This window comes from Streptomyces monticola (genome assembly GCF_042665355.1).
Taxonomy (GTDB): Bacteria; Actinomycetota; Actinomycetes; order Streptomycetales; family Streptomycetaceae; genus Streptomyces; species Streptomyces monticola.
In genome coordinates this window covers 114,975-171,597 of sequence record NZ_JBHTCF010000014.1, presented here as the reverse complement: position 1 = coordinate 171,597, position 56,623 = coordinate 114,975, and the positions used below count along the sequence as shown (strand labels likewise).

The following is a 56,623-nucleotide window of genomic DNA, read 5'->3' as shown; positions in this document are numbered from 1 at the left end:
CGACGGCAGCACGCTCTACGGCGTCTACCGGCGCGTCATGCTGCCGATGGGCCGGCCCGCGCTGCTCTCGGTCGGCATCCTCGACACCCTCTTCTGCTGGAACGACGTCCTCATCGCCCTGTTGATGATGCCGTCCCCCGAGCACCGCACCCTGATGACCGGCGTCACCTCGCTGCGCGGCCAGTACACGGACAACATCCCCGCCTTCGCCGCGGGGGTGCTCATCGCCGCGCTGCCCGTCCTGCTCATCTACCTCTTCTTCCAGCGCCAGATCGCCGCCGGCATCACCGCGGGTTCCACGAAGGGATGACATGCGGATCACCGGGTTGCGCACCCTGACGACGATCCAGGAGTGGGACCGGCCCGTCGGCGACGCCAACGGTGTCATCGCCGACGGCGTCGTCCCCGTGCCGCTCGTCCTCGTCGACACCGACGCGGGGATCACCGGCGTCGGCCTCGGACCGCACATCGAGCTGGAGACCGTCTTCGCCGCGATCGACGGCGAGGACCCTCGCTGCGTGACCGCGCTCTACGACCGCATGCTGCGGCACGTATTCAAGGCCGGCCACGCCGGAGCCCTGTTCGGGACCATCGGCGCCCTCGACACCGCCCTGTGGGACATCAAGGCGCAGGCAGCGGGGGAGCCGCTGTGGCGCCTTCTCGGCGGCCGCACCCGTACGGTGCCCGCGTACGCGTCGGGACTCGACATCGCTCTCAACGACGACGAACTCGTCGCGGTCCACCAGGTCTACGCCGAACACGGGCTGCGGGCGGCCAAACTCAAGGGCGGACTCGACGTCGAACGGGACAGACAACGCCTGGACCTGGTCCGCCAGTTGCTCACCGACGCCGCAGGCGGCACCCGGCCGGCCCTGATGCTCGACGCGAACGAGACCTGGGCCCGCAAGCAAGCCGTCCGGCACGTGTGCGAGCTGGAGCGCGCCCTGGATCTCACCTGGGTCGAGGAGCCCGTCCGCCGGTGGGACGCGGAGGGCCTGGCCGTCGTCCAGCGGGGTATCCGTGCCGCGGTCGCCAGCGGCGAGAACCTCACCGGCCTCGAGCAGTACCGCCCGCTCCTGGCGGCCGGCGCCGTCGACATCGTGCAGACGGCCGCGGTGTGGGGGGTGACCCACTTCCTGCGGGTGGCCGCCCTGGCCCACGCCCACGACCTGCCCGTCAGCCCGGTCGGCGACACCCCTGTCGGACTGCTGCACGCCGCCACGTCCGTGCCCAACCACCTCGTCAGCGAGCTGCAGAACCTGACGCCGCCGCTCGGACTCTGCCTGGACCTGCACGTCGAGGACGGCGCCTTCGTCCTCGGTGACTCCCCGGGCCTGGGCCTGCGGGTGGACGAGGAGACGATCGCGGCGCGCCGCCACCGCACCGCCCCCGCACCCGACGGCCCGAACGTCCGCCCGGAGAGCGCGGGACGACGACTGTCCGCCCAGGCCGCCCACGCCGACGACGCTCACACCCCGCTGCACCTGCAGCGCAGCGCGCCCCGGCCCGGACCACGTGCCGAGCCACCTCACCGTCAAGAACCCAAGGGAGGACCGAAATGCCGCGTGTGACGCGAAGACAAGCGATCAAGCTCGGCACCGCGGGCACGGGGGCCGCGCTGCTGCCGGTGCCAGGGACAGCCGTCGCCCGCGCCGACGCGGCCGCGCCCGCGGAGATACGCGCGATCGACGACCTGGCCCTGTGGTACGACCAGCCGGCGGGATCAAACTGGCTGCGTGCGCTCCCGGTCGGCAACGGCCGCCTCGGCGCCATGGTGTTCGGCAACGCCGACACCGAGCGGCTGCAGCTCAACGAAGACACACTCTGGGCCGGCGGCCCCCACGACTACAGCAATCCGCGCGGGGCCGGTGCCCTCGCGGAGATCCAGCGGCTGGTGTTCCAAAACCGATGGGCCCAGGCACAGACCCTCATCGACCAGGCGATGCTCGGCCAACCCGCCGGGCAACTCGCCTACCAGCCCGTCGGTGACCTCCGGCTCACCCTGCCCGGCGCGAGCGCAGTGTCCGGCTTCCGGCGCTGGCTCGATCTCACCACCGCCACGACCGCGGTGACCTACACCGTGGCCGGTGTGCGCTACCGGCGTGAGGTGATCGCCAGCGCCCCGGACCAGGTGATCGCCGTGCGCCTGACCGCCGACGCGCCCGGTTCGATCTCGTTCTCGGCCGCTTTCGGCAGCCCGCAGCGCACGACGGCCGCCAGCCCCGACAGCGCGACGATCGGTCTTGACGGCGTCTCCGGCGACCACCGGGGAATCGCCGGCTCGGTCCGGTTCCTCGCGCTGGCCAGGGCTGTCGCCGAGGGCGGCAGCACCGCAAGCTCCGCAGGCACACTCCGGGTGTCGAACGCCGACAGCGTGACACTGCTGGTCTCGATCGGCACCAGCTACCGCAACTACCAGCACACGGGCGGCGACTACCGGGGCATCGCCTGGAGACACCTCAACACCGCGGCCCACACGCCGTACGACGATCTCCGCCGCCGCCACGTGGCCGACTACCAAGAGCTCTTCGGGCGCACCACCCTCGACCTCGGCCGCACGGACGCGGCCGACCAGCCGACCGACGTCCGGATCGCGCGGCACGGCCAGGCCGACGACCCGCAGTTCGCCGCCCTGCTGTTCCAGTACGGCCGCTACCTGCTGATCTCGTCCTCGCGGCCCGGCACCCAGCCGGCCAACCTGCAGGGCATCTGGAACGACCAGATGAACCCGCCGTGGGAATCGAAGTACACCCTCAACGCCAACCTGCCGATGAACTACTGGCCGGCCGACTCGACGAACCTGTCCGAATGCTACGAGCCGGTGTTCGACATGATCGACGACCTCACGGTCACCGGCGCCCGCACCGCGAGGGTGCAGTACGGCGCCGGAGGCTGGGTCACGCACCACAACACCGACGGGTGGCGGGGGTCCTCGGTCGTCGACGGCTCGGTGTGGGGCATGTGGCAGAGCGGCGGCGCCTGGCTCTCCACCATGATCTGGGACCACTACCTGTTCACTGGCGACACCGGCTTCCTGAAAGCCAACTACCCCGCGATGAAAGGCTCCGCCCAGTTCTTCCTCGACACCTTGGTGGCAGAGCCGAACCTGGGATGGCTGGTCACCAACCCGTCGAACTCCCCGGAGCTGACCCACCACGCGAACGTGAGCGTATGCGCGGGGCCCACCATGGACATGCAGATCCTGCGCGACCTGTTCGACGGCTGCGCCTGCGCCGGCGAGATCCTCGGCGTGGACGCCGACTTCCGCAAGAGGCTCCTGACAGCCCGGGAGCGGCTGGCGCCGTTGCGGATCGGCTCCCGCGGCAACATCCAGGAGTGGCTCTACGACTGGACGGAAACCGAGCCGTCCCACCGCCACATCTCCCATCTCTACGGCCTGCATCCCAGCAACCAGATCACGAGGCGCCGCACACCAAAGCTGTTCGACGCCGCCCGCCGGACCCTGGAGCTGCGCGGCGATGCCGGAACCGGCTGGTCACTGGCCTGGAAAATCAACTACTGGGCGCGCATGGAGGAAGGCGGCAGAGCCCACGACCTGATGCGTGACCTCGTGACGCCGGACCGGCTCGCGCCCAACATGTTCGATCTGCATCCGCCGTTCCAGATCGACGGCAACTTCGGCGCGACGTCCGGTATCGCCGAGATGCTCCTGCACAGTCACGACGGCGAGCTGCACCTGCTGCCCGCGCTGCCACCGGCCTGGCCGAACGGAAGCGTCACAGGCCTGCGCGCGCGAGGCGGCTTCACCATCGGCGCCACCTGGCGCGACGGCCAGGGCATGGAGCTCTCGGCCACCCCTGACCGCGACACCTCCGTCAAGCTCCGCAGCCGGATGCTCACCGGGGACTACGAACTGCTCGACCTGACCGCCGGCGCTCCCGTCCAGGCGACGCGGACCGAGCCCGACCGGATCGAGTTCGCCGGCCAGGGCGGCCACAACTACCGCGCGATATCCCTCGGTTCACTGCCAGCCGGCCATGGCGGGTGAGCCCTTGTGGTGCGGATCAGGCCGGCCAAGGCGGTCCGGGGCGGGATCGTATGCCCCGGGCCCTGGCCGGCCGTGGTTCAGGTGCAGGTGTTCCCGTTGAGTGTGAAGGCCGCGGGGGAGGGGTTGGTCCCGGTGTGCGTTCCCTGGAATCCGAAGCTCGCTGTCGCACCGGGCGCGACGGTCCGGTTCCAGCCGGCGTCGCGGGCGACGACGTCGGTGCCGTTCTGGGTGACGGTCGCGTTCCAGGCGTTCGTGACACGTTGGCCGGCCGGGTAGGTCCACTTCAGCTGCCAGCCGTCCACGGGGGTCGGGCCGGTGTTCTTGACGGTGACCGTCGCGGTGAAGCCGGTGTTCCAGACGTTGTCGGTCTTGTACGTCACCGCGCAGGCAGCGGGGGGTGGTTCGCTGTTGGAGGTGCGTTCGGCGGCGTAGGCGGTGAGCCAGGCCAGTGGGGCGTTCCAGTTGATCGCGACTTCGTTGGTGGAGTACGACTCGATGTCGTCGATGTAGCAGGCGGCGGGCGCACAGCCCCGCAGCTTCTCTTCCGCCACCGGGTCCTGCAGTCCGCTGTTGGGACCGCCTGCGAGGGATCCCGCCGGCGGGCGGGGCAGTGAGGCGTCCAACTGGTGTGCCCAGAAGCGGTGGTGCTGGTTCTGCGCGTACGTCTTGCCGTAGCCGGTGATGTAGGACCGGCCGAGGGCGTTGCGGCCGAGCAGGTAGTCCATTGTCTCCAGCGCACCGGTGCGGTAGCGCTCGTTGCCGGTCAGCTCCGCGGCGACGGCCAGGACGATCGCGTCATTGGCGACCGCGCCGTTGGAGCCCCAGAAGTAACCGTCCGCCGGGACGGGCACCGCGTAGCCCTGGGCGGCCATCCGGGACAGGTAGCCGTCGGCGGCGGTGGCCACCGACGTCCGTACCCGGTCGCGGTCGGCTGCGGGCAGCCCGTTGGGGACGGTGGCCAGGGTGAGCCGGCCGAGGGCGGCCGTGTCCGACCAGCCGAACCCGTAGGCGGAGAAGGCGGATTCGGAGGTGTGCCAGGACGAGCCGGTGGCCGCGTCCCGGTAGCCGCTCTCACCGGTCGTGGCGTACAGCTCGGCCGCCGCCCAGTAGAACTCGTCGCCGACCTGGGTGTCGCCGTACGCGCCACCGCCCGTGCTGTCCGAATCCGGCGCGTACAGGGCCGGGTTGGCCTGCGCGGCCGTCCAGGCCCGGCGGGCGACCGACAGGCAGCGGTCGGCGAACGCGGCGTTGTACGGCTTGAAGACCCGGGCGCATTGTGCGGCGGCCGCGGCGAGGTTGAGGGTCGCCGCCGTGGACGGACGGTGCAGCTCGCGGGGCTGGGAGTCCTGCTCGGGGCGCGTCGGCAGAGCCGTCCAGGCCGCGTCATGGATCTTGTGGAACGCCATGCCCGCGTACTGCTTGCCCTCGGGCACCTGCATCCGCATCAGGAAGTCGAGCTCCCAGCGCGCCTCGTCGAGGACGTCGGGTATGCCGTTGCCGCGCTCGGGGATCTTGAGGGTCGAGTCGCCGAGGGCCGCGTCTTCGCCCGCGCGCTTGGCCCGCTCGAAGGAGTTGACCATCAGCCAGGTGGAAATGCCGCCGTTCACCACGTACTTGCCGTGGTCGCCCGCGTCGTACCAGCCACCCCTCACGTCCTGGGTGTAGTCGCACACGGTGGCCTGGCAGGGGACGGAGGTGTCGCCCTTGTTGGGTGCGACGCCGAGGTGTCCGGCCGGGCGGGAGTAGGCGGAGCCCACCAGGGAGGCGTCGATGGGGGTGCCGCTGCGCTGGTGGTAGAAAAACGCCATCGCGTCGGAGCGCAGGCCGTCGTACAGGTTCGCGCGGATGTCGAAGGGTGCACTGGTGTTGCCGTCCACGGCCAGGACGTATCCCGAGCCGGTCCCGCGGTACGAGGAGAAGTCGGCCACCTGGACGGACTGTCCGGAGGGGGCGTCGGCGCCGCGCGGGACGGTCGCACCCGAGGCGACCACTGCCCCGGAGGTGTCGCGCAGTTGCCAGGTGAGTGACTGGGGCGCCGTGGTGACCACGGTGGCGCCTTTGGGCCCGTCGGGCAGGTAGCCGACCTGGTTGACGCGTACGCCCGTGGTCGCCGCGGAGGTGGCGGCTGCCGCCGTGGGCGCGGTCAGGGGGCCGCCGACGAGGAGGGATCCCGCGAGCAGGGCTGCGGCGTGGCGTCTGGTGCGGCGTAACGAAGGGACGGTGGGCATGAGCGGCTCCAGGGTGTCGAAGGGGGTCAGCAGGGGGAGTTGGCCCGGGGGAGCGGGCCCATCCGCCGGGGAGGGCGGAGGTGGTCGTTGCCGCTGAGGTTTGTGCCTTGGTGGACGTATCGGAGTCGGTACGGATCGACGGTCGGGGTCTGGTGGTTGCCGGCGCGGATCGTCTCGCCGTGGGCTGGGTCCTGCGTCCAAGTACCGGTGGCGCCGACGGTGCCGTCAGCTATGGGAGCGCTCCCATTGAACGAAATGCCGAACGAAGATCGGTGGATCGAAGGATCGAGGCGGACAGTAATGGCGCACGGGGCGGTCGTCAACAGGAGCGCAGTCGAGGGGAGTTGGAAGACGCGACCCGATGCATGCCCGTGCTCCTGTCCGTGGCGTGCCCTCCTGTCTCCGGCCAGTCCCGTGCGGCTGCAGTCCGCCACGACGACGCTCCGCCCGTGCGCCGCGCCGGGCAGCACCGGCCCAGAACCTCCTGCTCCGCGCGCAGTTGCGCCCACCGCTCCTGTGGCCGCTGTGGCTGTGGTCTGCAGGTGCCGGATGTTCGCGGAGGCGCACCTTCAGGCCGCGCTCCCGCGGAAGCGAGTGCCAGAATGACGGCTCGCAGGCGGTGGCGATCGCGTGGGTGGCATGCATGACCAGGCGTGCGGGGCGTCCGTGCGGAACGGGAAGGGCAGTTGTGGCGGACAGTCGTGGGGGAGCGTCGGTGGGCAGCGGGAAAACCGCCCAGGGCGTCGGGCCGATGTCGGTGAAGATCGCACAGATAGCCGAGTTGGCGGGCGTATCGGTGCCGACGGTGTCGCGGGTGCTCAACGGCCGGCCAGGGGTGTCCGACGCGACCCGGGCACGCGTTCAGGGGCTGATCAACGAGTACGGGTACCGCAAGTCCTCGGACGGCAAGCAGAAGTTCATCGAGCTGATCTTCCGAGAGCTGGAGAGCATGTGGGTGGGGGAGATCATCCGTGGTGTCGAGGAGGTGGCCCGCAGCAACCGCGCCGGCGTCGTGGTCTCCAAGTTCGGCCTGCACGACACCGACGCCTCGGTGGACGACACCGTGGGGCGACGCCCGCTGTGTGTCCTTTCGGTGTTCCAGCTCCCTGAAGCGGAACGGGAGCGGCTCAAGGAGAAGGGCATCCCTTACGTCGTCTTCGATCCGGTGGACGACGTGCCCGACGGTGTCCCTTATGTCGGCGCGACCAACTTCAAGGGGGGCCAGTCCGCGACGCGCCACGTGATCTCCCTCGGGCACCGGCGCATCGCCATGATCGGCGGGCCTGATCACGCGTTCTGCCTGGCCCGGGCGGCGGGGTACCGGTCCGCTCTCGAAGCGGCCGGGCTCCCCGTCGACCCGGATCTGACGGTCCGTGCCCAACTCACGCGCGAGGAGGGCTGGGGCGCGGCACGCACCCTGCTCGGCAGGACCGACCGGCCCACCGCGATCGTCACCGCGAACGATATGCAGGCGCTCGGTGTCTACCTGGCGGCCCGCGAGGCGGGGCTGCGGGTCCCGCACGATCTGAGCGTGGTCGGCTTCGATGACATGCCGGTTGCGGTGTGGGCCGATCCTCCGCTGACGACGGTGCATCAGCCGTTGAGCGAAATGGCGGCCGCGGCCACCGAGTTGGCCCTCGCGCTCGGCCGCCGGGAGCGAGTGCCGCAGCTCGGCCTGGAGATCGCCACGGAACTCGTGGTCCGCCAGAGCACGGCTCCGCCGGCGCCGTGATTCCAGAACCGTCGAAGAGCTGAACGCCGCTGGGCAGGCGAGCCGAGCGCGGCGTCCGGCTCGGTCCCGGTGTGCTCCAAGTCGCCTGCGTGTCACGGGCGTTGAAGCCTATGCGGAAGAAAGTTTCGCGCAATTCTTTCGATCGGAAGGCCGAAAATATTGCGTTCGCAGCATTGACCGGACTCCGTCAAGCGCACCATCATTCCTACGTCCGAAAGCCCGACCGGTGTTCGGTATTTCGACCTAGCCGCGATTCTGTCGGGCCTGAGCCGAACACTCGGCCCCCCACTCACCGCATGCGCACCATTCGAGCCGCTATGGAGCTGCCCATGCCCCCCACACTTCGTCTGCGCCCCCGCCACCACCGCCGCCATGCGTATGTGGCCCTGCTCATCGCCCTGCTGGCGGCGTTCTTAGCCGTGCCCGCCGAGGGGGCGACACCGGAAGATGTCTCCCGGCAGGACCTGCCGGGGAGTTTCCGGTGGTCGTCCACAGGGCCGGTGATCTCACCGCAGCAGGACGGCAGCAACTCCGTTGCCGTCAAGGACCCCTCGGTGGTCCAGGACAAGAACGGCCGATGGCACGTCTTCATGACCACCGCCGCGCGTACCTCCGGCGACTGGAGCCTGGCCCACACCAGCTTCGATGACTGGTCCCAGGCCGCCACGGCCAAGCAGACCCACCTGGAGACCGCCTCCGCCATCGGCCCCGGCTACCGTGCCGCCCCGCACGCCTTCTACTTCGCCCCCAAGGACGAGTGGTACCTCGTCTACCAGACCGGCCTGCCGTCGTACTCCACCACCAAGGACATCAACGACCCGACCAGCTGGTCCGCGCCGAAGAACCTCATGGACAGCGTGCCCGACGTCGTACAGGACAACATCGGCGACGGCAACTGGCTCGACTTCTACGTGATCTGCGACGACGCCAAGTGCTACCTGTTCTCCGCGGACGACAACGGCCACGTGTACCGCTCCGAGACCACCGTCGCGACCTTCCCCAACGGCTTCGGCAACACCCAGATCGTGCTCGAGGACTCCCGCGCCGCACTGTTCGAAGGAGGTGCGGTCTACCGCGTCCAGGACACCGACACCTACCTGCTGATCTGGGAAGCCATCGGCGGCAACGGAATCCGCTACTACCGCTCCTTCACCTCCAAGGGCCTGACCGGCACCTGGCAGCCGCTCGCCGCCACCGAGGCCGCCCCCTTCGCCGGTTCCGCCAACGTCACCTTCCCCGGCGGTGCCTGGACGAAGGACATCAGCCACGGCGAGCTGATCCGCGCCTCCAACGACCAGACCATGACCATCGACCCCTGCCGGCTCCGGCTCCTCTACCAGGGCCGGGACCCCAACTCCGGCGGCGAGTACTCGCAGTTGCCCTACCGCCTCGGCCTGGCCACCCAGACCGACTCCACCTGCTGAGACCTCCCTGCTCCACCCCCCCCACGCAAGGAGTCACACATGTCGTTGACTCGACGTACCTTCCTCGGCCTGACCGCAGCCGCGACAGCGGGTCTGAGCACCTCCGTGCTCGGCTCCGCAGCGCATCCCGCCTCCGGCGCCGAACGGGCGGCGCCCGCCGGCGAGTTCGCCGTCGGAGTACAGCAGTTCAACTGGAACCGCGGCACCCGCTCACTGTTCACCAAGGTCTTCTACCCCACCCCCGGCAGCCCCGGCGGCGCCCCCATTCCCGGCGCCCCGCTCGCCGACGGCGTGTTCCCCGTCGCGGAGTGGAACCACGGTGCCTACGGCAACTCCGACTCGTACGCCTCGCAGACCCACGCGATAGCCTCCGCCGGTTTCATCTGCCCCGCCCCCTCGATCTCCGACAACACCAACATCGGCTCCGTATACGGAGGGGAGTGGTCCAGGGACGTCTCCGAGGTCATCACCCGGACCCTGGCCCTGAACACCAGCGGCCCCTTCGCCGGGCACATCGACACCGAGGCCGGCGTCGGCGTCTCCGGACACTCGATGGGCGGCATGACCATCCACGGCCTGGTCACCGCCTGGCCCGACGACCGGATCGTCGCCGCGGTCCCGGTCGCCTGTGTGGACATGGGGACCCCCGCCGCCTCGGTCCATGCGGGCGTGCTGTTCATCCACGGCGAGAAGGATCCGACGTGTGACTACGCCCTGGCCCGGCGGGCCTACGAGGAACTGCCCGCGTCCAAGGCCTTCCTCACCCACGTCGGCGCGGACCACGCCGCGTACCTGAACCCAGGGTTCCCCACCTTCGACCAGACCCAGAACACCCTCGTCGACTGGTTCCGCTGGCGGCTGTACGACGACACCGCCGCCCGTGACCGCCTGCCCGCCGACGCCACCAGTAGCGGCACCCGCTGGGAAGCGGCGCTGGCCTGACGGCCGACGCCCGCAGCAGCCCCGGCACTTCCCCCCCCCATCCCCCCACCAGAGAGAGACCCGCAATGACCCACGGATCCTCCAGAAGGCGCGCCCCGCGACGTACCCGGACGGCGATCACCGTCGCGGCCGCAGGTGCCCTGGCGGCAGCGGCCGCCCTGGCGTTCTCACCCACTGCTCAGGCCGCCGACACCCTCGGTGGCGCGGCCGCTCAGAGCGGCCGGTACTTCGGGGCCGCGGTCGCTCCCCATCTCGGCGAGGCCGACTACGAGTCCACTCTCAACCGGGAGTTCTCCAGCGTCGTCGCCGAGAACGCGATGAAGTGGGACGCCACCGAGCCAAGCCCGAACCAGTTCAGCTTCAGCGGCGGTGACGAACTCGTCGCGTACGCCAAGGAGCACGGCAAGTCGGTACGCGGCCACACCCTGGTCTGGCACGCCCAGCAGCCCGGCTGGGTCCAGGGACTGACAGGCGATGCCCTGCGCCAGGCGATGCGCAACCACATCACCAAGGTCGCAGGACACTACACGGGCCAGATCGACTCCTGGGACGTGGTCAACGAGGCATTCGAATGGGACGGCAGCCGACGCCAGTCCAACCTCCAGAAGCAACTCGGCGACGGCTGGATCGAGGACGCCTTCCGCACCGCGAAGGCAGCCGACCCCAAGGCCAAGCTCTGCTACAACGACTACGGCACCGACGGCATCAACGCCAAGAGCGATGCCATCTACCGGATGGTCAAGGACTTCCGCGCCCGGGGCGTACCGATCGACTGCGTCGGCTTCCAAAGCCACCTGGCCTCGAACTCCGACCTCGGCACCTACCGGCAGAACCTCCAGCGTTTCGCCGACCTCGGCGTGCACGTGCAGATCACCGAGCTGGATGTCGGCGGCTCCGGGACGGCCCAGGCCAATGTGTACCGGCAGGTCACCCAGGCGTGCGTGGCCGTCGCCCGGTGCAACGGCATCACCGTGTGGGGCGTGACCGACAAGTACTCCTGGCGCGCCCAGGAGACCCCGCTGCTCTTCAACGACAGCTACCAGAAGAAGGAGGCATACGGCGCGGTCCTCGCGGCGCTGAACAGCGCGGCGAGCTGACACAGGCCGGGGCCCGGCGACCGTCTCGCCGGGCCCCGCACCCGTACGCGGCGTGCGGCTCGCCCCCTCACCAAGGTGCGCCGCGCCCCCGCGGGTATCTCCCGCACGCGGACGCCATTGCTCCCCTTGACCGCGTACGGCACCGACCTGGCACGGTCACCGCTGTCCTGCCTGGACGCGTTGGTGAGGGTGAGGCGGCCCATGCCACGGCGACGTGCGGCAGTTTCGAGCTCCGCTGCCCGCTGCTGAAGCGCCGGTCATGACGAACCGAGGCGGGGCGCCATGTCAACGCCCGGTGCGGCAGGCCTACTTCGCGTACAGCAAGGTGCCGAAGCCGAGCTGATCGTAGCCACCGCTGTTCGGGCCGTAGTCTCCGCCGCCACCCTCGGGACGGCCCTTCTCGGCCATCGCGGTGATGTACGGAACGGACAGTCCGCGGCGCCTCGTGTAGTGGTAGTGCAGCATGTCCCACACCGGGCGCCCTTGGCCGCGGCCGCCGGAGCCTATGACGGTCTGGTTCACGTTGTCGCAGTTGTTGTAGGTGGTGTACGGGACGTTCTGTCCGAGGTTGTACTTGGCCACGTACTGAGCGGCCTTCATGAACCGGTTGCCGTCCGCGGCGTATAGGTCGACGCCCTGGTTCCAGGCCATCTCGCAGATCGCCCCCATCAGGCCGATGCCCATGATGCTGTGTCCCTGGTCGCGGCCGGATTCCTGCCACTGGGCCAGGCCCGCGTCGTCGTAGACGAACGGGACCGCGTTCTTGAGCGCGCCGGTGCCCACGCCGTTGTGGAAGTAGTCAACCGCCTCGTCGAACTTCGCCTTGTCGTCGCAGAGGATCCCGATGGCCAGGATCGAAGCCATGTTGCACAGGTCCCAGTTGGCCCAGTAGTGAGTGTCGCAGGTGCCGTTGTGCCGGACGAGGAAGTCGGTGTTCAGCGGATAGAAGACCTCTTTCATCAAGGTCTGGAAACGTGGCAGGTCGAAACCCTCGTAGTCGCGGATGAGTTCGGCCGCGTTGGCGAACTGGTATCCGTAGATGCCCGAGGCGAGCCGTGACTCGGAGTAGGTGGGGTCGAGGGACTTCAGCGTCCTGGACCAGGCGTTGCAGATGTTCCGTGTGGTGTCGGCGTGGGCGGTGTCGCCGGTGATCTTCCAGCGCAGCGCGTTCTGATACGCCGCGTGGATGTCGTTGTAGAGGATCCCGTAGTTCTCGCCCTGGCCGCCGCCGCGGATGATTGTCTCCTGCGGGTTGGGGTCCCAGCCCGCCGCGGAGTGTGCATTGGCGGTCAGCCGTTTCCAGCCGGCGAGCCACGGGTCGTCGCCCGCGGCCACCCTGGCGCGAGCACGGCCCAGATCACCCTCGTTGTGCAGCATCCCGGGATGCGTGAAAGTGTCCGGCGCGGCGTACGCGGCGACCCCGCCGCCCATGACCCCGGCCGCTGTCAGCCCGCCGGTCATCTGCAGGATCGTGCGGCGGCTCATGCGGTGCTTGTTGTGGTGGGCCATGTACGCCTCCTGTGTGTGGGGGGAGAGGAGTCTGTGTCCCGGGCTCATGGGGGGCGGGGGACATCTGTTCCGGGTGATCCGCGCCGTACGGGCGAGGGGTCTCGCCCGGCCGGGCTCTTCCCGAAGTCGGCCGTGTGCGCAGACATGACACCAGATGGTTCGAAATACCGGATGTCGTGTGGCTGGTCGAATCCCTGATTGTGGCATCGGGGGATACGGGGGTCAATGCGCGTCACCTCTGTGAACTCCCATACTCGCTGGTGTAGTTGAGGCCGATCTCGGCCGCTGGGTTCCGGTCACGGGGCGTCGCGGCTAGGAACGGTGTCGGCGACGTGTTCCGCCGACACCGTCCGCCGCGTCGTCCGGAAGTGCTGTCGAGGCCGTTGACTTCCGAGTCGGCCCGACCTACGTTCAGCGCCGACCACGTTCGAATATTCGACCCGAGTTCGGTATTTCGAACGCTTGTGAGGCGAGGACGGCCTCGCTTCCGAAAGGAACTCCCATGCTCTGAATTTCACGCTTTCCCGACGCAACAGGCCTGCGCAGAAACGGGTGAGGCCGGGCGAGTGTCGCCGGCCTCCGCGAGCCGGCACAGCAACGACTGAGCAAGCCCTCTCTCGTCAGCGAAAGGTGCAAGATGTCTTCCTTCGTCAACAGGCGGCGACTCCTGCAGATAGCCGGGGCCACTGCTGCCGCCTCTGCGGCCAGATCCTTCATCGGCGAATCTCCCGTCCATGCCGCCACCCCCTCCGCGCGGGCCGCCATCGGAGTCCTGGCGCAGCCCTTCGCGCTCGGCCAGGTCCGGCTCACCGCGAGCCGGTGGCTGGACAACCAGAACCGCACGCGGAACTACCTGCGGTTCGTCGATGTCGACCGGCTGCTGTACAACTTCCGCGCCAACCACCGGCTGGCCACCAACGGCGCGGCTGCCAACGGCGGCTGGGACGCGCCGACGTTCCCCTTCCGCACCCACATCCAAGGGCACTTCCTCACGGCGTGGGCGCAGTTGTACGCCGTGACCGGGGACACGACCTGCAGGGACAAGGCGACATACATGGTCGCGGAGTTGGCCAGGTGTCAGGCCAACAACAGTGCCGTCGGCTTCAACACCGGGTACCTCTCCGGCTACCCCGAATCCGACTTCACCGCCCTCGAGCAGCGGACCCTGACCAACGGCAATGTGCCGTATTACACCATCCACAAGACCCTCGCCGGCCTGCTCGACGTATGGCGTCACCTCGGCAGTACGCAGGCCCGGGATGTGCTGCTCGCCCTGGCAGGATGGGTCGACCGGCGCACCGGCCGGCTGAGCGGTGAGCAGATGCAGGCCATGCTGGGGACCGAGTTCGGCGGCATGAACGCCGTGCTGACGGATCTCCACCTGCACACTGGTGACGCGCGGTGGCTCACCGTCGCCCGGCGGTTCGACCACGCAGCGGTGTTCGACCCTCTCGCGTCCAACCAGGACAAGCTCAACGGACTGCACGCCAACACCCAGGTCCCCAAGTGGGTCGGGGCCGCCCGGGAGTACAAGGCCACCGGCACGACCCGCTACCGGGACATCGCCACCAACGCCTGGAACATCTGCGTCGGCGCGCACACCTATGCCATCGGTGGCAACAGCCAGGCGGAGCACTTCCGTGCTCCGAACGCCATCGCCGGCTACCTGAACAAGGACACGTGCGAGAGCTGCAACACCTTCAACATGCTCACCCTCACCCGGGAGCTGTTCGAGCTGGACCCGGACCGGGTCGCGCTGTTCGACTACTACGAGCGAGCGTGGCTGAACCAGATGATCGGCCAGCAGAACCCGGCCGACGGCCACGGTCACATCACCTACTTCACCCCGCTCAACCCGGGAGGCCGGCGCGGAGTGGGCCCGGCCTGGGGCGGGGGCACCTGGAGTACCGACTACGGGACCTTCTGGTGCTGCCAGGGCACAGGCCTGGAGATGCACACCAGGCTGATGGACTCGATCTACTTCCACCGTGACAACACACTGATCGTGAACCTGTTCGTGCCCTCGGTGCTCAACTGGTCATCGCGCGGTATCACAGTCACCCAGACCACGTCCTACCCGAACAGCGACACCACGACCCTGCGAGTCACCGGCAACGTCAGCGGATCCTGGGCGATGAACATCCGCATCCCGAGCTGGACCACCGGGGTCACCATCAGCGTCAACGGCGTCGCGCAAACAGTCGCCGCCACCCCCGGCAGCTACGCCACCCTGAGCCGCTCGTGGGTCTCCGGCGACACGGTCACCGTCCGCCTGCCCATGCGGATCACCATGCGAGCGGCCAACGACAACCCGAATGTCGCGGCGATCACCTACGGCCCGGTCGTCCTGTCCGGCGACTACGGAGACTCCGCGCTCACCGCCCTTCCCTCCTTGATCACGTCATCGATCACGCGGACCAGCAGCAGCTCACTCTCCTTCACCGCCACCGCCAACGGCTCCACCGTCGACCTGGGCCCCTTCTACGACGCGCACGGCCACAACTACACCGTCTACTGGAACACCAGCCGTACCGCCCGGCTCGCCAACGCAGCCAGTGGTCTTGTACTGGGCATCCAGAACATGTCCACGGCCGATGGTGGGCGCGCCCTGCAGTGGCACGACTCGGGCACAGCCGACCACAACTGGGAAATGGTCACGGACGGAAACGCAGTCCGCTTCCGCAACGCCCACAGCGGCAAGGTGCTCGGCGTCGCGAACATGTCCACGGCAGACAACGCCACTATCTTGCAGTGGTCGGACAACGGCACCGCCGACCACAGGTGGACGCTGCTCGATCAGGGAGACGGGACCCACAAGATCCGCAACGAACACAGCGGCAAGTTGCTCGCCATCACGGACAACTCCACCGCCGTGGGCGCGTTCGCGATACAGGCCTCCGATGACGGCACGGCCGACAACCGGTGGCGCATCGTGCGGAATTAGGGCCACAGCACTCCGAACTCGCATGCCAGACCCACCGTTCCCCGGGGGGGGGTAGGGGATCCTGTTTCCAGGACTGTTGCTCAGCCGAACGCCCCGAAGGGTGTGGGGTGTTCTGGTCGACCGCGTTCCTGCCGCGCCCGGCGCCATCGGATCGTGCCCGTGGTCCGGGTAGACGGGGGCGGTTTCGGGAAACACGTCAGCCGTTCCGCAGTGAACGGCTGTGAACGGTGAATCGCGCCAGGGGTATTGACGCGGCCGCCACACCCTCTACTATCCAGAGCGCTCGACTGGTCGAGCGCTGTTCGAAATGCCGAACTTATCGCCCTATGCATCGCCCCGGTCGCTCGACGCGCAACGTACAGGGCCACCGCGCCCGGCTGGGCCGCACAAGGAACCTCCCCGGTACCGACCAGGACTTCACGGTGCGCTGACACCACCCCGATCGTCCATTCGCGAGTGGCGAGCGGCGAGCGGCCCCAGCCCGAGCGGGCCCGCCGCACGAGGAGGAACACATGAGACTCCGCCCCCTATCGGGATCCGTCGTGGCTGCGGCACTGCTTGTGCTGAGCGCGGGCAGCGGAGCGCTGGCCGGCAGCCCCGACCGAACCGCACCGTCCGGCGCTCTGACGCCGACCGCCGGATGCGGCAAAGCCCCGACGCTCACGAGCGGGAACCGCACGATCCAGAGCAGCGGCAAGACCCGCAACTACATCCTGCGTGTGCCCGACAGCTACGACCAGAAATGGACCCGGAGCTGATGAGACGAGCACTGAGAGCCTTCATGGCAGCGGTCGTTGCCCTGCTGGCCGCCGCGAGCGTCCTTCTCGGGAGCGGGACCGCCGAGGCCGCTTCACTCACCAGGGTGACCGGCTTCGGCGCCAACCCCACGAACCTGAACATGTACATGTATGTGCCGGACAACGTCGCCGCGCGACCGGCGCTCCTCGTCCTGGTCCACTACTGCGGCGGGTCGGCCGGAGGGATCTTCAACGGCAACGGTCACGACTACGTGGCCGCGGCCGACCGGTACGGCTACATCATCGTGCTGCCCGAGGCCACCAGGGAAGGGCACTGCTTCGACGTGTCCTCGCCCGCCGCCCTGAGGCGCGACGGCGGGAGCGACTCCACCGGGATCATGTCGATGGTTTCCTACGCCCGTCAGCGCCACCCCGTCGACCCCGCGCGGATCGTGGTGAGCGGATTCTCTTCCGGCGCCATGATGACCAACGTGCTCGCTGCGGAATACCCCGACGTGTTCGCCGCGGGCTCGGCCTTCTCCGGCGTACCGGCCGGATGCTTCGCCACGACCGACGGATCGCAGTGGAACGGGCAGTGCTCCAGCGGCAAATTGATCAAGACCCCGCAGCAGTGGGGCGACCAGGCCAGAGCCATGTATCCCGGATACGCGGGCAGTTATCCGCGGATGCAGCTGTGGCACGGCACCACCGACACCGTGCTCGCCTACCCGAACTACGGCGAAGCGATCAAGCAGTGGACCAACCTGCACGGCCTCTCCCAGACCCCCGGCTTCACCGACCATCCCCAGACCAACTGGACCCGCACCCGCTACGGGGCCACCACCACCGACGCCACCATTGAAGGGATCAGCGTCAGCGGCGTCGGCCATGAACTCCCGATGAGCGGGATGATCGCCCACGCGATCTCCTTCCTCGGACTCGATACGGGCACGACCCAGCCCCCTGCGGGCAGCGTCATCCGGGGCGTGGGATCGGGCAGGTGCGTGGACGTCGGCGGCGCTTCACAGGCCAACGGCGGGCAGGTGCAGATCTGGGACTGCCACAGCGGCGCCAACCAGCTGTGGACCCGCACCGCCGCCGGAGAGCTCCGGGTCTACGGCGGCAAATGCCTGGACGTCAGCGGCCGGGGCACCGCCGACGGTACGCCCGTGATCATCTGGGACTGCAGCGGCCAGAACAACCAGCAGTGGCGCTTCAACACCGACGGCACCATCACCGCCGCGGGCGCGAACAAATGCCTCGACGTGCCCAGCAGTTCCACTGCCAACGGCACAAAACTCCAGATCTGGACCTGCCACGGCGGACCCAACCAGCGCTGGACCCGGTAGACGTCCTGGAGTCGGCATCCTCCAGACAGGCAGACAGGGAATCCCAGGAAAGGATTCCGCCCCCATGTCCCCACGGCTCCGTTCGTGGGTCCGGCTTGTCTCCGCCGCCACGCTGGTGCTCGCATCCTGCGTGGCGGTCGGCGGCTCCGCGACCGCATCAGTCATCCCCGCTTCCGACTACCAGCAAGTCACCTTGGCGAAAGGAGCGGCCAAACTCGGCGAACCCATGTCGCTCGCGGTGCTGCCGGACCGCTCCGTCGTCCACACCGCACGCGACGGCACAGTCCGGATCACCACTTCATCCGCCACCACGTCCGTCGCGGGCAGACTCAACGTCTACTCCCACGACGAGGAAGGCCTGCAAGGGGTCGCGGCAGACCCGGACTTCGCCACCAACAGATACCTCTGGCTCTACTACTCTCCCCGCCTGAACACCCCCTCGGGGGACGCGCCCGCCAACGGGACGTCGACCGACTGGGCCGCCTGGAAGGGCCATCTCAACCTGTCCAGGTTCACCCTGAAGACTGACAACACCCTGGACATGGCCAGCGAGAAGGTCGTCATGACCGTGGACAACGACCGTGGCCAGTGCTGCCACGTCGGCGGTGACATCGACTTCGACTCCCAGGGAAACCTGTATCTGACCACCGGTGACGACACCAACCCGTTTGAATCCAGCGGCTATTCGCCACTGGACGAGCGCACCGGACGCAATCCGCAATTCGACGCGCAGCGATCGGCCGCCAGCACCAACGACCTGCGCGGCAAGCTGTTGCGCATCCATCCCGAACCGAACGGCACGTACACGATCCCGCCCGGGAACATGTTCGCGCCCGGGACGGCCAGAACCCGGCCCGAGATCTACGCGATGGGTTTCCGCAATCCGTTCCGGATGTCGGTGGACAAGGCCACGGGCATCGTCTATCTCGGCGACTACGGCCCGGACGCGGGAAGCACCAACCCGAACCGCGGGCCGAACGGCCAGGTCGAGTTCGACCGGATCACCGGTCCGGGAAACCACGGCTGGCCGTACTGCACGGGGACGAACACCGCCGCTGAGACCTACAACCGATACTCGTTCCCGTCCGGTCCCTCCGGGGCGAAGTTCGACTGCGCAGGCGGACCGGTCAACAGCTCCTTCCGCAATACGGGACTCACCACCCTTCCGGTGCCCAAAGCGGCCTGGATCAGGTACGGCGGGGACGCGGGGACGCCGCCGGAATTCGGCTCCGGCGCCGAGTCGCCGATGGGCGGGCCTGTCTACCGTTACGACGCGGCCCTGAACTCGCCGGTCAAATTCCCGCAGTCGCTCTCCGGACGGTTCTTCGCGGGGGAGTACGGCCGGAAGTGGATCAAAGCCATCGAGGTCACCGCCGGCGGCGGCTACGGCGACATCGGCGCGTTCCCCTGGTCCGGGACCCAGGTCATGGATATGGCGTTCGGTCCCGAAGGAGCGCTCTACGTGCTCGACTACGGGACAGGCACCGACAACCAGGCGGTCCACCGGATCGACTACGTAGGCGTCGGCAACCGGAATCCGGTAGCCGTGGCCAAGGCCGACCGGACCTCAGGACAGAGCCCCCTGGCGGTCAACTTCTCCTCCGCGGGCAGCAACGATCCCGAAGGCGCGGCACTCACCTACGCCTGGACCTTCGGCGACGGCGGAACATCGACCGCGGCCAACCCGTCGCACACCTACACCGCGAACGGGACCTACACGGCGAAGCTGACCGTCACCGACCCTCAAGGGCTGGCGGGAACGGCCAGTGTGCTCATCACGGTGGGGAACACCGCGCCCACCGTGAGTCTGAACACCCCGGCCGACGGGCAGCTGTTCGCCTTCGGCGACAGCGTCCCGTTCAACGTGACGGTGACCGATCCCGAGGACTCTTCGATCAACTGCGACAAGGTCACGGTCACGTACTTCATCGGCCACGACGACCACCGGCACCAGATCACCTCGCAGAACGGCTGCTCCGGGTCCCTCACCGTGCCCGTGGACGGCGAGCACGACACGGCCGCCAACCTCTACGGCGTCTTCGAGGCGTCCTACACCGATGCGGGCGGGCTGACGGCCCGCAGCACCCGGACACTGCAGCCCCGTCACCGGCAGGCCGAGCACTTCTCCGCCCAGTCGGGAGTGCAGATCGCCGCCCACGCTCCGGCCGAGGGCGGCAACACGGTCGGGTTCACCGACGACAGCGACTGGATCGCATTCCAGCCGTACAAGCTGGGGAACGCCACGTCGATCTCGGCGCGGGTGTCGTCCGCCGGCCCCGGCGGGACGATCGAGGTCCGCGCCGGATCTCCCACCGGAACGCTCATGGGCACGCTGACCGTCCCGGTCACCGGCGACTGGGAGACCTTCACCGACGTGACCGCGGCCCTGTCGGGTGCACCCGCCTCGTCCACCACCGTGTACCTCGTCTTCAAGGGAGTGACCGGTCAGGGGTACCTGTTCGACGTCGACGCGTTCACGTTCACGACCGGCACCCCCGGGGCCACGGTCGAGGCCGAGACCTTCTCCTCGCAGTCGGGGGTGCAGACCGCGTCACATCCGGCGGCCGGCGGCGGCCTGGCCGTCGGGTACATCAACAACGGCGACTGGGCCGCCTACGCGTCGGTCACCACGGCCGGTGCCACGTCCTACTCCGCACGGGTCTCCTCGGCGGGTGCGGGCGGCCAGATCCAGATCCGCTCCGGTTCCGCCACCGGAACGCTCCTCGGGACGGTCCCGGTCCCGGTCACCGGCGACTGGAACACCTTCCAGACCGTCTCCACCCCGCTGACCGGCTCCGCGTCCGGCCCTCTCTGCCTCGTCTTCACCGGCTCCGGCACCGGCTACCTCTTCGACGTCGACTCCTTCTCCCTCACGAAATGAGGACGCCATGAAATGCAGACGCGCGGCCGCCGCAGCCGCGGCCGCCCTGATCGGGTTCGGATTCACTCCCGCGCACGCGGCGGCCGACCCCGCCTACAAGGTCCTCGTCTTCTCCGAGACGGCCGGGTTCCGGCATGACTCGATCCCCACCGGTATCCAGACGATCCGCGACCTGGGCGCGGCGAACAACTTCACGGTGACGGCGACCGAGGACTCCTCCGCGTTCACCGCGTCCAATCTCGCCCAGTTCAAGAGCGTCATCTTCCTCAACACCACCGGCGACGTGCTGGACCCGGCGCAGCAGACCGCCCTCGCCTCCTATGTGGACGGCGGCGGAGGTTACGTGGGCGTCCACGCGGCGGCCGACACCGAGTACGACTGGCCGTACTACGGACAGCTCGTCGGTGCCTACTTCAGCAGCCATCCGGCGATCCAGCAGGTCACCGTCAAGACCGAGAACCGAGCGCACGCCGCCACCGCCGGCATCGGCCCGGCATGGAGCCGCACGGACGAGCTGTACAACTACCGCAGCAACCCGAGATCTCAGGTCCGCGTCCTGCAGACGCTGGACGAATCCACCTACAGCGGTGGCACCATGGGCGCCGACCACCCGATCACGTGGTGCCACACGCAAGGCACCGGGCGGTCCTTCTATACCGGGCTCGGCCACACCATCGCGTCGTACGCCGAGCCGCAGTTCCGCCAGCTCCTGCTCGGCGGTATCCGCTGGGCGGCCGGGACGACCAAGGCCGACTGCCGCCCGGAGACCGGTTACACGACGCTCTACAACGGGTCGACCTCGGGCTGGTCGCAGGCCGGGCCCGGCGGGTTCACCAACGCCGATGCCACCCTCAAGTCGACCGGCGGCCTGGGCATGCTCTGGTACTCCGCCAAACAGTTCGGCTCGTACGCGCTCAAACTCGACTGGAAGGCCGACGGGGACGACAACTCGGGCGTCGTCGTCGGCTTCCCGCAGACCGGTGACCCGAACACGGCCCTGAACACCGGCCATGAGGTCCAGATCGACGCGAGCGACACTCCGGACAAGACGACCGGAGCGATCTACGGATTCAAGGCGGCCGACCCCGCGGCCAGAGACGCCGCACTGAACCCGCCCGGCGAGTGGAACACCTATGAGCTGCTCGTCGAAGGCGAGCGGCTGCAGGTGTTCCTCAACGGAGTCAAGATCAACGACTTCACCAACACCGACCCGGCGCGGTCACTGACCTCGGGGCACATCGGCATCCAGAACCACGGAACCGGCGACGACGTGTCCTTCCGCAACATCCGGATCAAGGAGCTCGGCACGCCTCCGGGAACCGCCGCCCCTCTCCGGGGAGTTGCGTCGGGCCGCTGCCTGGACGTCTCCGGCGCGTCTCAGGCCAACAATGCCGCGACCCAGCTCTGGGACTGCCACGGCGGCACCAACCAGCAGTGGACCATGACCGGCGCGGGCGAGCTGCGTGTCTACGGCACCAAGTGCCTGGACGGCTACAACCACGGCACCGGCGCCGGCACCGCCGCCGTCATCTGGGACTGCAGCGGCCAGGCCAGTCAGCAATGGCGGCGCAACGCCAACGGCACCCTCACCAGCGTCCAGTCCGGACTGTGCCTCGACGCCAACGGCGCGGGCACCGCCAACGGCACAAAGATCGTCTTGTGGTCCTGCAACGGCGGGGCGAACCAGCAATGGAGCTGACCCGTGCCCCACGGCAGGGGCGTCCGCGGCCACGTACGTCTGCCTCAGTTCGCCGCGCCGCTGTCCGAATCCGGCAGTGGAGAAGCTGCGAAAACGCATTCACCGGTTGACCTCATACGTCATACGACCTACGTTTCGGGTGACTTCTCGCCCCGGAGGAGACCACATGCCCGCACTCTTATCCGCCGCTCCGCGACGACTGGCGAGGCTGGCCGTCGCGGGGCTGACAGCGGCGGCCGCAATAGTGATCACGGTGCCTTCGTCCGCGGCCGCGGACGTGACGACTCTGCACGCCTCGCCGAACGGCTCGGGCACCACGTGCTCTTCGGCTCAGCCCTGCTCACTGAGCCAGGCGCAGTCCGCGGTCCGGGCCCTCGCACCGGCGATGACCGACGACATCGTCGTCCAGCTCGCCGGGGGGACGTACGCCCTGAACGCGCCGCTGACCTTCACGGCGGCCGACTCCGGCACCCATGGCCATTCCGTGCGGTGGCAGGCGGCGCCGGGCGCGCGGCCGATCATCTCCGGAGGGCAGAAAGTGAGCGGCTGGACGGTGGCCGACGCCGCCCAGAACATCTGGCAGGCCTCCGTCGGCACCGGCTTCGACACCCGGCAGCTGTACGTCAACGGCCGGATCGCCACACGGGCACAGAAGCAGGTCAACCGCGGCGACTTCGCCTTCACCACGACCGGACTCACCTTCACCAGCGGCGCGTTGGCCTATCTGAACAACCTCAGGAACCAGGACCGGATCGAACTGGAATCGGTCAACTCGTTCACCGACCGGTACGCGCCGGTCCGGTCGATCAGCAACAACACGATCACGATGGAGCAGCCGGCGTGGAACAACAACACCTGGGGTTACGACACCCTCTCCAAGCCCTTCCGTGCCGGCCCGATGTACCTGGTCAACGCGCGGGAGTTCCTCGACACGGCCGGTGAGTGGTACCTCGACTCAGCCGCCGGCGTCCTCTACTACAAGCCCTTGAGCGGTGAGGACATGGCGGCTGCCGACGTCCGGCTGCCCCGCCTCGAGTCGCTCCTGAGGGTCGGCGGCACCTACGCCGCGCCCGCCCACCATCTGTCGTTCACGGGCCTGCAGTTCTCCCACACGAGCTGGCTGCTGCCCAACAGCGACCAGGGCTATGCCGACCAGCAGACCGGCGCGTACATCCACGGGACATGGCAGAGACCGAACGACTGGCTCACCTCGTGCCAGTCGGGCTGCCAGGCCTTCGAGGCGGCCCGGCCGCACTGGCGCCAGATGCCCGCGGCGGTCCAGGTCTCGGCGGCCAACGCCGTCACCTTCGCCGAGAACCGGTTCACCGCCCTCGGCCAAGTCGGGCTCGGCATCGGCAACGACGCCAACGCACACGCCACCGGCGTCGGGCTCGGCGCCTCCGACATCGACGTCGTCCGCAACGTCTTCGAGCAGATCTCGGCCGGGGCCGCCATCGCCGGCGGCGTCCAGGCGGACGCCCACCACCCCGGCGACACCCGGATGATCAACAAGGACATCGTCTACAGCGACAACCTCGTGCGCGACGTCGCGGTCGAGTACCGCAGCCACGTCGGGCTGCTCATGACCTACACCGCCGATTCGGCGATGACGCACAACGAGGTCTACAACCTGCCCTACACCGGCATCTCGATCGGGTACGGGTGGGGCGCGAACGACGCGGGCGGCAGCCAGGACTACATCGATCGCGGCCTGTACAACTACCAGCCGAAGTACACCACGCCGACGATCGCGAAGAACTACCGGATCGAGGGAAACCACGTCCACGACGTGATGAGGCAGATGACCGACGGCGCGGCCTTCTACAGCCTCTCGGCGCTTCCCGGCACCACGGTGAACCAGAACTACTTCCGGAACACCAATGGCTGGCTCGGCCTGTACTTCGACGAAGGAGCGCGCTACCAGTCCGCGGCGAACAACGTCTTCGAGAACGTGGGCACCTGGGCCTACGGGCAGCTGTGGGCGAACAACAACACCGGCAACCTCACGCTGACCGACAACTGGACCACCAGCTCGGGCACCAACATCGCGACCGGCTCACGAGGAAACGTCAACAGCGGCACCGTCGTGGTCAGCGGCGGGAACTGGCCGAGCGGCGCCCGCGCCGTCATGGCCTCCGCCGGGATCCGGGACCAGGCGCAGCAGAACAGTGTCATGATCGTCGGCGGACAGTCGGGCCGCTGCCTCGACGTGCCGGGTTCCAGTGCCGTCAACGGTGCTCAGACCCAGCTGTGGGATTGCCACGGCGGCTCGAACCAGCGCTGGACGTACACGGCGGGCAAGCAGCTCACGGTCTTCGGCAACAAGTGCCTGGACGCCGGCGGACAGGGCACGACCAACGGCACGAAGGCGGTCATCTGGGACTGCAACGGCCAGGTGAACCAGCAGTGGAACATCAACGCGAACGGCACCATCACCGGGGTCCAGTCGGGGCTCTGCCTCGATGTGAGCGGCACCGGTACCGCCAACGGGACACTGATCCACCTCTGGAGCTGCCATGGCGGGTCGAACCAGCAGTGGAGCACCCGCAGTTGATCCAGCCCCGCGTACGTCGTCCTCAGCGGCCTCTTCGACGCACAGCGCGTTGAGCGGATGCCCTTCCCGATCGTCCCGTCCGCCTGTCCGGAGCCGGTTCTGTACCGGCACCCATTCCCTGTCTTGGGCCGGTGCGGAGATGCCGCCGGACCGGCGGGCGGACGGGACTCAGCACGCCGAAGGGGGCCGCACTGAAACAACTCCGACAGGAGCAAGGAGCTCCTACGCGGGCCCACCCACAGCCAGCTCAGCTCGGACCCGCCGAGCTGACCTCCCGGTCCGGGTGCCTCCGGACCGGATGGCACTCACCCCCGGAAAGGTACCCGCCCCCATGCGCAGATCATCAGTGATCCGTGCTCTGTCCACCGCAGCGGTGACGCTGCTGATGCTCATGTTCGTGCAGGTGCCGCCCGCGGTGGCGGCTGCTGCCGAGTTCAAGGTGCTGCTGTTCACCAAGACCGCCGCCGGTGCCTACCGGCACGACTCCATACCGGCCGGGACCACCATGGTCGAACAGCTCGCGGCGGCCCATGACTTCGAGGTCGTCAAGAGCGAGGACTCGGCGATCTTCAGTGCGTCCGGTCTCGCCTCCTTCGACGCGATCATCATGCTGCAGAACTCCGGGATGGTCTGGGACACCGATGCCCAGCGCCAGGCCCTGCAGAGCTACGTGCGCAGCGGCAAGGGCGTCGTCGCCATCCACAACACCACCGACATGAACGTCGAGTCCCAGTTCCCGTGGTGGGACCAGGTGCTGATGGGCGGTGCGCACATGACGGCGCACTCATCGATCCTCCAGGGCACGGCCAAGGTCGCCGACAAGGCGCACCCGTCCACCAGGGATCTGCCGGACCGCTGGGTGCGGACGGAGGAGTGGTACAACTTCGACAAGAACTTCCGCGGGGACGCGCACGTCCTGGTCACCGCCGACGAGACCACCTACGACGCGGGCCCGTCCAAAATGGGGCACGACCACCCGATCTCCTGGTGCCGCAACACCGAAGGCGGCAGGGTCTGGGCGACCGCGATGGGGCACCAGGCCGCCTCGTACTCCGAGGACAACTTCAAGAAGCATGTGCTCGGCGGCATCAAGTGGGCGGCGGGCAACGCGCCCGGCGACTGCGGCGGAACCGTCGCCGGCCGCTTCCAGAAGGTCGCCCTGGACAGCCAACCCGCGCAGCCGATGGCCTTGGACGTCGCCGGCGACGGAACGGTCTTCTACGTGGAGCGGCTCGGCAAGGTCAAGATGATCAAGACCGTGAACGGGGTCAGCACCACGACCACACTGGCCACGCTGAACGTCTACACCGGCGGTGAGGACGGCGTGATCGGCGTGGCAGCCGACCCGGACTTCGCCTCCAACAAGCGGATATTCATCAACTACTCGCCCGCCGGGAGCGCCGAGACCGTCCGTGTCTCGCGGTTCACACTGAACGCGGCCGGCACCGCGCTGGACATGGCCGGCGAGAAGAAGATCATCGAGATCCCGGCCTGGCGCAACCCCGAGCCCGGACACAGCGGCGGGAACCTCGAGTTCGGACCCGGCGGCAACCTCTATATAGGGGTGGGCGACGACATCAAGCCCGGCGAGTCCGACGGGTACACGCCGATCGACGAGCGGGCGGGGCGCGAGCGGTTCGACGCCCAGGGAACCGCTGCCAACACCAACGACCTGCGCGGCAAGATCCTGCGAATCCACCCGGAGGACGCCGGCGGCTACACGATCCCCAGCGGGAACATGTTCGCGCCGGGCACCGCGAAGACCAAGCCCGAGATCTACGTGATGGGCTGGCGCAACCCGTTCCGCTTCAACGTCGATCCCGTCAACGGCTGGATCTCCGCCGCCGACTACGGCCCCGACGCCGGCTCCGCCAACCCCAACCGGGGACCGGAGGGCATCGTGGAGTGGAACCTGATCAAGGGGCCGGGCAACTACGGCTGGCCCTACTGCATCGGCGCCAACACCCCGTTCAACGACTACAACTTCGCCACCGGCGCTTCGGGCGGGAAGTTCAACTGCGCAGCCCCCACCAACACCTCACCCAACAACACCGGCCTGACGACCCTGCCCGCCCCCAAGGCCGCCACCGTCTGGTACGACTACCACGCCGGGTCGCCCTACCCCGAGATGGGCACGAGCGGCGGTGCCGCGCCGATGGGCGGACCGTTCTACCACTACGACGCGGTGAGCACCTCGGATCGCAAGTTTCCCGAGTACTACGACAAGACGCCGTTCTTCTTCGAGTGGAGCCGCAACTACATCCGCGAGATGCGTCTTGACGGCAGCGGCGGCCTTCTGAAGATCAATAACTTCGTGCCCAGCCTCAGCCTGCGGTCCCCGATGGACATGGACTTCGGCCCCGACGGGGCGATGTACTACCTCGACTGGGGCATCGGCTGGTTCGAGGACCACTCCGACGACGGCGTCTACCGGGTCGACTACATCGGTGGCGGCAACCGGGCCCCGCTGGCCAAGGTCTCGGCCACTCCGGACAGCGGAGCCGGCCCGCTGCAGGTCGCGTTCTCCTCGGCCGGATCCTCCGACCCCGACGGGGACCCGCTCACCTACGCGTGGGATTTCGACGGGAACGGAACCACGGATTCCACGGCAGTCAACCCGACGTACACCTACACCACCAACGGCACATACACCGCGCGGCTGACCGTCAGCGACCCGGGCAGGAAGACCGGCTCCGCGACCATCGATGTGACGGTGGGCAACACCCGCCCGGTCGTGGTGTTGGAGGAGCCGCCCAACGGCGGATTCCTCGGCGACGGCCACACCGTGAGCTACCGGGTGAAGGTCACCGACGCAGAAGACGGCACCGCCATCGACTGCGCCAAGGTCTCTGTGCTCTATGCCATCGGCCACGACGAGCACAGCCATGACGTCGAAACGAAGCCAGGCTGCACAGGCTCGTTCTCCACGAGCAGCGCAGGCCACGACCCGACGTCGAACTTCTTCCACGTTCTGACGGCGAAGTACACCGACACCGGCGGCCTCGCCGGAACGGCCGGCGTCGCGCTCCATCCGATGCGCAAGCAGGCCGAACACTTCACGAGCTCGTCAGGCATCCGGGTGGTCGACCAGGCCGGCGCGGAGAACGGCAAGCGTATCGGCGACATCTCCAACAACGACTGGATCGCCTTCCAGCCGGTCAACCTCAAGAACATCACCTCGGTGGCGTTCCGGGTCTCCAGCCCCAACAACAACGCCGGCTCGATCGAACTGCGGGCCGGCTCGCCCACGGGAACGCTGGTCGCCAGCCGGACGATTCCCAGTACGGGCGGATGGGACACCTACGCGACCCTTCCCGCGGTGCCGGTGACCGTCCCGAACGGGACGACCCGTCTGTACGCGGTGTTCAAATCCTCCACCTCCTCATCGCCGTTCGACCTGGACGCCATCGCCTTCAACGGCACGGGCGTCGGCAGTCCAGGGGACGGCGCTCCGAAGAACGGAGGCGTCTACACGCTGACCGCACAGCACAGCAACAAGCTCGCCGACGTCTCCGGAAACTCCTCAGCCGATGGCGCACGGGTGATCCAGTGGACCGCGACCAACAGCGCCAACCAGAAGTGGAAACTGACCGACGCCGGCAGCGGCACCTTCACCCTCACCGCCCAGCACAGCAACAAGTGCATGGGCGTCACCGGAAGTTCCACCGCTGACAACGCGCCGATCCAGCAAGAGACCTGCGTCACCGGCGCGGGCAACCAGAAGTGGAAACTCGAGTCCACCGTCACCGCGGGCGTCTACCGCATCGTGTCGGTGCCGAGCAACAAGTGCTTGGACGTTCCCGGCGCCTCGACCGCCGACGACGTCCAGCTGATCCAGTACATCTGCCACACCAGCACCAACCAGCAATGGAAGCTCACCCTCCAACCCTGATCGCACACCGGGCGCCCACCACGAGCGGGCGCCCGGTGCCAGCGCGAACGGCCGCATCCGCAGCCCGGTGAACGGCTGCGGTCCTTTCAGGCGCGGGTCCACTTCTGGTTGGCCTGGCCGTTGCACGTCCACAGGATCAGCGGGGTCCCGTTGGCGGTACCGGCGCCGTTGGCGTCGAGGCACAGGCCGGCGTGGACGTTGCGGATCGAACCGTCGGAGGCGACGGTCCACTTCTGGTTGTTCTGGCCGTTGCAGGGCCAGGTGATGACCCGGGTGCCGTTGGTGGTGCCCTGGTTGTAGGCGTCCAGGCACTTGTCGCCGAAGACGCGGATCTCGCCGCCCGCCCATGTGGTCCACAGCTGGTTGGCGGCCGTGTGGCAGTCCCAGAGCAGGGTCGCGGCCCCGGCGGCGGTGGACGCGTTGTCGACGTCGACGCAGCGGCCGGATGCGTTGCCCCGCAGGCGCGAGGTGGTGGCCGCTTGCGGGCTGCCACCGGTCACCCGGAACACGGCCACGCCGTGCGCGGGAACGCTCGCCGAGATCTGCCCGGTTGTGCTCGACGTACCACCGGTCCACAGGTCGGTGAGGGTGAACGGGCCGCCGGACAGGCCGACTTGCGCGGCCGTGGTGGTGACCGTCGCGGTGCCGCCCGACCGGTTGAACAGGCCCACCGCGACCGAGCCGTCGGACAGGGGCTTGGCGAACACCTCGGTGCTGCCGTCGTCGCGCACCCTGCGCCCGCCCGCGCCCAGCGGATCCTGGTTCACCGCCAGCAGACGCGGGTTGCGCAGGATGGCGCTGACGTCGGCGGACATGGTGCGGATGTCGTTGCCGGCCATGAGCGGGGCAGCGAGCAGCGACCACAGGGCGAAGTGGGAGCGGGACTCGGTCAGTGACAGGCCGGGACGGCCTACGACCAGCATGTCGGGGTCGTTCCAGTGTCCGGGACCCGACTGCGCGGCCAGCGGCGCGGTGACGTCCAGGACGTTGCCGACGCCCATCGGGTAGCTGTTGGTGTTGCCGTTCTGCCAGATGTCGAGCAGGTCCTCGGTGGTCCGCCACAGGTCGGCGACCTCGCCCCAGTTGTACGTGGCGCCGGTGGGAGCGTGCAGGCTGTTGGGGTTGATGCTGTAGACGATCGGCCGCCCGGTGGCGCGCAGGGCGTCGCGCATCAGCGTGAACCGTGCGACCTGCTCGTCACGGGTGCCGCTGGAGGAGCACCAGTCGTACTTGAGGTAGTCGACGCCCCACGAGGCGAAGGCGGCGGCGTCCTGGGCTTCATGTCCCTTGCTGCCCGTGGAGCCCGGGTAGGTCCCCACGGACTGTGCGCAGGTGCGCTCTCCCGGCGCCTGGTAGATGCCGAACTTCAGCCCCTTGCTGTGGATGTAGTCCCCGAGTGCCTTCATCCCGCTGGGGAACTTGGTCGGATTGGCCCGCAGGTTGCCGGCCGCGTCGCGCTGCGGGTCGAACCAGCAGTCGTCGACCACGACGTATCGGTAGCCGGCCTCACGCATGCCCGAGGACACCATGGTGTCGGCGGCCTGGCGGACCTGGGCCTCGGTGATGCCGCAGCCGAAGCTGTTCCAGCTGTTCCATCCCAGCGGTGGGGTGAGCGCCGGGCTGCCCGGCGCGGCTGAGGCGGGGGAGTGGGTGGAGGCCGTGACCGTCGCGGTGAGCGTCAGTGCGGCGGCCGCGAGGAGGCGGAGTAATCGTCCGCCTGATCGTCTGGGCACCGGGTGCTCCTTTTCGGGAAGGGCTCCGTGAGTGGGTGGGGCATGGCCTTCGGTGTCGTATCCATGACGTTGCAAGGAAGAAAGAAAGAGAAGGTTCGATATCTCGAACTTCATTCGGAAAGCCGGATGTCACCGGATACTAGAGAGGCGGCCGAACATGTCAACACCGCCCCCTGGCGGCCAGGAGCCCCCGGATGGCCGCGGATGACCGCGCAGGACCGGCAAGGCGGCGCCGATCTGCGGCATTCGGACGCGGGCTCTGCGGCCCCCCGCCCGCATCCCGTTCCGAATTCCCCTTAGCGGCCGGGAAGTTGTGCGCGAAGTGTTGACGGTGCGCGCCTGACTTCTATCATCCAGAAAGTTCGACAAGCCGACCTACGTTCGGCATGCCGAACGCGATGGAGAACTGGCCACACAAGGAGAAGGCCACACATGGATCCGTCATGCGCTCGGCACCACCTGTCCCGTCGCAGCACGCTGACAGCCGCCGCCGGGCTGGCCACCGGCGCCCTGCTTGATCTGGCCGGCGCTCCCCGCGCCGCCGCGGCCCCCGCCCAAGGGCCCGTCCTCGCGGCGGACTTCACGAACCCGGTGATCTGGCAGGACTTCGCGGACATCGACATCATCCGCGTCGGCGACACCTTCTACGCCTCGGCCTCGACGATGCACTACTCGCCGGGCGCGCCCGTCCTGCGCTCCTACAACCTGGTGAACTGGGAGATCGCCGGTCACTCGGTGCCCGCCCTCGACTTCGGCGCCAAGTACGACCTGAACGGCGCCCGCGGCTACGTCCGAGGGATCTGGGCATCGTCACTGGCCTACCGGCCCAGCAACGGGACCTTCTACTGGCTCGGCCAGATCGACTTCGCCCGGACGTACATCTACACCGCCACCGCCGTCGAGGGACCATGGAACAGGCTGACAACCATCGGCACCCCCTACTACGACGCGGGCCTGCTCGTCGACAGCGACGACACCCTGTACGTGGCGTACGGAAACACCACCATCAGCGTGGCCCAGCTCTCGCCCGACGGCCGCAACCAGGTCCGCACACAGCAGGTGTTCACCACACCGCCCAGTGTCGGCACCCTGGAAGGCGCCCGCTTCTACAAAATCAACGGGCGGTACTACATCTTCCTGACCCGCCCCGCGAACGGCCAGTACATCCTCAAATCCTCCGGCGGCCCCTTCGGCCCGTACACGATGCGGCAGGTCCTCCTCGACCTGCGCGGACCGGTCCCCGGCGGCGGCGTGCCGCACCAGGGCGGCCTGGTGCAGACACGAAGCGGCGCCTGGTACTACATGGCCTTCGTCGACGCCTACCCCGGCGGCCGGATGCCCGTACTGGCACCGGTCACCTGGACGTCGGACGGCTGGCCCGTGGTGCAACTGGTGAACGGCGCCTGGGGCACCTCGTATCCAAGGCCTGTCGTGCCCCCGCCGCCCCGCCAGGTCACCCCCATGACCGGCGTCGACACCTTCGACGGCACGGCCCTCAAGCCGAGATGGGAGTGGAACCACAACCCGGACAACACCAAGTGGTCGGTCGGCAACGGCCTGACCCTGCACACCGCGACCGTCACCAACGACCTCTACTGGGCCCGCAACACCCTCACGCACCGCATCCAGGGCCCGACGTCCACCGCCACCATCCAGCTCGACCACTCCGCGATGCGGGACGGCGACCGGGCCGGACTCGCGCTGCTGCGTGACTCCTCCGCCTGGATCGGCGTCAAGCGCGACGGCGGTACGACGCGGCTGGTGATGGTCAACGGGCTTGCCATGGACGGCAATTGGAACACCACCCACACCGGCACCGAGGTCGCGAGCGCAACCGTCCCGGGCGGCCGCATCTGGCTGCGCGCGAGCGCGGACATCCGGCCCGGTTCGGCACGGCCCGGCACTTTCTCCTACAGCACCGACGGCACCACCTTCACCCGACTCGGCCCCGCCTTCTCCATGGGCAACGACTGGCGGTTCTTCATGGGTTACCGCTTCGCCCTCTTCAACCACGCCACGCAGGCGCTCGGCGGCGCGGTCCGCGTCCTGCGCTTCGACCTGTCCACGCCCTGAGCCGGCCCGCCGATCGCCCCCCGCCCCCCTTCCCGCACCGTCAGCCCCGCCGGACCGAGCCGAGGTGGGTCCGGTGCAGGTCCGGGGCGGCACATCGCTGTGCGACGGTGCGCAGGGCGCGGGCCATCGCCTGGGCGGGCGGGGCGGCGGGGCGTGCCGCGACACCTCTGTCAAGCTCCGCAGCGGGCTGCGCACCGGGGACTACGGGCTGCTCGACCTGAGCGCCGGCGTTCCCGTCGAGGCGGCGCGGACCGAGCCCGACCGGATCGAATGCGCCGGCCAGGCCGGCCACAACTACCGTGCGACGGCCCTCGGTTCACCAGCAGTCGGCCATGGCGGGTGATCCTTCGTCCATCCGGGTCTGCGGCGGACCCGGTGAACGTCAGGCCACGCTCAACAGCCCCTTCGACCGCCATCGTCCGGGCCACAGCTCCCCGGGCGGGGCGTCGCGCCCGAGACAGTGACCGAGGGGATTTCACAGGTCTCGTGAGCCCATGTCCCGAGTCGGCGTCCCTCAGATCACCGCTCCACCTGGTGGGGCGGTGATCTTCACGTCTCCGTGGGCTCCTGATCGTTGTGCTCTTGCTCCTGCGCCCAGGTGATCGCCCATTCGTCGAGCGGACGGAGGGCATCACGGAGTGCTGTCCCCAGCCGGGTCAGCTCGTATCCATCGGCCGAGGAGGCGATGATCCCGCTCGATACGAGTTCGCGGAGCCGCTGGTAGAGGACGCTGGATGACAGCCCTTCGCACCGTGCCAGCAGCGCGCGGGCACCGAGCGGACCCGCACGCAGTTCCCAGAGAATGCGCAGCGCCCACCGACGGCCGAACAGGTCCATCGCGGCCATGATGGGACGGCCGGTCGTCGATCCACGAACCGGCGTTCCTGGGCGCGGTGTCGACATGACGCTCCTTGCGTTTTGTTATTCGAAACACTAGCATCCACCCGGCGTTTCTGATTTCGAAACCAACTCGACGGGAGAGCCGATGTCGCGGATAGCCCTGCTGCAACCACCACGCACCAACCAGGCCGGCGCACTGCTCGCGCGCATGACGCCCGGGGACGCCCCGCCGACCGGACCGTTCGGCATGTCCGCCAGAACCCTCCCGATGGCCGGCGCCATGCACGGGTGGGGTTGCTACGAGTTGGGCGGACGGCTGGCGCCTCTGGACGGAGGCCGTCATGCATAGGCTTGTCGTCCTGTATCCCGAGCCTGCGGACCCTGACCACTTCCGCGACTACTACGTGACCAACCACCTTGAGCTGGTCAAGAATTGGCCCGGCCCGCTCGCCTGGCGCTACAGCTTCGACGTGGGGGCGATCGAGGGAGCGGCGACCGAGGTAGCGGCGCCGTATTTCGCGGTCTTCGAAGCCGACTTCGCTGACGCCGCCACCATGGCCGCGGCGCAGGAGTCGCCGCACGGCCGGCGGCTGGCCGCCGATGTCGCCAACTATGCCACCGGCGGTGCGGTCGTCATCCACTATCCGGTGCAGGACGGCACCGGCTGAGGCAGGCCGGTACGCTCCCGGACGCGTTCGGCCGACCGCTCAAGGCCAAGTCCGGCTGGCGACGGACGCCGTTGGCGGTTGCCGGTTCGTCGAGTGTCGAGGGTGGGCCGATGTCCTGGCCCGGGTGTGACGTGGTTGATCCACCACGCGCACATCGTCCTGACCGAGGGCTCCTCACTGCGACTGACGCAGGCCACCAACGGGGAAGGCGTTGTTCCGCTGGGTCCCGCCGACTGACCCGGACCACTGACCGGTCCCCGCGGGAGGAACGTTCCTCCCGGCGCCAGGCCGCTGGGCATCGGATGAACGCATCTGGACACACCACATGCAGTCATTCGTCTCGTGAACGGGTGCGTCCAACCAGTACGCACCCACCAGGGCCGCGCTGGGAACGGGAATCAGACCGTGCTCGTCAGGGAAGCTCTCCACGCCGACGCGACGACCCGCGACGGCCATCAGTAACGGCGTCAACTCAACACGCACCCCCACTCGAGGGGCTAAAACTCATACCGGAAAGGGGGATGAGCTGTCCGCCCACAAGGAGATCAACTGACCGCTCACCCGGGCGGCCCGTTGTCCGTGGACACCGTGGCCACGGACGCACTGCACCTGGCCAATCACCTCGCCGACGCCTGATTCCGCTCCTCGAGCCGAACGACAACAGGGCTGCCCCACAACGGGGCAGCCCTGTCGGCACGTGCGCTGAGTATGTAGACGAGTCCACCAGCGACATACTCGCCGCCCCGTCCCGCCTTCAGACGGTGCGCGTGCGCCGCCGGACTCGGCCGCCTACTGGGTGCTTGCGTTCCTGGCGGGGACGCGGACGACGGCGACGCTGAGGTTGTCGGTCTGGTCGGCATCGACGTCGCCCGGGTCCGCCGGAGCGATGAGCGCCGTCCCCGAGGTCAGCCCGCGGGGCACGCCGGGCTGGGTGGTGAGCGGGACGGTGAGGTCGTCCTCCCACTCGATGCCGTGCACACGCCGGTCGCAGACGACGATCTGCGGGACGCCGGGTGTCCGGTCGTCCAGCGCGAACGCGCAGCCGCGCGGCAGCCCTTCCTCGGTGTCGACCTTGATGAGCAGCGGTGTGGTCAGCACGATCTTCGCGTCGTCCCGGGTGCGGTGGGGGCCGACATTGCCGTAGCGCAGGGTGAGTTCGGCCTTGCCGTCGCGGTCCACGACGCCGTCGGACTGGGCGAGCCACAGACCCACCGTGTTGCCGGGCGGGGTCGCGGGGGTCGGGCGTGTGACGGACAGGTGGGCCATGGTCCAGTTGTTGTTGGTGTCGGCTTCGACGTCCTTCGAGCCGGGGGCGGGAAGGACGCTGGCCCGGCCCCGGACCTGGCCGGTCAGACGGGCCCGGGTGGTGACGGTCACGGGGATGTCGACGGCGCGGTCCTTGCCCTTGGCGATGCCCGCCGGGAGCAGGCAGGTGACCACCTCGGGGATGATCGGGTCCGCGTTGGAGTACGCGATCCGGCAGCCGTGGGGCAGGGCCTTCTTCCGGTCGATGTTCGTGTAGGCGGGGGTCGCGTACGAGACCAGCGTGGGGCCGGTGGTGGCCCGGTCGGCGGCGTTGGCGACGCTGAGCCGCTGGACCCCGCGGCTGCCCGGGGCCAGATGGGCCGGCTGCGCGGTGATCGACAGATCCACGGCGGGCCCGGCGGCCCGGGACGCCGGTGAGGCGGCCGCGGTGCCGGCGGTGAGGCAGGCCACCGCCAGGCCGGCGGTGAGCGCCCGCCGGCCGATGGCCGGGCGCAGGAGTGGACGGCGGGGGGTGTGGGGCATGGTGAGGCCTCCGTGTTCGATCAGACGTCGATGCGGACAGTGACAGGTTGATCGCATTCCGGGGTCGTTACGCGTATTCGGGACGACCGCCCCCCAGATGGACCAGTGCGCGTGGCGGCAGGCCTCCAGCCTTGGCAGCGTGACGAGTTAAGCCCGACCCCGCACGTCCGAGGACCGCCCGGACCCGCACCGCACGGTCGCGCCCCACCCTTCGCGCGGCCCGGCCATTTCGGAGGCGACATCGCAGGTGACCACCGAATTCCGCGCAGCCCCCCAGCAGTTGACCGTCGGCGGCGACCTGACCGTGCACCGGATCGGATACGGGGCCATGCACCTGACCGGGCCCGGCGTCTGGGGGCCGCCCGCCGACCCCGACCGGGCCGTGAAGTTACTGCGCCGGGCCGTCGAGTTGGGCGTCGACTTCATCGACACGGCCGACTCGTACGGCCCCGGTCACAACGAGCGCGTCATCCGCGCCGCACTTCATCCCTATCCGGACGGACTGGCCATCTCCACCAAAGGCGGCCTGCTGCGGACCGGCCCCACCGACTGGGACCACAAGGGCGAGCCCTACATCACCCCGCTCGGCCGGCCCGAATACCTGCGCCAGCAAGTGGAGTTGAGCCTCCACAACCTCGGCGTGGAGCGGATCGACCTCTACCAGCTCCACCGTATCGACCCGGCCGTCCCCCTAGCCGACCAGCTCGGCGAACTCGTCCGGCTCCAGCAGCAGGGAAAGATCCGGCACATCGGCCTGTCCGGCCAGCCCGGAGTCACGCTCGACGAACTGGCCCGGGCCGGGCGGCACGCCGACATCGTCGCCGTGGAGAACCTCTACAACCTGGCCGACCGCACCGACGAGCCCGTCCTGCGCCACGCCGAGGAGCAGGGCCTCGCCCACATCCCGTGGTTCCCCCTCGGCCATGGCGGCCTGGTCGACCCCGGCGGGCCGCTCGCCCGCATCGCCCCTCAATTCGGGGCAGAACCCGCACAGTTGGCCCTGGCCTGGCTGCTGCACCACAGCCCGGCGACCCTCCTCATCCCCGGCACCACCCGCATTGATCACCTGGAGTCCAACATGTGCGCCCGCCGACTCCGGCTGAGCGCGGGGGACCTGCGGGCGATCGCCGACGCCGTGGACGCGGCCCGTCTGCCGCTCTTGCGCCCGTGCCCCGTCCCCCCGCCCAACTCCTGAACGCCGAAGGCGACCCGGTATGCCCCACGACCGCGCCCATCCCCACGCCCGGGTCCTCGCCGCCGTCTACGAGGACCTCACGAGCCTCGTCCGGTACGCGGACCAGGGCATCGTCCTGCATCCCGCCACCCGCGCCGTCGGGCCCCGCGACCCCGACGTCATCGGGGTGGCCGCCGTGCTCGCCTGGGAGCGGGGGCTGATCCGTGCCAGTGGCGGCACCCTGCGCATGGACGTGGCGGACATCGTCGCCGACGACCACTTCGGCGCCGTCCTCGGCACCCTCCGCGCCCGCTTCCCCGGCGGGCTGTGCGCCCAGCCGTTCTGCGGGCTGTGGCGTTTCGAGGACGGCCGGATCACCGAGCACTGGGAGAACATCCACGACCCGGCGCGCCTGGCTGCTCTCACCACGCCCCACACGGCGGGTGACGGCCCTCGGCGCACCCCCTCGACGGAAAGGACGTACCCCGATGACCTGCACCACCCCTGACGGGAAGGACGTCGTCCGATGACAGACATCATCCGTGAACGTCTCGGTGTCTGCGTCACTCTGGCGGGGATCGCCGCGGCCGCTCCTTCCGTGTGGCACACCGCCACCCACATCACCGACGCCACATACCGCTCTCCTCGGCTGCGGTACGGCGAGCGGCACGTGCAGTACCACATGGCCCGCGAGGTGCTGGTCACCACGGGTGCCCTGACCGCGGTCGGTATCGGCGCGCTCGCCGGGCCGGGGCGCAGCAGTGGCCTGTGGTCGGCCATGGCCGCCGCGGCGGGCGGGTACTGCGCCGCGATGTGGTCCGGCGGGCCTGCCACCGGGGTGTGGGCCCCGAACCGGAAGGCCTTCCTCGTCCACGCCACCGCCACGGCGGGCCTGCTCGGCGGCGTGGCCCTGCTCCGGCCGGCCGGGAGCCGGTGAGCCGGGGCTCGGCGGGCACCGCCGCCGACGTCCTGGTTGTCGGTGCCGGCCCGGTCGGACTGTTCACCGCCGCCCTGCTGGACGCGGCAGGCGTCAGGGTGACCGTCCTGGAACAGCGCACTGGCCCTAGCGAGCATTCCAAGGGCGCCACCGTGCACCCGCGGACCTTGGAGGTCCTCAGCGCGCTGCGCGCCGCCGACGGGCGCGGCCTGGGAGACGTACTGGCGGACCAGGGCCGCCGGGCCACCGGTACCCATTTCGCGTTGCTGCCCACGCTGCTGGACTACTCCGGCCTGCCCACCCGCTACCCGTACGTCCTGATGGTTCCGCAGTCCCGCACCGAACTGCTGCTCCTGGAGCACCTGTTGAGCCGCGCCGTGCCGGTCCACTACGGGCAGCGCGTCGAGCAGGTGGCGCAGGACCGCGACGGAGTACGGGCCCACGTCGGACGGGCTGTGTACCGGGCGCGCTATCTGGTCGGCGCCGACGGGGCGCACAGCCTGGTGCGCGGTCAGGCGGGCATCGTCTTCCCCGGCACCGGCCCGTCCCTCGTCACCTTCGTGGCCGACGCCCGTCTCGCGCACCCGCCGGGGCAGGCCGTACACCGCTGGGACGCCCGGTCGGGGACCCTCAGCGTGCTGCCGCTGCCGGGCGGCCTGCACCGCCTGTACGGCGCGGAACCGCGCGACACCGGCCTCAGCGCCGCGCAGGCGGGATCGAGGCGTGACGCCGAACTGACCGAGGAGCGGCTGCGATCCGCCCTGCGCCGCATCTCCGGCACCGACTACGGCCTGCGCGAGACCGTGTGGATGTCCAAGGTCACCGATGCCACGCACACCGCCGCCCAGCTGCGAGCGGGACGGGTCTTCCTGGCCGGCGACGCGGCCCACACGCACTTCCCGGCGGGTGGCCAGGGCCTGAACGTCGGATTGCAGGACGCCGCCAACCTCGCCTGGAAGCTCGCCGCCGAATGCACCGGCAGCGCCGCCCCCCACATCCGTTGCGGCCCGTCCGGCTACCACGCCGAGCGGCATCCGGTCGCCGCAGCCCTGGCCCACAACACGCTCGCCCAGACCGCGCTCATGTACACGTTCACCCCCGCAGGCGCCGCCCTGCGCCACCTCATCAGCGATCTGCTCGTCCACGAAGAGGGCGCCGCACGACATCTGGCGGGCTGGATGTCCGGCCTCGACGTCTCCTACCCCGCCCCGCTCGGCGCCCACCCCCTGGCCGGGCGCCGCCTGCCCGCACCGGAACTCCTCGACCGGCTCCGCCCCGGCCGCTTCCTCCTGGCCCTGCGCGCGGGCTCTGGCGGTGAACTCGCCTGCCCCACCGGCCTGTTCACGCCGGAGCCCACCTCACGCGACTTCGGGGCCGCCGCAGCTCTGGTCAGACCCGACGGGCACATCGCCCACGCCTGGGACCACGTTCCCGACCGCAGCACCGTCCTCGCGGCCCATGCGCACTGGACCGGGACCTCTTCAGTACGGTGGCCTACTCGGGGCGCGGCTCGGTGAAGTACGTGCCGGCGAGGGAGCCGTCGTAGCCCATGGCCTGGGCCTGGACCACTTCGAAGGCCGTACCTGGCGCGGCTGGCACCATCACGTCACCCTCGTCACCGCCGCCCAGGCCTTCCTCACCCTCAGGCGATACGACCCAAAAGCCCTGACCGCGCCCTGAGTCTCTACCAAGTCCTCGACACCCTGCAGGACATGCTGCGGTGTTGGACCGGCACCTGCACCACCTGCGGCAATCGCCTCACAACACGCCGAGCCAGAACCTAACGAAGCACTACTAGGCGGTTTCGTCTGGATCAAGGAGGGGGCGAGTGATGGCGGCGGTCGTTCCCGGGTGGCACTCTTGTGCGATGCAACCTGGGACCCCCGCCACCGAGAACGACCTGCGGCACCTGCTCAACGAGTGGGACCCGATCGGTGTAGCCGACGATGTGCAGGATGAGTACGACTGCATGCTCGCCCCTTTGCTCCAGCGGCTCCGTGGGCGCGCTGACCAGACGGAGATCAGTGACTTTCTGCGGCACGAACTGGAGGATCACTTCGGCCTGGACCCTCTGGTTTCGCAGCCGGAAGCGATGGCAGCCCGAGTGATCGCCTGGTGGACAGCTGTCGGCCGAGCCGATGACCCAGGCAGCATGTAGCCGCTCCCTCCAGATCTAGCTGATCGTTGGTCCGGGTGTGCCGTTGACTGACGCGCAGTGGGCACGGATTGAGCCGTTGCTTCCGGACCGGACGCCAGAGCGGGGTGGTCGCGCCACCGACCACCCCGGCCCAGTTGAGCAGCGGGTCATTTCATGGCGCTGGCCGGGCCGTCTCGCCCACGAAGGCCGCAGTCACGCCGCGCTTGCGGCAGGAGCAGGCAGAAGGCATCGCAGAAGACATCGTGGCGGAGGGGTACGCATGATCACCGCCACCCAGGGAGTGAAGGTCACCTCGACCTGTGTGGCCTGTGGTGGCGTATTGGTCCGCGATCTCGGTCAGTTCGTCGACCGGGGCCAGCTGCGCTGGGGCATTGAAGGGCGATGCCAAGCCTGCCCCGACGCGTGGTGCGAGACGGGCGCAGGCCCAGCACCCCAGGAGATCAGGCAGGCACTGCTCGCCGAGCACGGGGCAGTTCGGCTTCGTGTGGCGACCGAGGAAGTCAGTCCCGTCCACGTGATGCGAGCCCTGCGCGAGATGCGCCAACTGCCGCTGGGCGAAGCCCGGATGGCGGCCGCCGAGCTGAGTGGAGCCGGCGTGGTCGGCACGGCCGTGGAGATGGCGCACCTGGCGGAAGGACTTCGCAAGCAGTCCGTCGCCACAACTCTCGTACCGTCGCCCGCATGACCGGCCACGAAGCTGCTCGAACGAGTTGACAGCAGGCATGCGGAATCGATGGCACGAACTCACGGTTCGCTGTCACAGGACAATGGCCAGCAGTATCCAGGCTTAGCGGGCGAGGCGGTGGCCCAACAGGCGGGAACGTGCCTCTGCCTCGGACAGCCCTAGAGCCCGGCCCACCACCTCCCCGGACAGCCCGTCGGCTTCCGTATCGGCCGCAGCGCGACAGGCCACGCTCTTGACTGTGCCTTCCAGCGCGGCCACTGCGTTGAGCGCGGCCAGCGGTGCGTCCTGGACTAGGCGCTCCAACTGCCGTTCCAGCAGCTCCATCACGTCCGTCAGTTCGACGGGGGAGTGGGATCGTGCCCGCCTCGACCGCTTCCATGTGACCCCACCAGTCGTCTTGAGGCTCGTCGGAGTGGAAGTCCTCCGTGAAGGGCGTGACCTCGTCCCAGTCGATCGCGTACTCACGCTCACCGCGCCAGCCGCAGGAGCACGCCGCTCGGGCCCTTTCGGCTTTCGGCCGGCGCAGCATGCTGCTGTACGCCCACCACTCCTGTGTCTCGTGAAAAGTGGAGCCACTGCCCGGATCCAGATATGCCGGTGACGGCTCACTGCCATCCTCCAGCACGGCCCCCCACCCCTCGTGGGACGCCCCGAATGCCTCGGTCCGCCACATGGCCCCTCCTTCGTCCCGGTGGAACAGTCCGAGGCCACGATGCTGAACAGGGAGGGCCGATGATGAGGGAATACGCAGAACAAGTACACGGAGGAGGAGCGTGAACAGACACCCCGATGCCCCCGATGGGCCGCTCGCCGATGACGAGGCGCGCCAGATGCTGGACCTCCTGCACCGCTACTGTGAGCACGACGCGGACCTGTTCGATCAGTGGCGCATCGACAGCAGCCGGGGCCCGATGTACGTCACGATCACGGATGCGCCCCTGCCTGGTGTGGCCGCGGACGCATACCGGGTTCCGGATATCGGCTAGGCGGTGCCCTTTCCTGGCTTCCCGCGACTTCGATCGCGCATACCGGCTGCAGCGCAACGCCCCATCCCGGCAGGGACGGGGCGCTCTAGGGGCAGGCAGCGTCGGCCTTAGGCTCCGGATGGCGGACGGCCGGCTTCAGGGGCCGGCCCCTGAAGCCGCGGTACCCGTACCGGGCTCGCGCAGCCTGCCGACACGCCTCGGTGCGCACGCTGCTGAGGCAGATCCAGGCGCCGCGCCCGCCTCCGACTCAGGCTCGGCCCCGGTCAGCCAGCGACGCTGATCATGTGTTGACCCAGTCCGGCAGTGGTTCCGACCTCCGAAGCCACTCGGACGAAACACGCTCAACCCCCGTCCGGGCGGCCACGATCCCACCCGCGATGGCGCAGGTGGTGTCCACATCACCGAGCCCCTGCGCAGTTTCCCAGAGCGCCTGGGTGAGGTCGTCGCTGTTCTGCGCGGCGCACCACACGGCGTACGGCACGGTGTCGTCGGCCCGGACCCGGCTGCCGTTGCCCAGCACCCGGGCAGCCTCGGTAGAGGTGGTGCTCGCGGGGAGTGCGGCTGCCTGCCCCAGCCCGTCATGGACGGCGCCTTGCGGCGTGTGGGCCATGACCTGCCGTATGAACGCATCGGCGGGCAGAGGCTGTTGGTCCTTTCGGGCGCAGAGCGAGGCGGCCACCGCGACAGCTACGGCTCCGGCGACCCCTTCGGGGTGTGCGTGGGTGACACGGGCCGCGAGTGCCGCCTGCTCGACTGCGCGGTCCACATCGTCGTAGAAGTACGCACCCAGGGGCGCGATGCGCATGGCCGCTCCGTTGCCGAGACTGCCCTGCCCGTCGAAGAGGTCGGTCACGTAACGCGCCCAGCCGTCCGGGTCGGTCTTCAGCCTCGGGAGGAGCTCGTGCATGCCCAATCCGTAGCCGCGGCCATCGTCGGCCGCGAAGCTCTCGCCGAAGGCCCTCGCGAGTTCCGTGGGCCGGACCTCGCCGTGTCTCTCCAGGATCTGGCCCACTGACAGCGCCATGGCGGTGTCGTCCGTCCACGGCCAGGCCGCAGCGGGCGGCGTTTTCCGATTCCGCAGCGGGCCTTCGAGGGAGGTGTCCCTTCCGGAGGAGAGGGCTGACCACTGTTCCCCGAATGCGTCGCCGACGGCCAGCCCCTTCAGGCTGTCCTTCGCTGTGTTCAGTGCGGCTTGGGAATCCATTGCGCCGTGCTCTCCGGGCTACTTGTCGGACTGTGGGGTCATGCGGCTCGTGTGGGAAGAACGGACCTCAGCGATCCTCCCGTCCTTGATCGTGATTGTCTGCAGGATCGAAAGGTGAGATTCCGGCCGGTCGCACGTGCGCGAGCACGGACGTAGGGGAGTACTACCGCGGTCTTGCCGGTGTGGAGGGACTTCTGCTCGACCAAGTCGAACGATTCCCATGTCCGGCTCATCGCGAGGAAGAACTGCTCCATGCCCGAATGCTCACGCCAGGTGCCGCCATAGGGCAGAGCGTCGGCTTGGTGCAGTACGACATCAGGCGCAAAGAAGGACAGCCACCGAGGCCGTCAAGGGATGAGTCATGCCGACGGCATGGCCAACCTCGTCAAGGCGCGCTGGCGGCAATCAGACCTCGGTGTGTCGACGAAAGTCGACGCGCCGATGGGCTGGCGGAGCATGCTCATGCAGATGCCCTCGGTCGGGCTGAACAGCGACGTCGTGACCTCGTCGCGCTGCGCTGCGGCAAGCCGGACAGCAGTGAGGCGGATGAATCGGTGATCCACGCCCCGGAGCCGTCCCAGGTCTGGTACGGCTTGCCCGGATCGATGTCGATCATCTGCGCGGGCTGGGTGTCCTCGTCGGCGCAGACGGGGCTGGCGCCTTGTGCGAACAGCTTGGACCGGTCAGGGGTGGCGACCCTGGACGAGATCGTCGGCCCTTCGGCCGCCTGGGCCGAGAAGAGGGGCAGGCTCACCGAGATGGCGGCCAGGACCGGCCAGGCCGATGAGGAGGATCATCGGGGGGCGCTGGTGGTACCAGGACCTCCGATGCCTGCGTGTATGCATCATTGAGGCTGGTACATGGATGGACTGCCTCCACGCCTCGCATTGAACTCTTCAAGTGAGGGAGAAGGGTGAGGAGTTCACCTCAGCCAGTGCCGCCCGGCCTCCACCAGGCCCTGCTGAACTCGCCCAACAAGCGGCATGAATCGCCTTCTCGGTCAGACACGGAGCTTGCGAATGCCTTGGCGAGGCGTCGCAGTGTGGCCTGCTGGCTGGAGAAGGACCAGCGGCCCTGACGCTGCGGGTCGAATGCCCGGATGTCCTTGAGCTGCGCGGACTGCATCCCGTAGGTGATGTGCGTCTTCGATACGTGCCGGTGGGCGTCGCGGCGTTCCTGCAGGGCTGCGTTGTAGAGGGAGCAGTGATCTCGCAGCATCTCACCAAGTGCGGCTCCCTGGCCCACGGTGGGCCGCATGAGGAACTTGTACGCACGGATCATCCGGCCCACCGCCCTCCGGGGCAGCTCGCATCGGCGCACTACGCTTCGTTGATGTCACCACGCTGGGATGCAGACCCGGATGTGCGGCGCGGCCGTCACGTAGGTTATGACCTGCACGTACACTTGGTGTTCGTTACCAAATATCGGCGTAACGTCTTCGATGACGCGATGCTGACGCGCTGCGAAGGGATCATGCGCAACATCTGCACGGACTTCGACGCGGACCTGATCGAGTTCAACGGCGAAGAGGATCACGTGCACCTGCTGGTGCACTACCCGCCCAAGGTCGCCCTGTCCAGCCTCGTAAACAGCCTCAAAGGCGTCAGCTCACGCTGCCTGCGCGCCGAGTTCACCGGCCGCGTCAACCGGGTCACCATCCACGAACGCTTCTGCTCCGGCTCCTACTTCGCCGGGTCATGCGGCGATGCACCGCTCCAGACAGTCAAGGACTACATCGAGAACCAGAAACGTCCGAACTGAGCGCGGCAATCGTCGCAGAGCATTCCGCAGCGATGCTGCGGCGCACCGCGCCGCAGAGCTCAGCATCGGATTCCGTCCCCGCCTGAAGGCGGGAATGCCCTCCGAAGATGGGGATGGATGCGCTGCTACTGGGACGGGGAAGATGTCTGGTTCTACTTCGAGGTCGACGCCGAAGGCTGGGTGACCCGGCAGGTCGAACTGCAAGGGCTTGAACGGACCCCGATCGCAGCCGCCTCCCTCGACGAATGGCAGCAGGCCCACGAAGCGGGTCACCTCGATGAGTACGACAGCAGGTTCGGGATCACAGCCGAGCCGCCCGTCTCAGAATGGGAAGGCCACGCCCCCGAGCGAATGACCTCTGAGGAGTTCGAAGAAGTCTGGGGGCCTGCGCGTCGACAGATCGCATCCCGGGCCCGCTGACCTCTCGGCTCTACGGAGGTCTCTTGCGGCCCGCCGCCTGAAGTAATCGTGCCCGTCGTCGAGGCCGAACAGGCCTGCGGCGCGGGCGCATCCGAGCTGGGGTGGAACTCCCCAGCTGCGGAAGGCGGAGCCGCGCTTCCCGCCGCTGCCGCCGTCAGCAAGCGCCTCGTTGACGACGTGTCCGGGGCGCGGATGCCGCTGGCCCGGCTGGGCAGCTGGTTGTGCCGTAACAGCGTGTGGTCGCGCAGCTGTTGGCTGTGACTGTCGGCATGGCCGGTGACCTGGTGGTTGAGACAACCAGCTGTGCCGAGCCGAAGGTGAAGGTGCTGTGAGACGGCTCGGTGACGTCCGTCCTCACCTTGTTCTCGGGAATGACCATGGTGAACTCCCGGTCGAGGACGCCCGAGTACGGTGCATCACCCAGCCTGCGGCCGGGCACGGCGAGCACGGCGGCGCCTACGTACCGACCGGACCGGGCCGCCGCGCACAGGGCGGTGGCGGCCACGGCTCGGCTCGTCAGGTCCACGGCCACGGCCACGGGGCAGGACCGCATCTGCCGAAATCGTGCTCTGCGTCTAGGACTTGCGACGGCGTATGCCCAATGCCGCGCAGCCGATCAATGCCACCCCAGCGGCGCCGGTGACGATGCCGGCCGGTGCCACGCCGGAGGCGTCGGTCTCGGCGGCCGCGTTCTCCACGCGGGGAGCGTCAGCGGATGCGGCGTCAGCGGTGGTCGGCCAGTTCTTGGACAGGCCTGTGACCTCGCCGTTGCCGCCGTCGAAGGCCACGTCCGAGCAGGAGAAGAAGTTCTCCTGGCTGTCGGAGCGGATCCACTGGATGAACAGCATGTGGCGGCCGGTCCGTTCCGGCAGGCGCAGATCCCAGTAGTAGTGGCCGGCCTCGCTGCCGGGACCACCGTTCTGGGGCGGGTTGTAGACCGTCTGCACCTTCTCCAGGTTCGACCAGCCAAGGGGCTGCAGGGGGTTGAAGCCCTGCTTGGTGACGTACACCTCGAACCTGCCCGGGTGGTGTGCCCAGTTGCTGTACTTCATCTGGAGCGTCGCGCCGGCGGTGAGATGAGTGACCGGCCAGTCGGTGCGGGCGGCGTTGTAGGGGGAGAAGTTGTACGGGCTGCGGTCTCCCGCACTGCACAGCTTGCCGTCCGGGACATAACCCTCGCCGCGGCCGCCGGCGTTGGAGTCGAGCACCGCGAACCAGTTGTACAGCGGCGTGGTGCCTGCCTGCTGCACCGCCGCCTTGCAGGCGGGGTTGGTCGGCATCTGGGTGGAGGAGTTCGCGAGCAGGTCCTTGTAGCACAGGTAGGTGCGCGATCCGGGCACCATGGCCACGCCGTGCGCCGCAGCCGTGCCGGGGAAGGCGAGGACGGTTGCGGCGGCGATGCCTGTGGCACCGGCGATTGCGGCGGATCGCCTGAGGGTGCGTGCGGAGTTCCGCAGCCGGGTGCGGACCCGAGCGGCTGCGGGTAATCGGGGAACGGTCATGGGACGTCTCCTTTGGGAGTCTCCAATGAGCGACTCGCCCTCTGGTTGCCGCCGACGGGACAAAGGTTGCCGCTGCGCTCGACGCAGCCGGCCCGCGCTCCTCCGTACTGAAGCCCCGACCCTGTGGGCCGGTCCGCCGCCGCGGGAACCCCTCACGCACACGGGAACTCCCGGACCGGCCACGGGTGTGCGCACCGCCGCGAAGACGCGACTTGAGGCCCCGTGCGGCACTGATGCCCCCAGTCCGCAGCTGCGGTTGGAGCGTGGCGAAACACCTTCAGGCGGCGCGTGAGAGCCAGGAGCATCACCCAAGATCTTTCCGAGTACGCCCTAAGCCATTCAGTGCTCTGTGCTGCCGCTGTGCGCGCCGTTCCCAACGAGCGCATCCTGCTCATCTTTCATGTTCGCGTCGATGGCGTGCCGGAACCCGAGTGACCGTTCCGGTGTCAGGGCGTTCCGACCAAGCGATCCAGAAGCCCGAACATGACGATGGCCGCCCGTACCGTGCTGGCGGCGATGGCTGACGTACTGCCGCTTGCCGCCGCACAGCAGACTTCGGTGGCGGGCGATGCCCCGCGCCCACCACGGTCAGGCCGCACGCGTCATTTCGCTCACCAATGCCGACAACGGCAGGGTGATCGCCGCGGCGTCCGGGGACACCGTCGCCGTAGGCCTCACCGCGGTGACCGAGAACGGGGTCAAGCGGGTCTTCACCAAGCCCGTCAGCTCCGACCCCACCGTTGCCGTGCAGACGGGCGGGACGGAGAAGCCCGACGGCGGTGCCACCGGCTCGTTCGAACTCGTCCGGTCCGGAGCGGTCGTGGTGCAGGCGGACCGCCGCTGCGTGGTCACCCGGCCCGGCGCCGTCTGCCCCCAAGTGATCACTCCGTGGAAGGCCACCGTGAACGTGGCCTAGAGCCTGCCCGGCGAGGGGGTGCCTTCGCGTCTTGGCGCGGTGGAGCTCACGGTTTGTGGGTGACCCAGAGCAGTTCCGCCGGCCAGCGGTGTGCCCAGTCGGGAGGGTCGGTTTCGTTGTAGCCGTTGGGTGTTCCGCGTTCGGGCCGCGGCTCGATGAGGTCGTCGATGATGAGACCCGCGCCGCGCAGGACCCTGACCCAGTCGCCGTAGGTCAGCTGATAGCTGGTCGAGCCGTCGCCTTCTGCGATGGTGTTCAGCCCGAAGTAGTCCTGCTGCAGCGTGGTGGTCACGCGGCTTGCGGCTTCGTCGTAGCACGCTTCGAACCATGGGCTGGCCACGTTGAACACCAGGCGCCCGCCCCGGCGCAGGACGCGTGCGGCCTGCGGGACGGCCAGGTGCGGGGGCGCCCAGCTGAGCCCACCGAAGTCGCAGAACACCAGGTCGAAGCTGCCGTCGGCGAAGGGGAGTTGTTCGGCGGCGCCTTGCACGAGCGGGTAGCGGGCCGCCCCCATCGCGCGGGCCGCCGCGGCGAGTTGAGCCTCGGACAGGTCCATCCCGACCACTGTGGCACCCTCGGCGGCGAGCGCCCTGGACCACTGGCCGGCGCCGCAGCCGAGTTCGAGGACGCGTTTGCCGGTGACGTCGCCCAGCGCGTGCAGGTGTGCGTCGGGGATGGAGTACATGCCCCACAGTCGGGGTGCGGCGCCGATTCGCGGGTCGTGCTTGTGCTGGTAGGTGCTGCTGATCTGGTTCCAGAGCCGCCGGTTGGCGGGGATGCTGTCCACGTGCCGACTCCAGCACTGCCTGCCGGGGGCGGTCAACATGATTAGGGCACTGGCCGGCCCTCGGCTGGGTCCGGTCCTGGCTCGGCCCGCAAGCCGCCCCTCGGGGGCCGGCGCATGCAGTCACCGGGCCCCGACGGGGCTGCCGTGTCCCTCGCGCGTATGGAACACCTGCCGGAAGCAGGCGGCGGGAACAGGTTCCGGGCATGCCCCACGGAGAGGGAACGCCGTCGCTGGTGACTCCGTGGCCACGCAGATCCTTTCGGCCGGTCGTGCACCTCTGGTGAGCCGGTGACGCCCGGACATACCAACAGACGGGCTCTCGCTCTACTGAAGGAGCGGCTCCGCTGAGGGAGCGGGCAGCACCTATGCGTTGCGCGCCCTGATCTTCTTGTACAGCGCGATGGCCTGCTCAGTGGGGAAGTTGGGGATGGTGAAGGTCTCTCCGGTGTCCTTCGATACGACGACGTGCGAACCGCCGAGAGGCGCAGGTCGCGGCCGCCCCGCCGCGTCCGTGGTGGGCGGGAAGATCGCGTAGACCAGGTAGCCGACGTCGAATTCGTGCACGCGCATCTGGGCAGGGGAGCCGTCGGGCAGCTTGGGTTCGGCGTAGCGGCCGCGGACGATGGCGAGGGCCTGCTCCGGGGTGGACGGCGGTGTGCGGGGCCGTGTGGACGGCGGGGTGGACGATGGTGTGTGGGGTGCTGCGTCGGGTGTGTCCGGTGCCATGTTTCTACTCCTCGGTTCCTTCTCCTCGCCGACCGGTGACAGATTGCACTACGGCTTCCCAAGACCGCCTAGGCTCACCCCCATGGCCAATGGGGATATGCGCAATGGACGCTGTGGGGTGTGCGGCGGCGGCGAGGTGTGCTGGGGCGAGTACGTGGCGCAGGCAGGGCTCCGCCAGCCGGGAAAGGGCAAGTTCGGGGCGAAGAAGCCGGTGTTCGACGCCTATATCTGCGCAGCCTGCGGGCATACGCAACTGCATCTGCGCCTGGACGCGACGATGTCGTCGTTCATCCGGCGCAAACTCAACCGGATGCCGCCGCAGCAGAGCAAGGGCTGAGCGGCTCCGCGGGACTTCCCGCGAAGCCGCTCAGCTTTCGTCCATGTGCGGCAACCCCCTCCGCTGGGCCGACCGGAACAGCCGTCGGCAGACGAACAGCGCGCCAACCAGCGGGAGGTTGAGCCCCAGCCACGGAAGCGCCGACGGTCCCGCGTGCCGGATCAGGAGGGCCGCGCACGCCGCCACGACCGCCGCGCACGCCAGCAGCAGCACCAGGAAGGCCGCGCCCGCGAGGCCCGGCCGACGCGTCGGCCTCCTGCCCGAGAAGGCAAGGGCGGCCCCGCAGAAGGACAGCACTGCCAGGGGCGGCGCGAAGTACGTCGTCACCCGGAGTGCCTCGTCCGTCGAGGAGGTCGTCGGCCCCGACGTCAGCGCCAGGACCGTGAACCCGGCATTGACCAGCGTCAAGGCGAGCGCGACGAAGCCGAGCATCGTCAGGAATCGCCTGACGGTGGCCTCGGGAACGCTGGTTGTCATCTGCGCACTCTCCCGGTCAACCGAGGCGAAGCTGGGCCACTTCACCCGAGGGCGAAGCTGGGCCACTTGTCGCTGTAACTGTTGAGGTTGCGCAGAGCCGCGGCCGAATCGTCGGCGGCGAACTTCAGCGCGATCGTGGCGCCCCCGGCAGCGAGCAGGAAGCCGACCACCGCCGCGATCTGTGCGAGGAGGCCCGCCGGGATGCCGATGATGGTGCCCTCCGCGCCGATCCCCGCGATGAACGCCAGGGCGGCCACCACCAGCGCGCTCACGACCGCGATCCAGAAGGTCCAGATCCCGGTCTTCATGGTGTTGAGGGCGGACGAGACGGCGGACGCATAGCGCACCCCGATCGTATTGAGCGCGCTCTTCTGGCCGTCGATCTTGGACTTGTAGGCGCTGGCCGCGGTTCCCGTCCAGATGTCGTCCACCATCAGGTCGTCCGCTTCCACCTCACCCGCTCGTCTATGGGCAGGGGCACCGAGTTCGGAGTGCCATTTCTCCCCGGTCTCCTTGAGGACGAAGGGGTCGCCGACGTAGGCGAGTTTGTCGGTGAACCAGTCCCAGAACTCGTCCATCTTCCTGCAGAACTTGTTCCAGAGGTCCTCGACCTTGGAGACGACCCACTCCAGGAAGGCGGGCACCTTGGACAGCAGGCTGTTGATCTTGGAACGGATCTGGTTCACCAGATCGCGGATGTGGTTGAGCTTTGCCTGGACCTTCTCGATCAGTGCGTGGATGTCCATCGTGCTGTCTCCGTCTCCCGTAACAGTGCTGGTCGGCCGGGCCCCCGGCGTGGCCGTGGCCCGCTGGGGCTCAGTGCCACTCCCACGCCTCCTTGAGGCGCTGCTTGGCCGCTTCGTCGCTGCCTTCGTAGGTGTTGCGTACCTTGATGAGCGCGTTGCCGGCCCCGGCCGCCGCGCGCTCGCCGTCGAGGAGGTAGCTCCTCATGAACTCGCGCACCGCCTCGTACGCCTCGTGGGTGTCGCCGCCCATGAAGGAGAAGTCCTGGGCGCGCAGGGTCAGGTCCGCACACTTGGCCCCGGCGGTCTGCAGCATCGCGGCCGTGTCGTCCCAGCGCTTGGCGTCATTGGTCAAGGCTTCCATGGACGTCTTGAAGGTCATCGGTGGCCCCTTTCGTCGGTTTCCGTCGGTGGACTCAGCGGCCGTAGGAAGGCGGAGCGTCCTGGAGCCCGAGGTACTGGGCCAGGTCGGAAGGGTTCTCGGCGAGGGTCGCGAGGGTGGCGAGCCGTGCGAACGGCGGGCTCTCCTCGGTCTGTTCGGCGAGCCGGCGGCGGGCCTGATCCAGCGCCTCCATGGCCTCGCGGCCGATGTTGAAGTCGTGGGCGCGCCCGAGCCAGTGCAGGTCGAAGTCCAGTCCGATCGGGTCGCCCGCCCCGGAGACGGTGGCGGTGACGTGCCCGGAGGTGCTCCGGCCTGTGATCTGGCTCGTGGCCATCGAGTCGGCCTCGGCGTTCGCCTCCTGCATGGCGCCGTCGAGCTCGTCGAGCATGTCGAGGAGCCGGTTGAGGGCGCGTGTGTCGTCAACGGTCCCCGACTGTCCGAAGCGTTCGTAGAGCTGGCCGGCCACCGTCTCGGACATCGCGGGCCTGGGGCGGGGCCGGGGCGGCTCCGCCTCGGCACGCTCCATGGCCTCCCCCCAGGCCTCCAGGCGCTGTGTCACAGCCTGTTGGTACGCGCCGAGTACGGCGGAGGCCAGCTCGGTGTCCCGCAGGGACCGGCGCCAGTTGGGGTCGACTCGGATCCCGGCGAGCTTTCCCTCCTCATCCAGGTCGACCTTCACCGTCCCGGTGTCGTCGAGGCCCTGGCTGGGACCGGAGTTCTTCATCTGCTCGAATATCTGCGCGTCCACATCGGCACTGTCCCGGATGTCGTCGATGCGGTCGCGGGCGTCATCAGGCATGGATCTCTCCCCGTTGTTGTCGCCGGCAGGTCTTGAGTGAGAGCGGTCGGCCAGCGGGCATGAGTCACCCTCGGACGCGGCAATCACGGGTGCGACGCGACGAAGCCCCCGGGTGTTCCGAGTCCCCGGGTGTTCCGAGTCCCCCGGTATTGCGAGCCCTCTGGGTGTTCCGACCACTGGACCGGTGGCGTGGCCTCTGCGTCAGCCTGCCTCCCGAGCCGCCGGGGCTGAACCGAAGACACTGGACCTTGCGCACTCCTCCACCCCAACTACACGCCTGTGCAAGCGATTTGATGGCAGTTCAAGGGGGAGGTCTCAAGGGGGGGTATGGAATGGGGGAGTTCATGGAGGTACGCCCTTGTCTTCGGTGAGGGCCGGCGGTGCGAGCCGGGTACGGAGCGTCTGTGGGTCGGCGCCGAGGCGTCGGGCCTGTACGTCAAGGCCTCACCGACCGAGGCGGGCCACTGAGTGTGGTCTGCGGGGGCGGCGCCCTCGGCGGTCAGCAGGATGCAGCGGGTGGCGAGCTCCACGACCAGCGCGCTGCCGCCGGCCCGCTCCGCGAGGCTCTCGGCGAGAGCGCGACGGGCCGCGGGATCGGTGGTGAACGGCAGTTCAGGAGCGCCGAACTGCGGGTGGAGAGCCGCCTCGGCCTGCCGTACCAGCGCTCAGTGGTCCGCCCCCCCTCGGCCTTGTCCAGATCGATGACCTGTACTGAGCCGGGCGGGAGTCCTTCCGCCAGTTCGGCGGCCAGTTCACGGGGAGCGTCGATCAGCCTATGGCTGTTGCCGTGCGGACGTCCGGCCGTGTGCGCCCAAGAGCCGCAGCCCGGCGCCAAGTGCGGCTAGAGCGCGTAGAAAATCTCGGATTCCAGTACGTGTCCCCAGTTCCTGGTGGCCGCTGCGGCGGGGTCCAGAGCGGCCAGCCATGCGGTGAGTTCATCGAGGAGATCAGCGCTGTCGAGCCCGCCGGACGTGGTGTAGGCGGTCATGTACTCCCACTGCAGGCACACCATCGCCACGAACGAGGCGAGCGACGAGCCGGCCAGCGGATCGCCCGGGTGATCGCCGTCGACCGCGTCCGGCAGTCTCTGGCGCAGCACGCGGCCGGTGGCCGTCGAGCAGGAGGACGCCGCCGATCCAGCTGCCCAGCTCGTAGAACGGCCCGTCACCGACCGGTGTTTCACCTTCCTCGGCGCCTTCCCAGAGGTGCTCCCTGAGCCCGGTCCCGAGCAGATGGTGGGTGTCGAGGCCGTAGAATCCGGAGACGGCCGGGAAGCCGACTTCGGTGAGGAAACGGCGGGTTGGCTCGTGGCTGAGGCCCGAGGGCAGTTGCTGCTCGGTGAGCGCGGGCACGGAGTCCGCACTGAACACGCCGAGTACGCGGGCCCGGGTGGGGCGGCAGGCGGCTTCGTTCGTACGGACCTGCCAAGCCCTACCAGGCCATGGCGAGTGACCTCCTGCGGAGGATGAACGAGGCCCCGGGCGGTGCGACGGCCGGTCTGCTGGACACCACCGCGATCGCGCACTACCACCACGTGCCGGCGGCCACGGCGCAGTTCGTCCGCCGGGCCGCCCACACTCGGTTGCACCACGAGTACCGGACGGTGTGCCAACCGAAGTCACCCGGGAGCGCCGCAGAGCGGGAGACGTCCGTACCCCCGGCGGGCTGCCGGGGAGATGCTGCACCGCGGGCGTCCACAGGCTCGGGCTACCGAGCCGTGGCCTGCGACCTGCGGGAGCGCATCGCTCGCGGTGAGATCACGGGCATGCTGCCCTCCAGGACCCGGCTCGCGGTCCACTACGCGACATCCCGCTCGACCATCAAGCGGGCCGTGGAAGAACTGGCCGCCCAGGGGCTGCTCGCCCCGCACGGCAGTGCAGGAACCCAGGTACTCCGTACGCCGGTCTGAGGCGCCCTCGCCCACCTGCGTCCTCGCCCCCCTGACCCGGCCGCCGCCGCGCCGGCCCAGTGGGTCGCCGAACGGTTCATGCCATGGCCGTAAACCGTGCCGGCACGATCGGCGCCCCGGAGACCGGCTCGACCTGGTCTTGCGGATTCCGGGGCGGGGCAGCACCGATCCACCTCGATCACACTGCAGGAGGGCCGCGAATCTGCGCGACGACCAACAGCCCTGCCGAGCACGCAGCCCTCGCTGATCTGTCGGCTGGGGAGCCGCGAGCAGGCGATCGCCGCGGTCCTCCTCCTGGCCGGGGCACCTTCAACGCCGAGCATCCGCAGGTGTGCCTTGTCGTCCCCGCGTCGCACCGCCGGGCCGGCCGTCGCAGCGTCAGCCTGGCCAACGCCCAGGGTGAGGATCCTCGCTGCGGGTCAGTGGGACATCCCGGCGTCGCCACGGAGATAGCGTCCCGGGGACGTGCCGACGGTGCGCCGGAAAGCCGCCAGGAAGGCGCTGGGCGTCGCGTATCCCACGGCGTGTGCGACGCGGGAAACGGGCTGGCCTTCAGCGAGCAGGGGAAGGGCGGCACGCAGCCGCACATGCGTGCGCCAGCGGTCGAAGGTCATGCCGGTGTCATGGACGAACAGCCGCGTCAGGGTGCGCCGGCTCACGCCGACGGCCCGTGCGTGTGCCTCAAGACTCCGGGGGTCCTCGGGGTGGGCGAGCAGCGCGTCGGCCACGGCGCGGACGCGGTCGTCGGCGGGGACCGGCACATCGATGGGCGTGGCCGGCAAGGGGTGCAGCAGATCAAGGACGACCGCCTCGGCCCGCAGCCGCGCGTCATCGGGGAGGTTGTCGCGGCTGAGGTAGGAGATCAGATGGGCCAGCAGCCCGTCGACGCCGACCGGCGTCGGCTCTGTCCAGTCCACATCGCATCTGTCCGGTTCGAAGTAGAGACTGCACAGCACCGCGTCGCGGGTCGCGCCGGTCCGGTGGACGACCCCCGTGGGCAGCCACAACGCCCGTGTCCGCGGCACGACCCAGTAGGCGTCGTCGACAGCGACGCCGAGCACCCCGCGCTGCGCCCAAGCCAACTGGTGCTGCGGGTGGCTGTGCGGGACAAACCATTGCCCGGATGCCAGCGGGAAGTTCCCTACGACGATCGCGCCCACTCCGGCCGGCACGGCCCCCACAACGGCATCGGTCATGTCCCAAGCCTATGTCCCCAATGCGTTATGGCGTGGCCCCGTAGCGGATCGCGGCCACACCGGCCGGTGCATAGCGTCGAGCCATGCCGATCAATGATCCGCGCCGCGGGCGCTCCCCCCCCCCTGCCACACAGGCCGCTGACAAGGACAGGGCGTCCAGCATGACGTCGCTGTCGTCAACCACGGCCACACCCACGGGTGTTGGGCGCCGAGGGCCGGCGCTGGTCGTGCTGTGCTTCGTACAGTTCATGCTCGTCCTGGACGACAACGTCGTGAGCATCGCGCTCCCCACCATGCGCGATGACCTCGGCTTCAGCACCGCAGGCCTGGCCTGGGTCGTCAACGCCTACTTCCTCGCCTTCGGCGGGCTGTTGCTGCTGTTCGGCCGCATGGCAGACCTGCTGGGCCGCAGACGTGTCTTCCTGAGCGGTGTGGCCCTGTTCGGTGCGGCAAGCCTCCTCTGCGGGCTCGCGCAGGAGCCCTGGCAACTCGTGACGGGGCGTTTCATCCAAGGCGCGGGAGCGGCCATGGCCAGTCCCGCCGTGTCTGGTGTCATGCGACCTTTCGGGCATGCACAGCGACTACCTGCGGGACGAAACTGGGGAGTGCAGGCGGTAAGGACGGCGTGTGAAATTCGATCTTGCGGTTCCCGTGTCGGTGCCTGACAACACGGGCGCGCGGACGTCAGCGGTCATCTGATCATTTGTTCGCTGTCCGTAGCCGCCCTGCTTGCAAGGTAGGGCTATCCCTACCTTGAGGTTACGAGTGGGCCATGTGGGCGTGCGGCTGCGTTTTCGCGAGGCTTGAGAGCATGTACCTCGCGAGTGATCCGGTGGCCGCTGCGGTCGAGCTGGAAGACGTGTCGAAGACCTACCCCGGCGGTGGCGGGACGCCCGCGCTGCGGGGGGTGAGCGCACGGTTGGCGGCGGGCACGTTCTCGGCGGTGATGGGTCCTTCCGGGTCCGGGAAATCCACGCTGCTGAACTGCGCGGCTGGTCTGGAACGGCCCAGTGCCGGGCGTGTCCGGCTGGCCGGGGAGGACATCGGTGCGCTGCGGGAGCCGGCCCTGACGCGGGCGCGCCGTCGCCAGGCGGGTTTCGTGTTCCAGTCGTTCAACCTGGTTCCGGCGTTGTCGGTGTGGCAGAACGTGCTGCTGCCGCAGCGGCTGGCCGGGGTGCGGCCGGACCGGCGCTGGGCGGATGAAGTGCTGGCACGCGTGGGGTTGTCCGGGCGCAAGAGTGCTCGCCCGGATCAGCTCTCGGGCGGCCAGCAGCAGCGGGTTGCGGTCGCGCGGGCGCTGGCCGGACGCCCGCAGGTGCTGTTCGCCGATGAGCCGACCGGAGCGCTGGATCTGGCTGCCGGGCATGAGGTATTGGCGCTGCTGCGGGAGGCGGTGGACGAGCTGGGGCAGACGGTGGTGATGGT

General features: G+C 68.9%; 49 protein-coding genes and 6 pseudogenes (2 of these 55 only partly in view). 35 read left to right on the top strand and 20 right to left on the bottom strand.

Annotation, left to right across the window (positions count from 1 at the left end; genetic code table 11):
• The 3 genes in view from ACFQVC_RS28700 to ACFQVC_RS28690 are tightly spaced (at most 1 nt apart) and all read left to right on the top strand, a layout consistent with a single transcriptional unit that may run on beyond the window.
• Positions 1-310: the final stretch of a carbohydrate ABC transporter permease gene (locus tag ACFQVC_RS28700; protein WP_381835947.1), read on the top strand. 518 nt of this gene lie to the left of the window's left edge; the window shows 310 of its 828 coding nt (coding positions 519-828); its start codon lies beyond the left edge, outside the window; its stop codon occupies positions 308-310.
• A 1-nt stretch (position 311) separates the two neighbouring features.
• Positions 312-1,571, top strand: coding sequence for a mandelate racemase/muconate lactonizing enzyme family protein (locus tag ACFQVC_RS28695; protein WP_381835945.1), 1,260 nt, complete (start codon positions 312-314; stop codon positions 1,569-1,571).
• Positions 1,559-4,009 carry a glycosyl hydrolase family 95 catalytic domain-containing protein gene (locus tag ACFQVC_RS28690; RefSeq protein WP_381835943.1) on the top strand — a complete coding sequence of 817 codons (2,451 nt, stop codon included), beginning with the start codon at positions 1,559-1,561 and terminating at the stop codon, positions 4,007-4,009. The genes ACFQVC_RS28695 and ACFQVC_RS28690 overlap by 13 nt, the downstream gene beginning before the upstream one ends.
• A 77-nt stretch (positions 4,010-4,086) precedes the next feature.
• On the opposite strand, the gene ACFQVC_RS28685 is transcribed toward ACFQVC_RS28690, so the two are convergent.
• A complete protein-coding gene (locus tag ACFQVC_RS28685; RefSeq protein ID WP_381835941.1) occupies positions 4,087-6,237 on the bottom strand; it encodes a glycoside hydrolase family 9 protein in 2,151 nt (716 codons plus the stop codon).
• A 751-nt stretch (positions 6,238-6,988) separates the two neighbouring features.
• On the opposite strand from ACFQVC_RS28685, the gene ACFQVC_RS28680 reads away from it, so the two are divergent.
• The 4 genes from ACFQVC_RS28680 (at position 6,989) to ACFQVC_RS28665 (ending at position 11,432) form a co-directional block, all read left to right on the top strand.
• Positions 6,989-7,969, top strand: coding sequence for a LacI family DNA-binding transcriptional regulator (locus tag ACFQVC_RS28680; protein ID WP_381836085.1), 981 nt, complete (start codon positions 6,989-6,991; stop codon positions 7,967-7,969).
• Positions 7,970-8,298: 329 nt separating this feature from the next.
• On the top strand, positions 8,299-9,393 hold the full coding sequence (locus ACFQVC_RS28675) for a glycoside hydrolase family 62 protein (protein ID WP_381835939.1): 1,095 nt from the start codon (positions 8,299-8,301) through the stop codon (positions 9,391-9,393).
• Positions 9,394-9,432: 39 nt separating this feature from the next.
• Complete coding sequence (locus ACFQVC_RS28670) at positions 9,433-10,335, top strand: alpha/beta hydrolase family protein (protein ID WP_381835937.1); 903 nt, start codon at positions 9,433-9,435, stop codon at positions 10,333-10,335.
• Positions 10,336-10,400: 65 nt separating this feature from the next.
• Positions 10,401-11,432, top strand: coding sequence for an endo-1,4-beta-xylanase (locus ACFQVC_RS28665; protein WP_381835935.1), 1,032 nt, complete (start codon positions 10,401-10,403; stop codon positions 11,430-11,432).
• Between the two features lie 306 nt (positions 11,433-11,738).
• On the opposite strand, the gene ACFQVC_RS28660 is transcribed toward ACFQVC_RS28665, so the two are convergent.
• Positions 11,739-12,941 carry an alginate lyase family protein gene (locus ACFQVC_RS28660; protein WP_381835933.1) on the bottom strand — a complete coding sequence of 401 codons (1,203 nt, stop codon included), beginning with the start codon at positions 12,939-12,941 and terminating at the stop codon, positions 11,739-11,741.
• 637 nt (positions 12,942-13,578) lie between these two features.
• Between ACFQVC_RS28660 and ACFQVC_RS28655 the strand changes: the two genes are divergently transcribed.
• The 7 genes from ACFQVC_RS28655 to ACFQVC_RS28625 all read left to right on the top strand — a co-directional run bounded on the left by ACFQVC_RS28655 (position 13,579) and on the right by ACFQVC_RS28625 (position 28,997).
• Positions 13,579-15,885, top strand: a complete 2,307-nt coding sequence (locus ACFQVC_RS28655) for a beta-L-arabinofuranosidase domain-containing protein (RefSeq protein ID WP_381835931.1) — start codon at positions 13,579-13,581, stop codon at positions 15,883-15,885.
• Positions 15,886-16,397: 512 nt separating this feature from the next.
• On the top strand, positions 16,398-16,643 hold the full coding sequence (locus ACFQVC_RS28650; RefSeq protein ID WP_381835929.1) for a hypothetical protein: 246 nt from the start codon (positions 16,398-16,400) through the stop codon (positions 16,641-16,643).
• Positions 16,644-16,666: 23 nt separating this feature from the next.
• Entirely contained in the window at positions 16,667-17,971 is a 1,305-nt protein-coding gene (locus tag ACFQVC_RS28645; RefSeq protein WP_381835927.1) for an extracellular catalytic domain type 1 short-chain-length polyhydroxyalkanoate depolymerase, read from the top strand.
• A gap of 64 nt (positions 17,972-18,035) precedes the next feature.
• Positions 18,036-20,852 (top strand): carbohydrate-binding protein, encoded by a 2,817-nt coding sequence (locus tag ACFQVC_RS28640; RefSeq protein WP_381835925.1) that lies wholly within the window; start codon positions 18,036-18,038, stop codon positions 20,850-20,852.
• Positions 20,853-20,859: 7 nt separating this feature from the next.
• Positions 20,860-22,551: a ThuA domain-containing protein gene (locus tag ACFQVC_RS28635; RefSeq protein WP_381835923.1), complete on the top strand. Its 1,692-nt coding sequence runs from the start codon at positions 20,860-20,862 to the stop codon at positions 22,549-22,551.
• Positions 22,552-22,717: 166 nt separating this feature from the next.
• Complete coding sequence (locus tag ACFQVC_RS28630) at positions 22,718-25,105, top strand: RICIN domain-containing protein (RefSeq protein ID WP_381835922.1); 2,388 nt, start codon at positions 22,718-22,720, stop codon at positions 25,103-25,105.
• A 331-nt stretch (positions 25,106-25,436) separates the two neighbouring features.
• Positions 25,437-28,997, top strand: coding sequence for a ThuA domain-containing protein (locus ACFQVC_RS28625; RefSeq protein WP_381835920.1), 3,561 nt, complete (start codon positions 25,437-25,439; stop codon positions 28,995-28,997).
• Between the two features lie 86 nt (positions 28,998-29,083).
• Here the strand turns inward: ACFQVC_RS28625 and ACFQVC_RS28620 are convergent, their stop codons facing one another.
• Positions 29,084-30,730, bottom strand: coding sequence for a glycoside hydrolase family 27 protein (locus ACFQVC_RS28620; RefSeq protein WP_381835918.1), 1,647 nt, complete (start codon positions 30,728-30,730; stop codon positions 29,084-29,086).
• 432 nt (positions 30,731-31,162) lie between these two features.
• On the opposite strand from ACFQVC_RS28620, the gene ACFQVC_RS28615 reads away from it, so the two are divergent.
• Together ACFQVC_RS28615 and ACFQVC_RS28610 are read left to right on the top strand one after the other, a co-directional pair.
• On the top strand, positions 31,163-32,803 hold the full coding sequence (locus ACFQVC_RS28615) for a glycoside hydrolase family 43 protein (RefSeq protein WP_381835916.1): 1,641 nt from the start codon (positions 31,163-31,165) through the stop codon (positions 32,801-32,803).
• A gap of 73 nt (positions 32,804-32,876) precedes the next feature.
• The gene (locus ACFQVC_RS28610; RefSeq protein ID WP_381835914.1) at positions 32,877-33,146 is read left to right on the top strand and encodes a hypothetical protein; all 270 of its coding nucleotides are present in this window, start codon (positions 32,877-32,879) and stop codon (positions 33,144-33,146) included.
• 206 nt (positions 33,147-33,352) lie between these two features.
• Here ACFQVC_RS28610 and ACFQVC_RS28605 read toward each other — a convergent pair whose 3' ends face one another.
• On the bottom strand, positions 33,353-33,649 hold the full coding sequence (locus ACFQVC_RS28605) for a winged helix-turn-helix transcriptional regulator (protein ID WP_381836083.1): 297 nt from the start codon (positions 33,647-33,649) through the stop codon (positions 33,353-33,355).
• A gap of 335 nt (positions 33,650-33,984) precedes the next feature.
• Here ACFQVC_RS28605 and ACFQVC_RS28600 point away from each other — a divergent pair, with 335 nt between their 5' ends.
• Positions 33,985-34,311, top strand: a complete 327-nt coding sequence (locus ACFQVC_RS28600) for an EthD family reductase (protein ID WP_381835912.1) — start codon at positions 33,985-33,987, stop codon at positions 34,309-34,311.
• A 789-nt stretch (positions 34,312-35,100) separates the two neighbouring features.
• Here ACFQVC_RS28600 and ACFQVC_RS28595 read toward each other — a convergent pair.
• The gene (locus tag ACFQVC_RS28595; protein ID WP_381835911.1) at positions 35,101-36,099 is read right to left on the bottom strand and encodes a hypothetical protein; all 999 of its coding nucleotides are present in this window, start codon (positions 36,097-36,099) and stop codon (positions 35,101-35,103) included.
• Positions 36,100-36,346: 247 nt separating this feature from the next.
• Here ACFQVC_RS28595 and ACFQVC_RS28590 point away from each other — a divergent pair, with 247 nt between their 5' ends.
• From ACFQVC_RS28590 to ACFQVC_RS28560, 7 genes and pseudogenes are all read left to right on the top strand, one after another.
• Positions 36,347-37,294: an aldo/keto reductase gene (locus ACFQVC_RS28590; protein ID WP_381835909.1), complete on the top strand. Its 948-nt coding sequence runs from the start codon at positions 36,347-36,349 to the stop codon at positions 37,292-37,294.
• Between the two features lie 19 nt (positions 37,295-37,313).
• Positions 37,314-37,781 (top strand): nuclear transport factor 2 family protein, encoded by a 468-nt coding sequence (locus tag ACFQVC_RS28585; protein ID WP_381835907.1) that lies wholly within the window; start codon positions 37,314-37,316, stop codon positions 37,779-37,781.
• Positions 37,782-37,799: 18 nt separating this feature from the next.
• Entirely contained in the window at positions 37,800-38,210 is a 411-nt protein-coding gene (locus ACFQVC_RS28580) for a hypothetical protein (protein ID WP_381835905.1), read from the top strand.
• The gene (locus tag ACFQVC_RS28575; protein WP_381835903.1) at positions 38,207-39,727 is read left to right on the top strand and encodes an FAD-dependent oxidoreductase; all 1,521 of its coding nucleotides are present in this window, start codon (positions 38,207-38,209) and stop codon (positions 39,725-39,727) included. The genes ACFQVC_RS28580 and ACFQVC_RS28575 overlap by 4 nt, the downstream gene beginning before the upstream one ends.
• Positions 39,728-39,758: 31 nt before the next feature.
• A pseudogene (locus ACFQVC_RS28570) lies at positions 39,759-39,890 on the top strand (IS701 family transposase); the annotation flags it as partial.
• 187 nt (positions 39,891-40,077) lie between these two features.
• The gene (locus ACFQVC_RS28565) at positions 40,078-40,368 is read left to right on the top strand and encodes a hypothetical protein (protein ID WP_381835901.1); all 291 of its coding nucleotides are present in this window, start codon (positions 40,078-40,080) and stop codon (positions 40,366-40,368) included.
• 259 nt (positions 40,369-40,627) lie between these two features.
• Positions 40,628-41,053, top strand: coding sequence for a hypothetical protein (locus tag ACFQVC_RS28560; protein WP_381835899.1), 426 nt, complete (start codon positions 40,628-40,630; stop codon positions 41,051-41,053).
• A gap of 102 nt (positions 41,054-41,155) precedes the next feature.
• Here the strand turns inward: ACFQVC_RS28560 and ACFQVC_RS28555 are convergent, their stop codons facing one another.
• The gene (locus ACFQVC_RS28555; RefSeq protein WP_381835897.1) at positions 41,156-41,380 is read right to left on the bottom strand and encodes a hypothetical protein; all 225 of its coding nucleotides are present in this window, start codon (positions 41,378-41,380) and stop codon (positions 41,156-41,158) included.
• 446 nt (positions 41,381-41,826) lie between these two features.
• On the opposite strand from ACFQVC_RS28555, the gene ACFQVC_RS28550 reads away from it, so the two are divergent.
• Positions 41,827-42,039: a hypothetical protein gene (locus ACFQVC_RS28550; protein WP_381835895.1), complete on the top strand. Its 213-nt coding sequence runs from the start codon at positions 41,827-41,829 to the stop codon at positions 42,037-42,039.
• 280 nt (positions 42,040-42,319) lie between these two features.
• Here ACFQVC_RS28550 and ACFQVC_RS28545 read toward each other — a convergent pair whose 3' ends face one another.
• Together ACFQVC_RS28545 and ACFQVC_RS28540 are read right to left on the bottom strand one after the other, a co-directional pair.
• Entirely contained in the window at positions 42,320-43,243 is a 924-nt protein-coding gene (locus ACFQVC_RS28545) for an ADP-ribosylglycohydrolase family protein (protein WP_381835893.1), read from the bottom strand.
• Positions 43,244-43,261: 18 nt separating this feature from the next.
• Positions 43,262-43,572: pseudogene (locus tag ACFQVC_RS28540) on the bottom strand (nuclear transport factor 2 family protein); the annotation flags it as partial.
• A 43-nt stretch (positions 43,573-43,615) separates the two neighbouring features.
• Here ACFQVC_RS28540 and ACFQVC_RS28535 point away from each other — a divergent pair.
• Positions 43,616-43,801 (top strand): hypothetical protein, encoded by a 186-nt coding sequence (locus ACFQVC_RS28535; RefSeq protein ID WP_381835891.1) that lies wholly within the window; start codon positions 43,616-43,618, stop codon positions 43,799-43,801.
• A gap of 453 nt (positions 43,802-44,254) precedes the next feature.
• Here the strand turns inward: ACFQVC_RS28535 and ACFQVC_RS28530 are convergent.
• Positions 44,255-44,524, bottom strand: a pseudogene (locus ACFQVC_RS28530) (RNA-guided endonuclease TnpB family protein); the annotation flags it as partial.
• Positions 44,525-44,575: 51 nt separating this feature from the next.
• On the opposite strand from ACFQVC_RS28530, the gene tnpA reads away from it, so the two are divergent.
• The 3 genes from tnpA to ACFQVC_RS28515 all read left to right on the top strand — a co-directional run bounded on the left by tnpA (position 44,576) and on the right by ACFQVC_RS28515 (position 45,685).
• On the top strand, positions 44,576-45,004 hold the full coding sequence (tnpA, locus tag ACFQVC_RS28525; protein WP_381835889.1) for an IS200/IS605 family transposase: 429 nt from the start codon (positions 44,576-44,578) through the stop codon (positions 45,002-45,004).
• A gap of 117 nt (positions 45,005-45,121) precedes the next feature.
• Complete coding sequence (locus ACFQVC_RS28520; RefSeq protein WP_381835887.1) at positions 45,122-45,424, top strand: hypothetical protein; 303 nt, start codon at positions 45,122-45,124, stop codon at positions 45,422-45,424.
• Positions 45,425-45,472: 48 nt separating this feature from the next.
• Complete coding sequence (locus ACFQVC_RS28515) at positions 45,473-45,685, top strand: hypothetical protein (protein ID WP_381836093.1); 213 nt, start codon at positions 45,473-45,475, stop codon at positions 45,683-45,685.
• A gap of 25 nt (positions 45,686-45,710) precedes the next feature.
• Here ACFQVC_RS28515 and ACFQVC_RS28510 read toward each other — a convergent pair.
• A pseudogene (locus ACFQVC_RS28510) lies at positions 45,711-45,977 on the bottom strand (endo-1,4-beta-xylanase); the annotation flags it as partial.
• 22 nt (positions 45,978-45,999) lie between these two features.
• Positions 46,000-46,926, bottom strand: coding sequence for a lytic polysaccharide monooxygenase auxiliary activity family 9 protein (locus ACFQVC_RS28505; protein WP_381835886.1), 927 nt, complete (start codon positions 46,924-46,926; stop codon positions 46,000-46,002).
• A 568-nt stretch (positions 46,927-47,494) separates the two neighbouring features.
• Between ACFQVC_RS28505 and ACFQVC_RS28500 the strand changes: the two genes are divergently transcribed.
• On the top strand, positions 47,495-47,842 hold the full coding sequence (locus tag ACFQVC_RS28500) for a hypothetical protein (RefSeq protein WP_381835884.1): 348 nt from the start codon (positions 47,495-47,497) through the stop codon (positions 47,840-47,842).
• Between the two features lie 46 nt (positions 47,843-47,888).
• Here ACFQVC_RS28500 and ACFQVC_RS28495 read toward each other — a convergent pair whose 3' ends face one another.
• Complete coding sequence (locus ACFQVC_RS28495; RefSeq protein WP_381835883.1) at positions 47,889-48,629, bottom strand: class I SAM-dependent methyltransferase; 741 nt, start codon at positions 48,627-48,629, stop codon at positions 47,889-47,891.
• A 363-nt stretch (positions 48,630-48,992) separates the two neighbouring features.
• Complete coding sequence (locus ACFQVC_RS28490; protein ID WP_381835881.1) at positions 48,993-49,355, bottom strand: hypothetical protein; 363 nt, start codon at positions 49,353-49,355, stop codon at positions 48,993-48,995.
• Positions 49,356-49,437: 82 nt separating this feature from the next.
• On the opposite strand from ACFQVC_RS28490, the gene ACFQVC_RS28485 reads away from it, so the two are divergent.
• Positions 49,438-49,692 carry a hypothetical protein gene (locus ACFQVC_RS28485; protein ID WP_381835879.1) on the top strand — a complete coding sequence of 85 codons (255 nt, stop codon included), beginning with the start codon at positions 49,438-49,440 and terminating at the stop codon, positions 49,690-49,692.
• Positions 49,693-49,722: 30 nt separating this feature from the next.
• Here ACFQVC_RS28485 and ACFQVC_RS28480 read toward each other — a convergent pair whose 3' ends face one another.
• From ACFQVC_RS28480 to ACFQVC_RS28465, 4 genes are all read right to left on the bottom strand, one after another.
• Positions 49,723-50,169, bottom strand: a complete 447-nt coding sequence (locus ACFQVC_RS28480; protein ID WP_381835877.1) for a hypothetical protein — start codon at positions 50,167-50,169, stop codon at positions 49,723-49,725.
• A 41-nt stretch (positions 50,170-50,210) separates the two neighbouring features.
• The gene (locus ACFQVC_RS28475) at positions 50,211-50,915 is read right to left on the bottom strand and encodes a hypothetical protein (protein ID WP_381835875.1); all 705 of its coding nucleotides are present in this window, start codon (positions 50,913-50,915) and stop codon (positions 50,211-50,213) included.
• A gap of 70 nt (positions 50,916-50,985) precedes the next feature.
• Entirely contained in the window at positions 50,986-51,294 is a 309-nt protein-coding gene (locus tag ACFQVC_RS28470) for a hypothetical protein (RefSeq protein ID WP_381835873.1), read from the bottom strand.
• A 34-nt stretch (positions 51,295-51,328) separates the two neighbouring features.
• The gene (locus ACFQVC_RS28465; RefSeq protein ID WP_381835871.1) at positions 51,329-52,093 is read right to left on the bottom strand and encodes a hypothetical protein; all 765 of its coding nucleotides are present in this window, start codon (positions 52,091-52,093) and stop codon (positions 51,329-51,331) included.
• Between the two features lie 327 nt (positions 52,094-52,420).
• Between ACFQVC_RS28465 and ACFQVC_RS28460 the strand changes: the two genes are divergently transcribed.
• Entirely contained in the window at positions 52,421-52,561 is a 141-nt protein-coding gene (locus tag ACFQVC_RS28460; protein ID WP_381835869.1) for a hypothetical protein, read from the top strand.
• 373 nt (positions 52,562-52,934) lie between these two features.
• Here the strand turns inward: ACFQVC_RS28460 and ACFQVC_RS28455 are convergent, their stop codons facing one another.
• Both ACFQVC_RS28455 and ACFQVC_RS28450 read right to left on the bottom strand, forming a co-directional pair.
• The gene (locus ACFQVC_RS28455) at positions 52,935-53,261 is read right to left on the bottom strand and encodes a hypothetical protein (protein ID WP_381836091.1); all 327 of its coding nucleotides are present in this window, start codon (positions 53,259-53,261) and stop codon (positions 52,935-52,937) included.
• Between the two features lie 55 nt (positions 53,262-53,316).
• Positions 53,317-53,445: pseudogene (locus tag ACFQVC_RS28450) on the bottom strand (hypothetical protein); the annotation flags it as partial.
• 113 nt (positions 53,446-53,558) lie between these two features.
• Here ACFQVC_RS28450 and ACFQVC_RS28445 point away from each other — a divergent pair.
• On the top strand, positions 53,559-54,002 hold the full coding sequence (locus ACFQVC_RS28445) for a GntR family transcriptional regulator (RefSeq protein WP_381835867.1): 444 nt from the start codon (positions 53,559-53,561) through the stop codon (positions 54,000-54,002).
• Positions 54,003-54,421: 419 nt separating this feature from the next.
• Here ACFQVC_RS28445 and ACFQVC_RS28440 read toward each other — a convergent pair whose 3' ends face one another.
• Entirely contained in the window at positions 54,422-55,198 is a 777-nt protein-coding gene (locus ACFQVC_RS28440) for a helix-turn-helix transcriptional regulator (protein ID WP_381835865.1), read from the bottom strand.
• A 161-nt stretch (positions 55,199-55,359) separates the two neighbouring features.
• Between ACFQVC_RS28440 and ACFQVC_RS28435 the strand changes: the two are divergent.
• Together ACFQVC_RS28435 and ACFQVC_RS28430 are read left to right on the top strand one after the other, a co-directional pair.
• Positions 55,360-55,744, top strand: a pseudogene (locus ACFQVC_RS28435) (MFS transporter); the annotation flags it as partial.
• A 265-nt stretch (positions 55,745-56,009) separates the two neighbouring features.
• Positions 56,010-56,623, top strand: partial view of an ABC transporter ATP-binding protein gene (locus ACFQVC_RS28430; protein ID WP_370423472.1) — the 5' portion only. Its footprint extends 133 nt past the window's final position; 614 of the gene's 747 nt are visible here — the first part of the coding sequence; the start codon lies at positions 56,010-56,012; its stop codon lies off the right edge, out of view.

Excerpts from the sequence above, each read along its gene's own strand:
- ACFQVC_RS28695 (WP_381835945.1), top strand. The coding sequence starts at position 312 with ATGCGGATCACCGGGTTGCGCACCCTGACGACGATCCAGGAGTGGGAC.
- ACFQVC_RS28690 (WP_381835943.1), top strand. The coding sequence starts at position 1,559 with ATGCCGCGTGTGACGCGAAGACAAGCGATCAAGCTCGGCACCGCGGGC.
- ACFQVC_RS28685 (WP_381835941.1), bottom strand. The coding sequence starts at position 6,237 with ATGCCCACCGTCCCTTCGTTACGCCGCACCAGACGCCACGCCGCAGCC.
- ACFQVC_RS28680 (WP_381836085.1), top strand. The coding sequence starts at position 6,989 with ATGTCGGTGAAGATCGCACAGATAGCCGAGTTGGCGGGCGTATCGGTG.
- ACFQVC_RS28675 (WP_381835939.1), top strand. The coding sequence starts at position 8,299 with ATGCCCCCCACACTTCGTCTGCGCCCCCGCCACCACCGCCGCCATGCG.
- ACFQVC_RS28670 (WP_381835937.1), top strand. The coding sequence starts at position 9,433 with ATGTCGTTGACTCGACGTACCTTCCTCGGCCTGACCGCAGCCGCGACA.
- ACFQVC_RS28665 (WP_381835935.1), top strand. The coding sequence starts at position 10,401 with ATGACCCACGGATCCTCCAGAAGGCGCGCCCCGCGACGTACCCGGACG.
- ACFQVC_RS28660 (WP_381835933.1), bottom strand. The coding sequence starts at position 12,941 with ATGGCCCACCACAACAAGCACCGCATGAGCCGCCGCACGATCCTGCAG.
- ACFQVC_RS28655 (WP_381835931.1), top strand. The coding sequence starts at position 13,579 with ATGTCTTCCTTCGTCAACAGGCGGCGACTCCTGCAGATAGCCGGGGCC.
- ACFQVC_RS28650 (WP_381835929.1), top strand. The coding sequence starts at position 16,398 with ATGAGACTCCGCCCCCTATCGGGATCCGTCGTGGCTGCGGCACTGCTT.
- ACFQVC_RS28645 (WP_381835927.1), top strand. The coding sequence starts at position 16,667 with ATGGCAGCGGTCGTTGCCCTGCTGGCCGCCGCGAGCGTCCTTCTCGGG.
- ACFQVC_RS28640 (WP_381835925.1), top strand. The coding sequence starts at position 18,036 with ATGTCCCCACGGCTCCGTTCGTGGGTCCGGCTTGTCTCCGCCGCCACG.
- ACFQVC_RS28635 (WP_381835923.1), top strand. The coding sequence starts at position 20,860 with ATGAAATGCAGACGCGCGGCCGCCGCAGCCGCGGCCGCCCTGATCGGG.
- ACFQVC_RS28630 (WP_381835922.1), top strand. The coding sequence starts at position 22,718 with ATGCCCGCACTCTTATCCGCCGCTCCGCGACGACTGGCGAGGCTGGCC.
- ACFQVC_RS28625 (WP_381835920.1), top strand. The coding sequence starts at position 25,437 with ATGCGCAGATCATCAGTGATCCGTGCTCTGTCCACCGCAGCGGTGACG.
- ACFQVC_RS28615 (WP_381835916.1), top strand. The coding sequence starts at position 31,163 with ATGGATCCGTCATGCGCTCGGCACCACCTGTCCCGTCGCAGCACGCTG.
- ACFQVC_RS28605 (WP_381836083.1), bottom strand. The coding sequence starts at position 33,649 with ATGGCCGCGATGGACCTGTTCGGCCGTCGGTGGGCGCTGCGCATTCTC.
- ACFQVC_RS28600 (WP_381835912.1), top strand. The coding sequence starts at position 33,985 with ATGCATAGGCTTGTCGTCCTGTATCCCGAGCCTGCGGACCCTGACCAC.
- ACFQVC_RS28595 (WP_381835911.1), bottom strand. The coding sequence starts at position 36,099 with ATGCCCCACACCCCCCGCCGTCCACTCCTGCGCCCGGCCATCGGCCGG.
- ACFQVC_RS28585 (WP_381835907.1), top strand. The coding sequence starts at position 37,314 with ATGCCCCACGACCGCGCCCATCCCCACGCCCGGGTCCTCGCCGCCGTC.
- ACFQVC_RS28580 (WP_381835905.1), top strand. The coding sequence starts at position 37,800 with ATGACAGACATCATCCGTGAACGTCTCGGTGTCTGCGTCACTCTGGCG.
- ACFQVC_RS28565 (WP_381835901.1), top strand. The coding sequence starts at position 40,078 with ATGCAACCTGGGACCCCCGCCACCGAGAACGACCTGCGGCACCTGCTC.
- ACFQVC_RS28560 (WP_381835899.1), top strand. The coding sequence starts at position 40,628 with ATGATCACCGCCACCCAGGGAGTGAAGGTCACCTCGACCTGTGTGGCC.
- ACFQVC_RS28545 (WP_381835893.1), bottom strand. The coding sequence starts at position 43,243 with ATGGATTCCCAAGCCGCACTGAACACAGCGAAGGACAGCCTGAAGGGG.
- ACFQVC_RS28535 (WP_381835891.1), top strand. The coding sequence starts at position 43,616 with ATGGCCAACCTCGTCAAGGCGCGCTGGCGGCAATCAGACCTCGGTGTG.
- tnpA (WP_381835889.1), top strand. The coding sequence starts at position 44,576 with ATGTCACCACGCTGGGATGCAGACCCGGATGTGCGGCGCGGCCGTCAC.
- ACFQVC_RS28520 (WP_381835887.1), top strand. The coding sequence starts at position 45,122 with ATGCGCTGCTACTGGGACGGGGAAGATGTCTGGTTCTACTTCGAGGTC.
- ACFQVC_RS28505 (WP_381835886.1), bottom strand. The coding sequence starts at position 46,926 with ATGACCGTTCCCCGATTACCCGCAGCCGCTCGGGTCCGCACCCGGCTG.
- ACFQVC_RS28500 (WP_381835884.1), top strand. The coding sequence starts at position 47,495 with ATGCCCCGCGCCCACCACGGTCAGGCCGCACGCGTCATTTCGCTCACC.
- ACFQVC_RS28490 (WP_381835881.1), bottom strand. The coding sequence starts at position 49,355 with ATGGCACCGGACACACCCGACGCAGCACCCCACACACCATCGTCCACC.
- ACFQVC_RS28485 (WP_381835879.1), top strand. The coding sequence starts at position 49,438 with ATGGCCAATGGGGATATGCGCAATGGACGCTGTGGGGTGTGCGGCGGC.
- ACFQVC_RS28480 (WP_381835877.1), bottom strand. The coding sequence starts at position 50,169 with ATGACAACCAGCGTTCCCGAGGCCACCGTCAGGCGATTCCTGACGATG.
- ACFQVC_RS28475 (WP_381835875.1), bottom strand. The coding sequence starts at position 50,915 with ATGGACATCCACGCACTGATCGAGAAGGTCCAGGCAAAGCTCAACCAC.
- ACFQVC_RS28470 (WP_381835873.1), bottom strand. The coding sequence starts at position 51,294 with ATGACCTTCAAGACGTCCATGGAAGCCTTGACCAATGACGCCAAGCGC.
- ACFQVC_RS28465 (WP_381835871.1), bottom strand. The coding sequence starts at position 52,093 with ATGCCTGATGACGCCCGCGACCGCATCGACGACATCCGGGACAGTGCC.
- ACFQVC_RS28460 (WP_381835869.1), top strand. The coding sequence starts at position 52,421 with ATGGAATGGGGGAGTTCATGGAGGTACGCCCTTGTCTTCGGTGAGGGC.
- ACFQVC_RS28445 (WP_381835867.1), top strand. The coding sequence starts at position 53,559 with ATGAACGAGGCCCCGGGCGGTGCGACGGCCGGTCTGCTGGACACCACC.
- ACFQVC_RS28440 (WP_381835865.1), bottom strand. The coding sequence starts at position 55,198 with ATGACCGATGCCGTTGTGGGGGCCGTGCCGGCCGGAGTGGGCGCGATC.